Annotated in this window: 49 protein-coding genes (2 of these 49 running past the window's edge); 19 read left to right on the plus strand and 30 right to left on the minus strand. The window is 60.2% G+C overall.

Annotation, left to right across the window (positions count from 1 at the left end):
• The 3 genes from ftsA to lpxC all read left to right on the plus strand — a co-directional run.
• Positions 1–4, plus strand: the final stretch of a protein-coding gene (ftsA, locus tag ACM6J5_RS22660) for a cell division protein FtsA (protein WP_007989901.1). The gene continues 1256 nt to the left of window position 1, outside the view; 4 of the gene's 1260 nt are visible here — the last part of the coding sequence; the start codon falls outside the window, past its left edge; the stop codon is at positions 2–4.
• Between the two features lie 73 nt (positions 5–77).
• Positions 78–1268 carry a cell division protein FtsZ gene (gene ftsZ, locus ACM6J5_RS22665; RefSeq protein WP_095943492.1) on the plus strand — a complete coding sequence of 397 codons (1191 nt, stop codon included), beginning with the start codon at positions 78–80 and terminating at the stop codon, positions 1266–1268.
• Positions 1269–1380: 112 nt separating this feature from the next.
• Entirely contained in the window at positions 1381–2292 is a 912-nt protein-coding gene (gene lpxC / locus ACM6J5_RS22670) for a UDP-3-O-acyl-N-acetylglucosamine deacetylase (protein WP_007916984.1), read from the plus strand.
• A gap of 101 nt (positions 2293–2393) precedes the next feature.
• On the opposite strand, the gene ACM6J5_RS22675 is transcribed toward lpxC, so the two are convergent.
• The 7 genes from ACM6J5_RS22675 to ACM6J5_RS22705 form a co-directional block, all read right to left on the minus strand.
• On the minus strand, positions 2394–3896 hold the full coding sequence (locus ACM6J5_RS22675; protein ID WP_414929384.1) for a diguanylate cyclase: 1503 nt from the start codon (positions 3894–3896) through the stop codon (positions 2394–2396).
• Between the two features lie 247 nt (positions 3897–4143).
• On the minus strand, positions 4144–4368 hold the full coding sequence (locus ACM6J5_RS22680) for a hypothetical protein (protein ID WP_414929477.1): 225 nt from the start codon (positions 4366–4368) through the stop codon (positions 4144–4146).
• A 249-nt stretch (positions 4369–4617) separates the two neighbouring features.
• Complete coding sequence (locus ACM6J5_RS22685) at positions 4618–5982, minus strand: heavy metal sensor histidine kinase (RefSeq protein ID WP_414929385.1); 1365 nt, start codon at positions 5980–5982, stop codon at positions 4618–4620.
• A complete protein-coding gene (locus ACM6J5_RS22690) occupies positions 5972–6649 on the minus strand; it encodes a heavy metal response regulator transcription factor (RefSeq protein ID WP_095943495.1) in 678 nt (225 codons plus the stop codon). The genes ACM6J5_RS22685 and ACM6J5_RS22690 overlap by 11 nt, the downstream gene beginning before the upstream one ends.
• An 8-nt stretch (positions 6650–6657) precedes the next feature.
• Positions 6658–9759, minus strand: coding sequence for a multidrug efflux RND transporter permease subunit (locus tag ACM6J5_RS22695; protein ID WP_095943496.1), 3102 nt, complete (start codon positions 9757–9759; stop codon positions 6658–6660).
• A complete protein-coding gene (locus tag ACM6J5_RS22700) occupies positions 9756–10916 on the minus strand; it encodes an efflux RND transporter periplasmic adaptor subunit (protein ID WP_414929386.1) in 1161 nt (386 codons plus the stop codon). The genes ACM6J5_RS22695 and ACM6J5_RS22700 overlap by 4 nt, the downstream gene beginning before the upstream one ends.
• A 264-nt stretch (positions 10917–11180) precedes the next feature.
• Positions 11181–12149: a LysR family transcriptional regulator gene (locus tag ACM6J5_RS22705; RefSeq protein ID WP_414929387.1), complete on the minus strand. Its 969-nt coding sequence runs from the start codon at positions 12147–12149 to the stop codon at positions 11181–11183.
• A gap of 191 nt (positions 12150–12340) precedes the next feature.
• Here ACM6J5_RS22705 and ACM6J5_RS22710 point away from each other — a divergent pair, with 191 nt between their 5' ends.
• The 4 genes from ACM6J5_RS22710 to ACM6J5_RS22725 all read left to right on the plus strand — a co-directional run bounded on the left by ACM6J5_RS22710 (position 12341) and on the right by ACM6J5_RS22725 (position 17265).
• Positions 12341–13840 carry an efflux transporter outer membrane subunit gene (locus ACM6J5_RS22710; protein ID WP_414929388.1) on the plus strand — a complete coding sequence of 500 codons (1500 nt, stop codon included), beginning with the start codon at positions 12341–12343 and terminating at the stop codon, positions 13838–13840.
• A gap of 139 nt (positions 13841–13979) precedes the next feature.
• Positions 13980–16172 (plus strand): FUSC family protein, encoded by a 2193-nt coding sequence (locus tag ACM6J5_RS22715; protein ID WP_414929389.1) that lies wholly within the window; start codon positions 13980–13982, stop codon positions 16170–16172.
• Positions 16162–16362: a DUF1656 domain-containing protein gene (locus tag ACM6J5_RS22720; RefSeq protein ID WP_008050113.1), complete on the plus strand. Its 201-nt coding sequence runs from the start codon at positions 16162–16164 to the stop codon at positions 16360–16362. The genes ACM6J5_RS22715 and ACM6J5_RS22720 overlap by 11 nt, the downstream gene beginning before the upstream one ends.
• Positions 16363–16401: 39 nt before the next feature.
• Positions 16402–17265, plus strand: coding sequence for an HlyD family secretion protein (locus ACM6J5_RS22725; RefSeq protein ID WP_095943501.1), 864 nt, complete (start codon positions 16402–16404; stop codon positions 17263–17265).
• Positions 17266–17392: 127 nt separating this feature from the next.
• Here the strand turns inward: ACM6J5_RS22725 and ACM6J5_RS22730 are convergent, their stop codons facing one another.
• The 16 genes from ACM6J5_RS22730 to yaaA all read right to left on the minus strand — a co-directional run bounded on the left by ACM6J5_RS22730 (position 17393) and on the right by yaaA (position 37794).
• Positions 17393–17782, minus strand: coding sequence for a DUF4440 domain-containing protein (locus tag ACM6J5_RS22730; RefSeq protein WP_095943502.1), 390 nt, complete (start codon positions 17780–17782; stop codon positions 17393–17395).
• 135 nt (positions 17783–17917) lie between these two features.
• A complete protein-coding gene (locus ACM6J5_RS22735; RefSeq protein WP_095943503.1) occupies positions 17918–18742 on the minus strand; it encodes an SDR family oxidoreductase in 825 nt (274 codons plus the stop codon).
• A gap of 33 nt (positions 18743–18775) precedes the next feature.
• Entirely contained in the window at positions 18776–19240 is a 465-nt protein-coding gene (locus tag ACM6J5_RS22740) for a multidrug transporter (RefSeq protein ID WP_095943504.1), read from the minus strand.
• 282 nt (positions 19241–19522) lie between these two features.
• A complete protein-coding gene (locus ACM6J5_RS22745) occupies positions 19523–20974 on the minus strand; it encodes a mannose-1-phosphate guanylyltransferase/mannose-6-phosphate isomerase (protein ID WP_095943505.1) in 1452 nt (483 codons plus the stop codon).
• Between the two features lie 215 nt (positions 20975–21189).
• A complete protein-coding gene (locus tag ACM6J5_RS22750; RefSeq protein ID WP_095943506.1) occupies positions 21190–21846 on the minus strand; it encodes an alginate O-acetyltransferase AlgF in 657 nt (218 codons plus the stop codon).
• Positions 21847–21860: 14 nt separating this feature from the next.
• Positions 21861–23036, minus strand: a complete 1176-nt coding sequence (locus ACM6J5_RS22755) for an alginate O-acetyltransferase (protein WP_095943507.1) — start codon at positions 23034–23036, stop codon at positions 21861–21863.
• An 11-nt stretch (positions 23037–23047) separates the two neighbouring features.
• Positions 23048–24613, minus strand: a complete 1566-nt coding sequence (locus ACM6J5_RS22760) for an MBOAT family O-acyltransferase (RefSeq protein ID WP_095943508.1) — start codon at positions 24611–24613, stop codon at positions 23048–23050.
• Positions 24614–24825: 212 nt separating this feature from the next.
• The gene (locus tag ACM6J5_RS22765) at positions 24826–25947 is read right to left on the minus strand and encodes a mannuronate-specific alginate lyase (protein WP_095943509.1); all 1122 of its coding nucleotides are present in this window, start codon (positions 25945–25947) and stop codon (positions 24826–24828) included.
• Positions 25948–25955: 8 nt separating this feature from the next.
• Positions 25956–27407, minus strand: coding sequence for an alginate O-acetyltransferase (locus ACM6J5_RS22770; protein ID WP_414929390.1), 1452 nt, complete (start codon positions 27405–27407; stop codon positions 25956–25958).
• Between the two features lie 10 nt (positions 27408–27417).
• A complete protein-coding gene (algG, locus tag ACM6J5_RS22775) occupies positions 27418–28992 on the minus strand; it encodes a mannuronan 5-epimerase AlgG (RefSeq protein WP_150672412.1) in 1575 nt (524 codons plus the stop codon).
• Positions 28993–29018: 26 nt separating this feature from the next.
• A complete protein-coding gene (locus ACM6J5_RS22780) occupies positions 29019–30500 on the minus strand; it encodes an alginate export family protein (protein ID WP_095943512.1) in 1482 nt (493 codons plus the stop codon).
• Positions 30497–32005, minus strand: coding sequence for an alginate biosynthesis TPR repeat lipoprotein AlgK (gene algK, locus ACM6J5_RS22785; RefSeq protein WP_414929391.1), 1509 nt, complete (start codon positions 32003–32005; stop codon positions 30497–30499). The genes ACM6J5_RS22780 and algK overlap by 4 nt, the downstream gene beginning before the upstream one ends.
• Positions 32006–32014: 9 nt before the next feature.
• Positions 32015–33184 carry an alginate biosynthesis protein Alg44 gene (locus tag ACM6J5_RS22790; protein WP_095943514.1) on the minus strand — a complete coding sequence of 390 codons (1170 nt, stop codon included), beginning with the start codon at positions 33182–33184 and terminating at the stop codon, positions 32015–32017.
• Between the two features lie 36 nt (positions 33185–33220).
• Positions 33221–34702 (minus strand): mannuronan synthase, encoded by a 1482-nt coding sequence (gene alg8 / locus ACM6J5_RS22795; protein ID WP_414929392.1) that lies wholly within the window; start codon positions 34700–34702, stop codon positions 33221–33223.
• 169 nt (positions 34703–34871) lie between these two features.
• A complete protein-coding gene (locus tag ACM6J5_RS22800) occupies positions 34872–36188 on the minus strand; it encodes a nucleotide sugar dehydrogenase (protein ID WP_095943515.1) in 1317 nt (438 codons plus the stop codon).
• A gap of 826 nt (positions 36189–37014) precedes the next feature.
• Entirely contained in the window at positions 37015–37794 is a 780-nt protein-coding gene (gene yaaA, locus ACM6J5_RS22805; RefSeq protein ID WP_095943516.1) for a peroxide stress protein YaaA, read from the minus strand.
• Between the two features lie 267 nt (positions 37795–38061).
• Between yaaA and ACM6J5_RS22810 the strand changes: the two genes are divergently transcribed.
• Positions 38062–39186, plus strand: coding sequence for a polysaccharide deacetylase family protein (locus tag ACM6J5_RS22810; protein ID WP_414929393.1), 1125 nt, complete (start codon positions 38062–38064; stop codon positions 39184–39186).
• 336 nt (positions 39187–39522) lie between these two features.
• Entirely contained in the window at positions 39523–40917 is a 1395-nt protein-coding gene (locus ACM6J5_RS22815; protein ID WP_008050144.1) for a PhoH family protein, read from the plus strand.
• Between the two features lie 52 nt (positions 40918–40969).
• On the opposite strand, the gene ACM6J5_RS22820 is transcribed toward ACM6J5_RS22815, so the two are convergent.
• Positions 40970–41413, minus strand: coding sequence for an HIT family protein (locus tag ACM6J5_RS22820; RefSeq protein WP_095943527.1), 444 nt, complete (start codon positions 41411–41413; stop codon positions 40970–40972).
• 628 nt (positions 41414–42041) lie between these two features.
• Here ACM6J5_RS22820 and moaC point away from each other — a divergent pair.
• The 4 genes from moaC to ACM6J5_RS22840 all read left to right on the plus strand — a co-directional run bounded on the left by moaC (position 42042) and on the right by ACM6J5_RS22840 (position 44281).
• Positions 42042–42515 (plus strand): cyclic pyranopterin monophosphate synthase MoaC, encoded by a 474-nt coding sequence (moaC, locus tag ACM6J5_RS22825; protein WP_007972660.1) that lies wholly within the window; start codon positions 42042–42044, stop codon positions 42513–42515.
• A complete protein-coding gene (moaD, locus tag ACM6J5_RS22830) occupies positions 42512–42754 on the plus strand; it encodes a molybdopterin converting factor subunit 1 (RefSeq protein ID WP_095943518.1) in 243 nt (80 codons plus the stop codon). The genes moaC and moaD overlap by 4 nt, the downstream gene beginning before the upstream one ends.
• A gap of 3 nt (positions 42755–42757) precedes the next feature.
• The gene (gene moaE / locus ACM6J5_RS22835) at positions 42758–43210 is read left to right on the plus strand and encodes a molybdopterin synthase catalytic subunit MoaE (protein WP_007989960.1); all 453 of its coding nucleotides are present in this window, start codon (positions 42758–42760) and stop codon (positions 43208–43210) included.
• Between the two features lie 294 nt (positions 43211–43504).
• The gene (locus ACM6J5_RS22840) at positions 43505–44281 is read left to right on the plus strand and encodes an ABC transporter substrate-binding protein (protein ID WP_095943519.1); all 777 of its coding nucleotides are present in this window, start codon (positions 43505–43507) and stop codon (positions 44279–44281) included.
• Positions 44282–44379: 98 nt separating this feature from the next.
• On the opposite strand, the gene ACM6J5_RS22845 is transcribed toward ACM6J5_RS22840, so the two are convergent.
• From ACM6J5_RS22845 to ACM6J5_RS22865, 5 genes are all read right to left on the minus strand, one after another.
• Entirely contained in the window at positions 44380–45021 is a 642-nt protein-coding gene (locus tag ACM6J5_RS22845) for a transcriptional regulator (RefSeq protein ID WP_095943520.1), read from the minus strand.
• Between the two features lie 90 nt (positions 45022–45111).
• Complete coding sequence (locus tag ACM6J5_RS22850) at positions 45112–46239, minus strand: NAD(P)/FAD-dependent oxidoreductase (RefSeq protein ID WP_095943521.1); 1128 nt, start codon at positions 46237–46239, stop codon at positions 45112–45114.
• A gap of 143 nt (positions 46240–46382) precedes the next feature.
• Positions 46383–47327, minus strand: coding sequence for an ornithine cyclodeaminase family protein (locus ACM6J5_RS22855; protein ID WP_095943792.1), 945 nt, complete (start codon positions 47325–47327; stop codon positions 46383–46385).
• A 123-nt stretch (positions 47328–47450) separates the two neighbouring features.
• Entirely contained in the window at positions 47451–48941 is a 1491-nt protein-coding gene (rhlB, locus tag ACM6J5_RS22860; protein WP_095943793.1) for an ATP-dependent RNA helicase RhlB, read from the minus strand.
• 98 nt (positions 48942–49039) lie between these two features.
• The gene (locus ACM6J5_RS22865) at positions 49040–49696 is read right to left on the minus strand and encodes an alpha/beta hydrolase (protein ID WP_150672405.1); all 657 of its coding nucleotides are present in this window, start codon (positions 49694–49696) and stop codon (positions 49040–49042) included.
• Positions 49697–50164: 468 nt separating this feature from the next.
• Between ACM6J5_RS22865 and ACM6J5_RS22870 the strand changes: the two genes are divergently transcribed.
• From ACM6J5_RS22870 to ACM6J5_RS22895, 6 genes are all read left to right on the plus strand, one after another.
• Positions 50165–51196 (plus strand): amino acid ABC transporter substrate-binding protein, encoded by a 1032-nt coding sequence (locus tag ACM6J5_RS22870; protein ID WP_007972676.1) that lies wholly within the window; start codon positions 50165–50167, stop codon positions 51194–51196.
• 65 nt (positions 51197–51261) lie between these two features.
• Positions 51262–52443: an amino acid ABC transporter permease gene (locus tag ACM6J5_RS22875; protein WP_095943795.1), complete on the plus strand. Its 1182-nt coding sequence runs from the start codon at positions 51262–51264 to the stop codon at positions 52441–52443.
• A gap of 10 nt (positions 52444–52453) precedes the next feature.
• Positions 52454–53551, plus strand: a complete 1098-nt coding sequence (locus ACM6J5_RS22880; RefSeq protein ID WP_150672404.1) for an amino acid ABC transporter permease — start codon at positions 52454–52456, stop codon at positions 53549–53551.
• A gap of 28 nt (positions 53552–53579) precedes the next feature.
• Complete coding sequence (locus ACM6J5_RS22885) at positions 53580–54344, plus strand: amino acid ABC transporter ATP-binding protein (protein ID WP_003178331.1); 765 nt, start codon at positions 53580–53582, stop codon at positions 54342–54344.
• A 251-nt stretch (positions 54345–54595) separates the two neighbouring features.
• Positions 54596–55255 (plus strand): FadR/GntR family transcriptional regulator, encoded by a 660-nt coding sequence (locus ACM6J5_RS22890; protein WP_150672403.1) that lies wholly within the window; start codon positions 54596–54598, stop codon positions 55253–55255.
• Positions 55245–56549, plus strand: coding sequence for a CynX/NimT family MFS transporter (locus ACM6J5_RS22895; protein ID WP_150672402.1), 1305 nt, complete (start codon positions 55245–55247; stop codon positions 56547–56549). The genes ACM6J5_RS22890 and ACM6J5_RS22895 overlap by 11 nt, the downstream gene beginning before the upstream one ends.
• Before the next feature lie 13 nt (positions 56550–56562).
• Here the strand turns inward: ACM6J5_RS22895 and ACM6J5_RS22900 are convergent, their stop codons facing one another.
• Positions 56563–57671 carry the 3' portion of a DUF1120 domain-containing protein gene (locus ACM6J5_RS22900; RefSeq protein WP_414929394.1) on the minus strand. It continues 34 nt past the right edge of the window, so only the last 1109 of its 1143 coding nucleotides appear in the window; the start codon falls outside the window, past its right edge; it ends in the stop codon at positions 56563–56565.

Raw genomic sequence — 57671 nt, forward strand, 5'->3', positions numbered from 1 at the left:
CTGAAGATTTACCGCAATACCGTTACACCGAAGCACGCAGTAGGCGAAAAAACTAGAGAATGTAAAGGAGAGGGAAAATGTTCGAACTCGTAGACAACATCCCCGCAAGCCCGGTAATCAAAGTTATCGGTGTCGGCGGTGGCGGCGGCAACGCTGTCAACCACATGGTCAAGAGCAACATTGAAGGCGTCGAGTTCATCTGCGCCAACACCGATGCTCAAGCGCTGAAAAACATCGGCGCGCGGACCATCCTGCAACTGGGCACGGGCGTGACCAAGGGCTTGGGCGCTGGCGCCAACCCTGAAGTCGGCCGTCAGGCCGCTCTGGAAGATCGTGAGCGTATTGCCGAAGTCCTGCAGGGCACCAACATGGTGTTCATCACCACTGGCATGGGCGGTGGTACCGGTACCGGTGCTGCGCCGATCATCGCCGAAGTGGCCAAGGAAATGGGCATCCTGACCGTTGCGGTCGTGACCCGTCCGTTCCCGTTCGAAGGCCGCAAGCGTATGCAGATCGCCGACGAAGGCATCCGCATGCTTTCCGAAAGCGTCGACTCGTTGATCACCATTCCCAACGAGAAGCTGCTGACCATCCTCGGTAAAGACGCAAGCCTGCTGTCGGCTTTCGCCAAGGCCGACGATGTACTGGCCGGTGCCGTTCGCGGTATCTCCGACATCATCAAGCGTCCGGGCATGATCAACGTCGACTTCGCCGACGTGCGTACCGTGATGAGCGAAATGGGCATGGCGATGATGGGCACTGGCTGCGCCAGCGGTCCGAACCGTGCACGTGAAGCGACCGAAGCGGCCATCCGCAACCCGCTGCTCGAAGACGTGAACCTGCAAGGCGCACGCGGCATCCTGGTGAACATCACTGCCGGTCCTGACCTGTCCCTGGGTGAGTACTCCGACGTGGGTAGCATCATCGAGGCATTCGCTTCCGAGCACGCGATGGTCAAGGTCGGTACCGTTATCGATCCGGACATGCGCGATGAGCTGCACGTGACTGTCGTTGCCACCGGTCTGGGCGCTAAAATCGAGAAGCCTGTGAAGGTCATCGACAACACCGTCCACACGTCGATGGCAGCACAGCCACAACAGGCCCCTGTTCGTCAGGAAGCTCCAGCGGTGAACTACCGTGACCTGGACCGTCCGACCGTCATGCGCAACCAGGCCCAGGCCGGGGCTGCGACTGCCGCGAAGATGAATCCGCAAGATGACCTGGACTACCTGGACATCCCGGCTTTCCTGCGTCGTCAGGCCGATTGATGGAATGTATCAGGGCTATGAAGGTGATTGGTGTTCAGCAAAGGCTCGGTCTGCTATCATCGCCAGCCTTTGTTGATACCAGTTCGCAATTTGCGCTGAAGCGGCCCAAGCCATGATTAAACAACGCACACTGAAAAATATTATCCGTGCCACAGGTGTAGGCCTGCACTCCGGGGAGAAGGTCTACCTGACCCTCAAGCCTGCGCCTGTCGACACTGGCATTGTGTTTTGTCGCGCTGACCTCGACCCTGTGGTGCAGATTCCTGCCCGCGCGGAAAACGTCGGTGAAACCACTATGTCGACCACGCTGATCAATGGCGACGTCAAAGTGGACACGGTAGAGCACTTGCTCTCGGCCATGGCTGGCCTGGGCATCGATAACGCCTACGTCGAGCTCTCCGCGTCCGAAGTCCCGATCATGGATGGCAGCGCTGGACCTTTCGTATTCCTGATTCAATCGGCAGGCCTGGAAGAACAGGACGCCGCCAAGAAATTCATCCGCATCCTGCGTGAAGTGACAGTGGAAGACGGCGACAAGCGCGCCACTTTCGTCCCTTTCGAAGGGTTCAAGGTGAGCTTCGAGATCGATTTCGATCACCCGGTTTTCCGGGACCGCACCCAGAGTGCAAGCGTGGATTTTTCCAGCACTTCGTTCGTAAAAGAAGTCAGCCGCGCCCGTACCTTTGGCTTCATGAGTGACATCGAGTACCTGCGCAAGCACAACCTCGCACTCGGCGGCAGCGTTGAAAACGCAATCGTGGTCGACGCCGATGGCGTACTGAACGAAGACGGCCTTCGCTATGAAGACGAATTCGTGAAGCACAAGATCCTCGATGCAATTGGCGACCTGTACCTGCTGGGCAATAGCCTGATTGGTGAGTTCAAGGGCTTCAAGTCCGGCCATGCACTGAACAACCAGCTGCTGCGCAAGTTGATTGAGCAGACAGATGCCTGGGAAGTCGTGACGTTCGAAGACGCCAGTACTGCACCAATCTCTTACATGCGTCCGGTTGCGGCCGTGTAAGCAAAAAACCTCTCTAGTTTTTTAAAGGCTGCCTTCGGGTGGCCTTTTTTTATGTCCCGAGTTTTGTATTGCCTGGGCAGGCCCCCCATCCAATGAAAATCCTATTCGGCACAAACAACCCGGTTACGCCCCCCTTCCTTGGCCTGATACAACGCCTTGTCGGCGCTGAACAGCAATTGTTCCAGATTGATATCGCTGCCCGACGTCCAGGTGGCAATGCCGATACTTACGCTCATCGGCGGCTCACCGGCGTCCACCAGTGGCAGTTTCTGCACCGCCTCGCGGATGTGCTCGGCGATCTGCTTCGCGCCTTCACTTTCAGTTTCGGCCAGGACCACCGAAAACTCTTCGCCACCATAACGAGCCACCAGATCCGCCGGGCGATGGACATTGGCGCGGATGACCTCGGCCAATGCCCGCAAGGCGTCGTCGCCGGCCTGATGCCCGTGCCGGTCGTTGAAGGCCTTGAAGTGATCGGCATCGATCATCAGCAACGACAACGGCTTGCCACTGCGTTGCGCGCGAAACCATTCATGGCGCAGGGTCAGATCAAGGGAGCGACGGTTGGCCACGCCGGTCAAGGCATCGGTGGCCGCCAGTTGCGCCAGTTCCTGCTCGGCACTTTGGCGCCGTCGCAGCTCGCGGCAGAGCATCCAGGTCAGCCACAACAGGCCGATGCACAAAACCCCTGTTGCACCACTGATCGCATAGGCCGTGCGGTTCCAGGCAGCGAACACTTCGTCGATGGAAAGGGCCACGATGACGGTCAGCGGCAGATTGCCGACCCGGGTAAAGGTGTACAGGCGCCGTTGATGGTCGACACTCGACACGCTTTCAAAGGTACCACTGCGCTCGTGCAGCATGCGTGCGACGTTGGGACGGCTGGACAAGCTTTTGCCAATGGCGTTTTGCTCACGGTACGGTTTCTGTGCCAGGAGAATCCCGTCATCATTGATGATGCCCAGCGTACTGCCGTTGCCGATGTCGAGGCTGTTGAATAGCTGATCGAAGTAACTCATGCGCATCGACGCCACCGCAACCCCCAGAAACTCGCCCGTGGGCGATGAAATGCGCCGGCTGAAACTGATGCGCCATTCGTCGCTGTCATCGCAGTCGCAGCGTGGCTTGAAGGGCCGGCTGATAAACATGCCGGTGTCGCGATTGAAGACATGGGCCAGGAAATAATCGCGGTCAGCGAAGTTGCCCGGTTTCGGTTCGATCAATGAGGAGTCGGCCAGCACGTCGCCGTGCTTGTCCAGCAGCAGGATATCGCCCTTGTAGCGCGCAGTGGTGGAGCGGTCGAACAGCACCAGATGACGGATCTGCGGTGCGACCTGTTTAAGGTCGTCCCGTTGGGCGGCGGCGATCAGGCCCTGCAAGGTCAAGTCATAGAGTTCGACCGTACGCAGGACATCGGCATCGATCAGTTGCGCGATGGTGGTCGCGCTGCGGGTGGCGGTCTGCTGGGCGTTGGCGTGTTCGCGGATCAGCAGAAAGGTGACGATGCACAGGATCGAGATGACGGTCAGGGTGCTGCCGAAGATCACCATGATCTCGGGTCGCCCGGTCGGGCCTTGAAAAAGTGCGGTGCGGCTTGCGGTCATAGGGCTGACGTCTGCTTAAGGGACGCTCTAAGCGTAGTTGCATAAACGTAGCAGCCGAGTGAATCCTTCCTGTTGCTCGAGCGATTGATCAATGGCGTGGGCGTCAGTGACTTTCGTTGCGGAAATTGCAATGAAGGCCGAGTCGCCACTATAAAAAAAGCCGCTGACAACAGCGGCTTTGGAGACAACTTTTCAATGGGAAGAGCCGATGAAAAGTGTCGAGGGAAACGGGAGTGATCGGTGCCGGTCAGCTGTCCTTCTCGACCAGTGGCTGGGTCTGGATACTGGATGCCTGCGGGGCCTGAGAGTCTTGTACAGCCTTGGCCGTCATCTCGATCCGATGCTCTTCGAACGTCGCAGCGCGCGCGGCGTTATGCGCGACGAACGTCTGCGATTCTTCCGCCATCGCCAACGGCGACAGGAACAAAGAGGACAAAACGAAAGCGCTGGCAATACCCATAGTGTTGGACATCTTGAAAACCTTCTTGCTTGGCAAGTGCTGTTTGGTGCGGGCAAAGATAAGGATATGAGGCGAGGGGAAAAAGAGCGGATTCATGAAAGGACTGTTGCTGTTATGGCAATAGTGGGTTGGCCGCCTAAATGTGTTCATCCCGGATCCAATGCGGGAGCGAGCCTGCTCGCGATAGCAGCACCTCGGTCCTTGGGTTGCACCGCGTTGCCTGCATCGCGAGCAGGCTCGCTCCCACAAGGGAATAGGGTTTCATACCGGGAGGTGAATGCCGAACGTATTCATCCCATGATCACTGCGTACGAACACATCCCCACCATGCATCAACGCAATCGCCTTGACGATGGCCAGCCCCAGACCGTGATTGTGGCCGCTGTTGCTGCGCGACGCATCGACCCGGTAGAAGCGTTCGAACAGGCGCGGCAGATGCTCACTGGCAATCGGCGAGCCGGGGTTGGCGACGCCGATGCTGACTTGATGCTCCCGGGCTTCGATCCGCACTTGAATCACCTGCCCGGGCGCGGTGTGCTGCACCGCGTTATTCAACAAGTTGATCAACGCCCGGCGCAGATGGGCGATCTCGATGCACACTTGTGCGTCACCACTGACCTCGACCTGGACCTGGGCGTCTTCGAGAATGAAGTCCAGATATTCCAGGGTCGTGGCCACCTCATCGGCCAGCGAGGTCGAGGTGAGTTTGGTCGCCTTGCTGCCCTGATCGGCGCTGGCGAGGAACAGCATGTCGTTGATGATCGAACGCAGTCGCTCAAGCTCTTCGAGGTTCGATTGAAGCACTTCGAAGTAATGTTCGGCGGAGCGTCCGCGAGTCAATGCGACCTGGGTCTGGCCGATCAGATTGGTCAGTGGCGAGCGCAGTTCGTGGGCGACATCGGCGTTGAACGACTCAAGGCGCGAGTAGGCCTGCTCGACCCGCTCCAGGGTCGAGTTGAACGAACTGACGAACTGATCGAGTTCTGGCGGCAAGGGTGACAATCGCAAGCGCCCCGAGCGCAACGGCGGGGCCAGGCGCTGGGCCTCCTGGGACAGTTTGATCAGCGGCTTGAGGCCGATCCGCGCCACCCAATAACCCAGTGCCGAGGCCAACAATACACCGACAATCGCCAGGCTGATCAGCGCGACCAGCAGGTGATGCTGGGTATGGAAAAACGTTTCGGTGTCGATGGCGATCATGAAGCGCAGCGGTGGGCGCTGGTCCTTGGCCGGGAACTCGCTGACCAGCACTTTCAGCGGATACGGGTGCTCCGGCAGATGCATGTCGCGCGTGCCCAGCGGACCTTGGGCAAAGGTGCGGATATGCGGTGTCAGGTTGCCGTATTCGTAGTGTGGATCGCCGCTGATGATCCAGAAACTGATGCGCTTGTCTTCTTCGCTCAGCAGGTTGAGCTTGTTGTTGATCCTCACCCAGTGCTCGGGCGTGCCGTAACGGCCGACCATGGATTCGAGCACGCTGTAGCGCGCATCGAGTTCGGCTTCGGGCAACAGGCCCAGGCCTTTGTCGACCTGCTGGTACAGTGCCCAACCGATCAACAAAAACACCAACAGCGCCACCAGCGTAAACATGCCGCTCAGGCGCAGGGCAATGCTGTTACTGGACACCACGGCTCTCCAGCACGTAACCCATACCACGAATGGTGTGCAGCAGCTTCTCTTCGAACGGTCCGTCGAGCTTGGCCCGCAGGCGTTTGATCGCGACTTCGACGACGTTGGCGTCGCTGTCGAAATTGATGTCCCAGACCATTTCGGCAATGGCGGTTTTCGAGAGGATTTCACCCTGGCGCCGGGCCAGCACGCTGAGCAGCGAGAACTCCTTGGCAGTCAGGTCCAGACGTGTACCGCCGCGGGTGGCCTTGCGGCTGATCAAATCTATCCACAGGTCGGCGATGCTCACCTGCACCGGTTCATGGCCGCCGCTACGGCGGGTCAGCGCTTGCAGGCGCGCCACCAGTTCAAGGAAGGAAAACGGTTTGCCCAGATAGTCATCGGCGCCTTCGCGCAGGCCCTTGATGCGATCCTCCACACGCTCGCGGGCGGTGAGCATGATTACCGGGGTTTGCTTGCGTGCACGCAACGCACGCAGCACGCCGAAGCCGTCAAGGCTCGGCAACATGACGTCGAGGACGATCACCGCGTAGTCGCTTTCCAGCGCCAGATGCAGACCTTCCACACCATCGCGGGCCAGATCCACGGTGAAACCCTGTTCCGTCAGGCCGCGATGCAGATAGTCCGCGGTTTTTTCTTCGTCTTCGATAATCAGAACGCGCATGACCCGCCTCAGTCTGTGGTCGCCAGCACCGGTTCTGGCGCAGGTTTAGGCCGATGGAACAGACGCTCCAGCCACAAGTATATGACCGGCGTGGTGAACAGCGTCAGCGCCTGGCTCACCAGTAAACCGCCGACTACCGCGATCCCCAGGGGCTGGCGCAATTCGGCGCCGGTGCCGTAGCCGAGCATTAGCGGCAGGGCGCCGAGCAGGGCGGCGAGGGTGGTCATGATGATCGGCCGGAACCGCGTGATGCAGGCCTTGAAGATCGCTTCCTCAGGCGACAGCCCGCCATTGCGCTGCGCTTCGAGGGCGAAGTCGATCATCAGGATGCCGTTTTTCTTGACGATACCGATCAGCAGCACCAGGCCGATCAGCGCCATGATCGAAAAGTCCTGGCCGCAAATCCACAGCATGATCACCGCGCCGAGGCCCGCTGAAGGCAAGGTCGAAATGATCGTCAGCGGATGCACGAAGCTCTCGTAGAGCACACCGAGAATGATGTACACCGCCAACAGCGCCGCCAGGATCAGCCACGGCTGGCTGGCCAGCGAACTCTGGAACGCCTGGGCCGCGCCCTGGAAGTTGCCGCTGATGGCGCTTGGCATGCCGATGTCGGCCTTGGCCTGGTTGAGCATGATCACCGCATCGCCCAACGCCACGCCGGGGGCGAGGTTGAACGACAGGTTGGCGGCGGGAAACATCCCGTCATGGGCGATGGACAGCGGGCCGATGGTCGGCGCATCGAACCTGGCCAGGGCCGACAGCGGCACCATTTCCCCGCTCAGGGGCGAGCGCAGGTAGAAATAGTTGAGGCTTTCGGCCTTGCCGCGCTGTTTGGTATCCAGTTCCAGGATCACGTTGTACTGGTTGATCTGGGTCTGGAATTCATTGACCTGGCGCTGGCCGAAGGCATCGTAAAGGGCTTCGTCGACATCGCTGGCGGTGAGGCCGAAACGTGCCGCGGCGCTGCGATCGATGCTGATGTGGGTGATGCTGCCGCCCAGTTGCAGGTCGTTGGAAATGTCGCGGAAGGCCGGGTTGGCGCGCAGTTTTTCCGTCAGGCGTTGGGTCCAGGTGCTGAGGGTCGCACCGTCGTTGCTCTTGAGCACGTATTGGTACTGGGCGCGGCTCGGGCCGGAGCTGAGGTTGATGTCTTGCCCTGCACGCAGGTACAGCACGATGCCCGGGACTTTCATCAGTTGCGGGCGAATCCGGTCGATGAACTGGCTGGCCGAGACATCGCGATCACCGCGTTTTTTCAGGGTGATCCAGAAGCGGCCGTTGGCAATGGTCTGGTTGCTGCCCGAGACGCCGACGGAATGTGAAAACGTTTCGACTGCGGGATCGGCAGCGACGATTTCGGCCATCGCCAGGTGTTTTTTCACCATGTCGCCATAGGAAATATCGGCAGCGGCTTCGGTGGTGCCAAGGACGAAACCGGTGTCCTGGATCGGGAAGAAACCTTTGGGAATGAAGATGTAGCCGGCAACAGCCAGCCCCAGTGACAAAGTGAACACGCCGATCATCATTTTCTGGTGGGCGAGGGCATGGCGCAGGCCTTTTTCGTACCAGGCCAACAGGCGTTCACCAAAGCCCGGTTTGCTATGAGCGTGATGCACCGGTGCCCGCATGAACAGCGCTGCCAGCGTTGGCGCCAATGTCAGCGAAACCACCACCGAAATCAAAATGGTGGAGGTGGCGGTCAGGGCGAACTCCTTGAAAAGTCGCCCGACCACACCGCCCATGAACAGCAGCGGAATGAACGCCGCCACCAGCGAGAAACTGATCGACACCACGGTGAAGCCGATCTCCCCGGCGCCCTTGATCGCCGCTTCGCGCATGCCGTCACCGGCCTCGAGATGCCGGTGGATGTTCTCCACCACCACGATCGCGTCGTCCACCACAAAGCCCACGGCGACCACGATCGCCACCAGGGTCAGGTTGTTCAGGCTGAAGCCCATCACATACATCAGCGCGAAACTGGCGATCAGTGACACGCCGAGCACTGCCGACACGATCAGTGTGGCCGACAGTTGGCGCAGGAACAGCGCCATCACGGCCACCACCAACATGATTGCAATCAGCAGGGTGATTTCCACCTCATGCAGCGAGGCACGGATGGTCTGGGTGCGGTCGATCAGCGTCTTGACCTGCACCGAGGCGGGGAGCATCGCCTCCAGCGCCGGCAAGGCGGCCTGGATGCGGTCCACGGTTTCGACGATGTTGGCCCCCGGCTGGCGGAAGATCACCAGGTTGACCCCCGGTTGTGAGCCCGCCCAAGCCTGGATGTAGGCATCTTCCGAACCGTTGACGACTTTGGCGACATCGCGCAGATGAACCGGTGCACCGTCCTTGTAGGAAACGATCAACTGGCTGTATTCGTCGGGGTGGAACAACTGGTCGTTGGTGGACAGGGTTGAAATGCTCGATTCGCCGTACAGCGCCCCTTTGGCCAGATTGAGGCTGGTCTGCTGGATCGCCAGGCGGATGTCGGCGAGGGTCAGGCCGATGGCCGCAAGCTTGTCCGCCGATACCTGGACGCGAATCGCCGGACGCTGCTGACCGGTGATGACGACCTGGCCTACACCGTCGACCTGACTGAGCTGACGGGACAACAAGGTTTCCGTCAGGTCGCTGAGCTCAGGGCCTGGCATCAACGAGGAGTTGACGCTGAGGATCAGCACCGGGCTGTCGGCCGGGTTGACCTTGCGCCAGGTCGGCAGGTTCGGCATGTCCTTGGGCAGTTTTCCCGCGGCGGTGTTAATCGCGGCCTGCACTTCCTGGGCCGCGGTGTCGATGCTCTTGTCGAGGGTGAATTGCAGGGTCAGGTTGGTCGAGCCCAGTGCACTGCTCGAGGTCATCTGGGATACGCCGGGAATGGCGCTGAATTGCACTTCAAGGGGCGTGGCCACCGACGACGCCATGGTTTCCGGACTGGCGCCGGGCAGTTGCGCGGCCACCTGGATGGTCGGGAATTCGGCCTCCGGCAACGGCGCTACCGGCAGGCGCGCAAACGCGATGACACCCAGCAGCACCAGGGCGAACGTCAGCAGGACCGTGGCCACCGGATGGTCGATGCACCAGGCTGAAATAGAACCATGGCCCTTCATTGCGCGGCCTCCGATCGCACCACTTGCGGCGGCTCGGTCAGCACTTGCACAGTAGCGCCGGGTTTGAGCCGCGACTGACCATCGCTGACCAGTACATCACCCGGCTTCACGCCCTTGATGATGTCCTGGCCGCTGCCTTGATAGACCATCTGCACCTGCACGGCTTCGACCTTGTCGCCATTGACCCGGTACACGAAGTGCTGGTCGAGGCCGCGTTGTACGACTGTCGGCGGCACCACCAGCGCATCTTTATCCAGGGCTGTCTGAATCTTTACCGTCACCAGCAGGCCCGGCCAGAGCTTCTGCCCCGGATTGTCGAACTCGGCCTTGGCGCGGATGGTGCCGGTGCTGGCGTTGATCTGGTTGTCGATCAGGGTCAGGTGACCCTCGCCGAGCAGGTTGCCGGTTTCGCCGTCGGTGTCGGCCCCGATGTAGGCCTTGACCCGGGCGTGCTGTGGATCGTTGATCAGGCCTTGCAGGGTCGGCAGCATTTGCTGCGGCAGTGAAAACTCCACGGCGATCGGGTCGATCTGGGTGACAGTGAACAGGCCCTTGGTGTCGGTCATGCGCAGGAAGTTGCCTTCGTCCACCGTGCGAATACCGACCCGGCCGCTGACCGGTGAGCGAATTTGTGTGTAGGAAAGCTGCACCTCGGCGGAATCAATCGAGGCCTGGTTGCCTTGGGCGGTGGCCTTGAGCTGGTTCACCAGGGCCTGTTGCTGGTCGTAAGTCTGCTTGGACACGCCGTCGTCGACACTCAACAGCTTGTAGCGCTTGAGGTTGACCTGCGCCACTTGCAGTTGCGCCTGGCTTTCGCCCAGTTGTGCCCGGGCCTGGTCGAGGCTGGCGCGGATCGACCGGTCGTCGATGGTGGCCAGCAGGTCACCTTTTTTCACCAGTTGGCCTTCCTTGACCAGCAGTCTGGTGAGGATACCGTCGATTTGCGGGCGGACCACGACGCTGTGCAGGGACAGCACCGAACCGATGCCACTGAGGTAGCGCGGCACGTCTTTTTCGGCGACGGCGACCACGCGTACCGGGATGGCGGTGGGGGTGGCGAGTTTGGCCTTGACCGGTTTGTTGGCGTACCACAGGCCCAGCGCTGCCAGAACGATCAGAAGGGCGGCGAGCAGGGCGGGTTTTTTCTGGATTCGCATGCGAGTGGGGCGCCGGGGCTGGGTAGACGGTTGGTATTTTCCTTTATAAACCTGTTTGCCGGTCAGGAGGGTGACGGCTAACTGACGGCGCTGTCAGTTTGGCTGGGAGGCTGGTGCTCCTCTGTAGGAGCGAGCCTGCTCGCGATGGACGACAACGATAACGTGGGAAACCAGATTCACCCCGGCGCACTCAGGTTTTTCGCGAGCAAGCTCGCTCCTACGGAGATGCACGCCGATCTGCTGTTGCTCCTACGGGTATGCGCGTCAATTCGCCACCCGAACTCCACCCAGGCTTCCGCTCAATTCATACGCCGCCAGTTCCGCTTGGTGCGCCGCCAGCAATTCCGGCAAGGATCCACGCAAATACTCGACCCAGGTCTTGATCTTCGCATCCAGGTACTGGCGTGACGGGTAGATCGCATACAGGTTCAGCTCCTGCGAGCGGTACTTGGGCATCACCCGGACCAACGTGCCGTTGCGCAAGCCTTCGATCGCGGCGTACAGCGGCAGCACGCCAACGCCCATGCCGCTGATGATCGCGGATTTCATTGCATCGGCGGAGTTCACCAGGAACGGTGAGCTGTTGATGGTGACCATTTCCTGGCCATCAGGGCCGTCGAAGGCCCATTTTTCCAGTGGAATCACCGGGCTGACCAGGCGCAGGCAGGCGTGGTTGAGCAGGTCGCTGGGTTTTTGTGCGCAGCCGTTGGTTTTGACGTAGGCCGGCGAGGCGCAAACGATGCTGTAGGTGATGCCCAGGCGCTGGGAGACGAACCCCGAATCCGGCAGTTCGCTGGCGAGGACGATGGACACGTCGTAACCCTCGTCGAGCAGGTCTGGCACGCGGTTGGCCATGGTCAGGTCGAAGGTCACGTCCGGGTGGGTCTTGCGGTAGCGGGCGATGGCGTCGATCACGAAGTGCTGGCCGATGCCGGTCATGGTGTGCACTTTCAGTTGCCCGGCCGGGCGGGCGTGGGCGTCGCTTGCCTCGGCTTCGGCTTCTTCGACGTAGGCCAGGATCTGTTCGCAGCGCAACAGATAACGCTTGCCGGCTTCGGTCAGGGCGATGCGGCGGGTCGTTCGGTTGAGCAGGCGGGTTTGCAGGTGGGCTTCCAGGTTGGAGACCGCGCGCGAGACGTTGGCCGTGGTGGTGTCCAGTTGCACGGCGGCGGCGGTGAAGCTGCCGGCTTCGGCCACGTAACTGAAGGCGCGCATGTTTTGCAAAGTGTCCATGGGGTGCTCTCGGGTGCGATGGCAAATTGTGACACGAAGTTTCTGTTTATTTACAGGCGACTAAAGATCTACCAACGGATTATCTCGTTAACGGTAACAAAGATTCACAGGAATCCCAGCTTATCGCCTTTCAGGCCGCCCCATAGAATTGCGTTCACCTCAAGAACTCCCCACCTCAGGAAATCGCAGCAGTGCCGCGTCGCATCAGCAGAGCGCTCCAGCCGCTCAGTGTTTTGGTTTTAAGCCTGGCTATCAGCGGCTGCATCGGAACCGGAGGTATTGCCCCGCAGGGCAAGGCGCTGGAGGCTAATTCACTGGCCACCGACGACGCGATCCAGAGCGCCGCGCAGGATGCGCACTGGCCCACCTCGCAATGGTGGCAAGCCTACGGCGACCCGCAGTTGAATCGCTGGATCGACCTCGCCCTGCAAGGCAGCCCGACCCTGGCCATGGCCGCTGCCCGGGTGCGTCAGGCCAGGTCCATGGCCGGCGTGGCCGAAGCGGCCGAGTCGCTGCAGATCAATGGTGATTCGACCCTCAAGCGCCACAACTGGCCCACCGACCAGTTCTATGGCCCCGGCGAGCTGGCCAACAGCACCACCTGGGACAATAACGCGGCGCTGGGTTTCAGCTATGCCCTAGACCTCTGGGGCCGCGAAAGCAATGCCACCGAGCGCGCCGTGGACATGGCGCACATGAGCGTCGCCGAAGCGCGCCAGGCGCAGCTCGAATTGCAGGACAACATCGTACGGGTCTACATCGAGTTGTCGTTGCATTACGCCCAGCGGGATATCGTCGAAGCGACCTTGAATCAGCAACAGCAGATTCTCGAATTGGCGCAAAAACGCCTGGACGGTGGCATCGGCACCCATTTCGAAGTCAGCCAGGCCGAGACGCCGCTGCCGGAAACCCATCGCCAGATCGACGCCCTCGACGAAGAAATCGCCTTGAGCCGCAACCAGCTCGCCGCCCTCGCCGGCAAGGGCCCGGGGGAAGGCGCGCAGTTGCAGCGGCCAACGCTGTCGCTGGGTGCACCGCTGAAACTGCCGTCGTCGCTGCCGGCGCAATTACTCGGCCAACGCCCGGACGTGGTCGCCAGCCGCTGGCAAGTGGCGGCGCAGGCGCGGGGCATCGATGTCGCCCATGCCGGTTTCTACCCGAACGTAGACCTGGTCGGCAGCCTCGGCTACATGGCCACCGGGGGCGGGGCCCTGGAGTTCTTGACTGGCAAGAAGCTCAACTACAGCGTGGGTCCGGCGATTTCGTTGCCGATCCTCGATGGTGGACGCTTGCGTGCGGAGCTGGGTGAAGCCTCGGCGGGTTATGACATCGCCGTGGCCAAGTACAACCAGACCCTGGTCAATGCGCTGAAAAACATTTCCGATCAGTTGATCCGTCGCGAATCCATGGACAAGCAGCAGGCTTTCGCCGCCGAGTCGGTGGCCACTGCGCAGAAGACCTACGACATCGCGATGATCGCCTACCAGCGTGGCCTGACCGATTACCTCAACGTGCTTAACGCGCAGACCCTGCTGTTCAAGCAGCAGCAAGTGCAGCAGCAGGTTCAGGCGGCGCGCTTGAGTGCCCATGCCGAACTGGTGACGGCGCTGGGCGGTGGCCTGGGGGCGGGCAACGACGTGCCGAAAGCCGAACAGACCCAGGCACCGAAAACCCCGGTTCTGCTGAGGTGAATGTAATTCCTGTGGGAGCCAGCCTGCTGGCGATGAGGGCGGCACATTCAACATTGGTGTCGACCGATACTCCGCTATCGCCAGCAGGCTGGCTCCCACAGGTTCCGGGTTTACATCGAATCTTGTTGAGCAGGAATAAATGACTCCCTTGCCCGCACCCTTGCGCTGGCTGTACTCCCTGGAATGGCGTCGGGGTTTCTTCGACTGGGCACGCAGCGACGGCGTGACCTGGGTCTATATCTTCAAGGTGCTGTTCGCGGCTTTCTTGACACTGTGGCTGGCCATGCGCCTGGAGCTGCCGCAACCGCGCACGGCGATGATCACCGTGTTCATTGTCATGCAGCCGCAGAGCGGCCAGGTGTTCGCCAAGAGTTTCTATCGTTTTCTCGGCACCCTGGCCGGGTCGGCGGCGATGGTCGCGCTGATCGCCCTGTTTGCGCAGAACACTGAACTGTTCCTCGGTTCGCTGGCGATCTGGGTCGGTATCTGCACGGCCGGCGCCGCCCGCTGCCGCAACTTCCGCGCCTACGGTTTCGTACTCGCCGGATACACCGCGGCGATGGTCGGCTTGCCCGCGCTGGCCCACCCGGACGGCGCATTCATGGCGGCAGTCTGGCGGGTGCTGGAAATCTCGTTGGGCATTCTCTGTTCGACACTGATCAGTGCAGCCATCCTGCCGCAAACTGCCAGTGCCGCCATGCGCAACGCCCTGTATCAGCGCTTCGGCGTGTTTGCCCTGTTCGTCACCGACGGCTTGCGTGGCCGCAGTCAGCGCGACGCGTTCGAGGCCGGCAACGTGCGTTTCATCGCCGAAGCCGTGGGCCTGGAAGGTTTGCGCAGCGTCACCGTGTTCGAAGACCCGCACATGCGTCGGCGCAATGGCCGGCTCAGTCGCCTGAACAGTGAGTTCATGGGCATCACCACGCGCTTCAATGCCCTGCATCAGTTGCTCGAACGCTTGCGCAACAACAATACGGACCATGCCGTGGCAGCGATAAAACCGGGTTTGCAAGACCTCGCCGAACTGCTCGACGGCTTCAGCGGTCGTGCCCTGACCAGCGCCGATGCGGCGCGTCTGGTTACGGCGCTGAGCGCATACAAGGCAGGGTTGCCGGCACGGGTGCGCAGCCTGCGGGCGATCTTTCAGGAGAGCGAACCGAGCGATGACGAACTGCTGGACTTCCATACGGCGTACGAACTGCTCTATCGCTTCGTCGACGACCTGCACAGTTATGCACAGACCCACGCTTCCCTGGCCGATCACAGTCACGAACGGGAGCGCTGGGACGAGCCGTTCACTCCGCAAACCAACTGGATGGCAGCGGCGGCATCGGGGATTCGCGCGGCGTTCATTCTGGTGGTATTGGGCAGCTATTGGGTGGCAACCGCCTGGCCGAGCGGCGCGACCATGACCCTGATTGCCGCCGCGACCGTGGGCCTGTCCGCCGCCACCCCGAACCCGAAACGCATGGCCTTTCAGATGGCGTGCGGGACGTTGCTCGGGGCGTTGATCGGTTTCGTCGAGATGTTTTTCATTTTTCCGTGGATCGACGGATTTGCGTTGCTGTGCGTGATGCTCGCGCCGGTGATCGTGCTCGGCTCGTTCCTGACCTCGCGGCCACAATACGTCGGCGTCGGCCTGGGCCTGCTGATCTTCTTCAGCACCGGTTCAGTGCCGGACAACCTCACGGTCTACAACCCCTACACCTTCATCAACGACTACATCGCCATGGTGCTGGGCATGCTGGTGTGCGCGGCGGCCGGGGCGATCATTCTGCCGCCCAACAGCCGCTGGCTGTGGCGTCGGCTGGAGCAGGACCTGCGCGCTCAGGTGGTGTACGCCATCAGCGGCAAGCTCAAGGGGCTGGCGTCGAGTTTCGAAAGCCGCACCCGCGATCTGGTGCATCAGGCCTACGGCTTCGCGGCCGGTCAACCGCAGGTACAGCGGGACTTGCTGCGCTGGATGTTCGTGGTGCTGGAAGTCGGTCACTCGATCATCGAACTGCGCAAGGAACAGGCGATTCTGCCGGTGCATCCGGCCTATGCCGAATCACAGCCATGGCGCCAGGCGATCCGGGTGATGGGGCGGGCGCTGGTGCGGCTGTTCCTGCAACCGAACAGCAGCAACCTGGAACGCGCGCTGATTGCCGTCGATCACGCGATCAGCCGTGTGCAGTCCACCGACGAACCCTTCGCCCCGCACTTCGATACCTCGGCGTTGCGCCGGGTGAAGAGCTACCTGCACTTCATCCGCACCTCGCTGCTCGATCCGCAATCACCGCTGGCCGCCTTCGCAAACAGCCAGCCCCAAGGACTTGAACATGCCTCGTGAAATCGCCTTCCACGGCGTGTACATGCCGACCATGACACTGATGTTTTTCATCGCGGCTCTGCTTGCCTGGGCGCTGGACCGGTTCCTGTCCGGGTTCGACCTGTACCGTTTTTTCTGGCATCCGGCGTTGCTGCGCTTGAGCCTGTTTACCTGTCTGTTCGGCGCGTTGGCGCTGACTGTCTACCGTTGACTCTCTATCACTGACTCTCTATCTCTGAAGAATGCCCCGATGAAAAAGTTTTTCAGCCTGTTCGCGACCTTGCTGGTGCTGGCCCTCGCGCTGTGGATCGGCCGCTCCTTGTGGGAGCACTACATGAACACACCCTGGACCCGCGACGGCCGCGTGCGGGCCGACATCATCAACGTCGCCGCCGACGTCACCGGTGAAGTGGTGGACGTGCCGGTACGCGACAACCAGCTGGTGAAGAAGGGCGATTTGCTGATGCAGATCGACCCTGAGCACTACCGTCTCGCGGTGAAACAGGCACAGAGTCTGGTGGCATCGCGCAAGGCGACCTGGGAGATGCGCAAGGTCAACGCCCATCGTCGCGCCGATATGGACAACCTGGTGATCTCCCGGGAAAACCGTGACGACGCCAGCAACCTCGCCGATTCGGCCCTGGCCGATTACCAGCAGGCCCAGGCGCAACTGGAAGCCGCCGAACTCAACCTCAAGCGCACTGAGGTGCGCGCGGCGGTGGATGGCTACGTCACCAACCTCAACGTACATCGCGGCGACTATGCGCGCATCGGCGAGGCGAAAATGGCCGTGGTCGACATGAACTCGTTCTGGGTCTACGGCTTCTTCGAAGAAACCAAGCTGCCCCATGTGCGCGTGGGTGATAAGGCCGACATGCAATTGATGAGCGGCGAAGTGCTCAAGGGGCACGTGGAAAGCATCTCGCGCGGTATCTACGACCGCGACAACCCGGAGAGCCGTGAACTGATCGCCGATGTGAACCCGACGTTTAACTGGGTGCGTTTGGCACAGCGGGTGCCGGTGCGGATTCACATCGATGAGGTGCCGGAGGGTGTGCTGTTGGCGGCGGGGATTACGTGTACGGTGGTGGTCAAGCAAGGTGATGGCGCATAACCCATTCCCCTGTAGGAGCGAGCCTGCTCGCGATGAACCAGAGCGCGCCGCGTGTATTCAGAATGCACGCGTTATCGTTGACGTCCATCGCGAGCAGGCTCGCTCCTACAGTTGATCGTCGTCGTGTTCAGCAGAAGGTCTCTTGCAGATGCCGCCAAAGAATTCTGCCTTCCACCTTCTCGAACACCACAGTCGAGCGCCGATCCGAGTGCAGCCCGGTCGCATCGGTCTGTTGCTCGCGGTAACTCACGGTTGCGCCGCCGTCGTGCAGCGCAATGCCGCGTAACTCGCTCAGCTCGATGCGAAACCCGAGCTTCTTGCCGCCCGCCAGCGTGAACAATTCGCTCAGCGCGTCAAAATCCAGCACCCGACCGAGCGGCGAGACCATGGAGAACTGCGGCGAAAAGCGCATTAGCAGTTTTTCGAGCTCGGATGCGTCGCGCTCTTCGGCCAGCCATTGTTCGATGGCCACGTGGGCCTGGATCACTTCGTCGAAGTACTCGGTGTAGTCGGTCATGGAAGTCATTCCTGAAAATTTGCAGTGTCTGTTCTGGCGCCATCGCGAGCAGGCTCGCTCCTACAGGGAAACGCATTTCAATGTAGGAGTGAGCCTGCTCGCGATGGGCCGGGGTCGCGCTCGACCGAATCGGTCTCAGAGCTGCCCACGCAACCCGAACCGCTTCATCAGCCCTGATTCCAGCAGCCCCTTGGGCAACAACCCGGCGAGCAGCGGCAACGCACGACTGCCATTGCCCAGGCGAATCAGTCGCGGTGGCTTGTCCTGCTGCACGGCCTTGAGCAAGCCGGCGGCGAATTCATTGGCCGGGGTCGGGTTGTCCTGAGAGGCTTTGGCCCGGGCGCGTATACCTTCGCGCAGCGGAAACCATGGGGATTGTTCGCTGATCAGTTGCTCGGCTTCGTGCCCGGCATTCCTGGCGAAGCTGGAAGCGATGGCCCCCGGCTGGACTTCCATGACCCGTACGCCGAACGGCGCCAGTTCCATGCGCAAGGCATCGCTCAAGGCATGCACGGCGGCTTTCGAGGCGCAGTAGGCACCGGCGAATGGTGTGACCAACACCCCGGAAACGCTACCGATATTCACGACCAGTCCTTTGGTCCGACGCAGCACGGGAAACATTGCGCGAGTGACGCCGACGATGGCGAACACATTGGTTTCGAACTGGCGTTGCATGGCCGGCACGCCGCCATCGAGCAGCGGTCCCATGGCGCCATAACCGGCGTTGTTGATCAGCACGTCGAGACCACCACGCTCCTGGTTGATGCGGTCGCTCAACTGCTCAAGGGCAACACCGTCGTTTACGTCCAGTTGCACGGCGGTAAATCCGGCAGCACTCAGCATGGCGACATCTTCAGCCTTGCGCGCACTGGCCCAGACTTCATAGCCGGCGACCTTGAATGCGTCGGCAAGGGCACGGCCAATGCCGCTGGAGCAACCGGTAATCAACGCAACGGGCATGGCGCATTCCTTGTGCAAAAAATGGGGGAGGGGTCAGTCGGAAAAACTACCCTGCAATCGCTCGGCGCGAAACTCCAGGGTTTCCGGACGGTAGCCGGGGCGCAGTGGTGGCATCGGCAAGCAATCTTCCCAGTTGCCACCGGCCTGCAGTTCCCCGGGGCCACGATAGCGCGGGGCGGTGTATTGATTGTCGGCCAGGTTCACCGTATCGCCCGGTGCATAAGCCGTGACCCGCCAGCGCAACTCAGTGAGCGGCACGTCATTGCCGTTGTTCAGGGTCAATTGCAACGGGCGGTCGGCGGGGCATTGTTGAGGCGCGTAACTGATGCGCAACTCCAGGCGTTGCAGTTGCTTGAGCTCGCGGTGGTCCATCCAGATGACCCAGGTGGCGACGATGCCCAGCCCCACGGCGGCGGCCACGGATACGGGCAAGGCCTTGGCCGGATAGCGCAGCAACAGGACCAGCCAGGTGATGACCAGCAGGACGCCGATGAACATGACGTGAAATCTCGGGAGTAGAGAGGGTCATCCTACCTAAGCGTAGGTGGGGTTGGCGATGGGGGAGATTTTTGTGGAGCCTGTGATGGCCTCATCGCGAGCAGGCTCGCTCCCACATTTGATTGCGTTTCTCCAGGTAGAACTCGGTCAACTGTAGGAGCGAGCCTGCTCGCGAAGGGGCCAGCCAAGGCACTAAAAAACTCAGTGCAAAAAAATCCCCCGGCCAACCCGCTGCGGATAGGGAACGCAGCGAGTTGAGCGGGGGCTTAAGTTTACAGATGCTTACTGCGCGATGGTTTTCACCGACACGCCACGCTCAACCGGCGTCGAGCGCCCGTAGATATCTTCAAACCGCTCGATATCGTCTTCGCCCAGGTAGCTGCCCGATTGAACTTCGATGATCTCCAACGGAATCTTGCCGGGGTTGCGCAAACGGTGAACCGAAGCGATCGGAATGTAGGTCGACTGGTTCTCGGTCAGCAGGAACACGTTCTCGTCACAGGTCACCTCGGCGGTGCCGCTGACCACGATCCAGTGCTCGGCGCGGTGGTGGTGCATCTGCAGCGACAGGCAAGCGCCCGGCTTGACCGAGATGTGCTTGACCTGGAAACGACCGCCCATGTCCACCGAGTCGTAGGAGCCCCACGGACGGTAGACCTCGCAGTGGTTCTGGGTTTCAGTGCGGCCCTGTTCGTTGAGGGTATTGACCATCTGCTTCACGCCTTGGACCTTGTCCTTGTGGGCGATCATCATGGCGTCCTTGGTTTCGACCACGACGATGTTTTCCAGGCCGATCACCGACACCAGTTTGCCGTTGCCGTGGATCATGCAGTTTTTGCTGTCCTGGATCACCACGTCGCCTTTGGTGACGTTGCCGTTGGCGTCCTTTTCATTGACCTCCCACAGCGACGACCAGCAGCCGACATCGCTCCAGCCAGCGGTCAGCGGCACGACGCAGGCGCGTTGGGTTTTTTCCATCACCGAGTAGTCGATGGAATTGTCCGGGCAGCAGGCGAAGGTGGCTTCGTCGAAGGTGATGGTGTCGGCATCCTGATGGCTGCGTTCCAGGGTCAGCAGGCAGGTGTCGTAGATGTCCGGATCGTGCTTTTTCAACTCTTCGAGGAAGCGGCTGGCGCGGAACAGGAACATGCCGCTGTTCCAGAAGTAACCGCCGGACTGGACGAACTCGGTGGCGCGCTTCACGTCGGGTTTTTCGACGAAGTGCGAGACGCGGCTGACGCCTTCAGGCAGCAGCGAGTCGTTGGTCGACTTGATGTAGCCATAACCGGTTTCCGGCTTGGTGGCCGGCACACCGAACAGCACCATTTCACCGTTTTCGGCGGCAACAGTGGCCAGGGCCAGGGCGCGTTGCAGGGCTTTCTGGTCTTCCAGTACGTGGTCGGCCGGCAGCACCAGCATCAGCTCGTCGCGACCTTCATTGACCAGCATCATCGCGGTCAGGGCCACGGCCGGCGCAGTGTTGCGACCGAACGGCTCCATCAGGATGCGCTGGGATTCCAGTTTGCGCGCTGCCAATTGCTCGTTGACGATGAAGCGGTGGTCCTTGTTGCAGACCACGATCGGCGTGTCCATGCCTTCGAACACGAGGCGTTCCAGGGTTTGCTGGAACAGGGTGTGTTCGCCCGTCAGGGCCAGGAACTGCTTAGGGAATTGTTTGCGGGAAAGCGGCCAAAGACGTGAGCCACTACCACCTGACAAGATCACCGGAATCATGTTGTTACTCCTTGAATATCGATTGGTTAGAGCTACTGCGTTCTGTCGTTTCACTCTTGTTTTTGTTCCGTGTCCGGCTGGCCTTTGTAGGAGCGAGCTTGCTCGCGATGGACGTCAACGAAAACGCGTTCTGTCTGGCTAAACGCGTTGCCCTGACGTTTTTCGCGAGCAGGCTCGCTCCTACAGGGGGGACATGCGCCAGTCCGGATAATTTGTTAGCGCGTCGACACCGGGCGTTTCACCCAGACCGGCGACAGGCTGCTGCCGCTGCCGGTGACGTACAGCACCGCGGCTTCACCGCGTTCCAGGGCGACCGGTTTCACGTCGCCGACTTTGGTGGTGCCGTCGTACAAGGCCAGGCTGACCTTCACCGGGTTGATTTCACGCTCGCCGCGACCCTTGGGCGCAACGTTCGGAACCACGTCGGTCTTGCCGTCGGCGGTCTTCAGGGTCAGCGCCTTGTCGCTGAGGTTTTGCACACGTACCAGGGACTTCTGTTTGTTCTTGAACGGCGGCTCTTCGATCAGTTGCGGTGCGCCGCTGGCGTTGTTGACCAGGGTGTAATAGTGGTCGCCGGCCAGTTTCACCGGCAGGTTCTGGCTACCGACCTTGGCGCTGTAGTCGCCGCCCGGCATGAAGCTGAAGTCAGTGCTCGACAGTGGCGCGACATCGCTCAGGTTGGTGCTGCCGACGGTGGCGCTGACTTCGGCGTTGCTGGCGTTGTAGATGCGCACGAAGGTCGAGCCTTTCGGCGCGACCGGGCCGTACAGGGCGGCGTCGCCAGCGGCGAAAGCCTGTACCGACAGCACGCTGAGGCCGGCAACCAGGGCAAAGCTTTTAGCGAGACGACGAGGAGTTGTAGTGAAAGTCATGGTGTACCTCTCTTTCAGTTTTGCGCCCGGTCGGGCGTCTCGGATTTAGTGTTTGCAGCTACGTTTTGTTGGCGGGCGCCGGCTTGTTTAAGCTCTGCGACCCACTGCGGGTCGGCGTCGCCGATTTCGTTATTCACAGGCAGATATCGTTCAGGGAACTCCCAGATCAGCACCTGTGGCGGGCTGTTCTTGAAGGCATCGCTCTTGAGGTAGCTGAGCATCGGCAGAATCGGGCCGTGACCGTCTTCGGCGTAATTGACCACGTCGCTGTTCAGTGCTTGCTTGAGCGCACCCACAAAATTCCAGCTGGGGTTGGCGCTGTAGCTGGTGCCGATCAGGGCCACCGGCACTTCGTTGTTGGCGAACAGCGCGTCGTCGCCGGCTGGCTGATCTTGCGCCGCGACCGTATTGCGCTTTTGCAATTGCTCCTGCTTAGGCATCAGGTTTTCGAACAGCGGGTCCAGTGGCAGGAACAGACGCAGGTCGCCCTTGTGGGTGATGGTCTCCGCCGGTTCAGTGACGAAGCGCTGCGGTTCGCCGCTCAGCGGGTACTTGTCGGCAATGGTCCTGGCCAGACGGTTGGCGGCGATCTCGGCGCCTTGCGGCGTCCAGTGGGTGTCGGTGCGCAGGAACACTTGCTGGCCATCCTGCTTGGCCTGTTGCAGTGGGCCAAGCAGGTCAGGGGCCGGAATCCGGGCGGCGGCCAGGCGCTGGTGGAAGTCCTTGTAGAGGTTGGCGTGGATGCTCGCCGGTTTCACTTCACCCAGGTGTTCCGGGTACAGGCGCACCTTGGCCGGCACCACCGCCATCACCAGTTGCACGCCTTTGGCTTTCAGCGTTTGGCGCACGCCTTCGACCAGCGCGTAGTTGCCTTGCAGGTTCAGCTCTTCGTTGACCACCGGGTGGAATTCTTCATCGCTGTACAACCACTGGTCGCGACCGAGCACCACGCCCGGACGACCTTCGTTGAACAGTTTGAAATCCAGCGCGGCCCAGAGGTTGGTGCCCAGGCGCTTGATCGGGAACTCGTCGTCGTAGTGCGTTTCCACAGCCTTGGTCCAGCGACCGTTGAGCACTGTCGCATCGGCGTTGGTGCTGAAGCCGAAGAAGCTGCGCACCGACCACAGACCGAGCACCAGCAGGGTCACCAGGAACAGCGCGATGTAGAAGATGCGTAATGAGCGGGTCATGGTCAGATCCCTCAGAACTGGAAGTAAAGGAACGGCGAGAAGCTTTGCGCCGAGAGTTTGAGAATCGAGGCAATGAACAGCAGCAGCACCAGGGCGCGCATCACATAGCGCGACCAGTCAGCGGTCCAGTAGGCCGGCTGCACCTGGGCTTCAACGCCGACGGTGTAGCCAGGCTGATGGATGCTCGCCGGGTTATCCCCAGGCACGGCCTTGATCGTTCCCGGTGTTGCAGCGGCCGGGCCGTCGGCGTCGACGTTCACGACTGGCTTGGTCTTGACCGGAGGCTGATTGGTGTAGAAATCCCGCAAGCCGAAGAACGCCAGGGTCACGTAGGCCACGATCAGCGTTGCTACTTGCAGACCGGTGAGGCTGGCCTGGTTGAGTTCCGACAGCGACCAGTCGCCGAAGCTGAACATCGCGCCATACATGCGCCCGGCAACGTGCAGGTTTTCCGCGCGGAAGATCACCCAGCCCATCACCACCAGCAGGAAGGTCAGTGCCCAGCGGATCGGGTTGAAGCTGCGTGGCGAGGTGTTCAGGCCGATGGCTTTCTCGATCGCCAGCCACATGCCGTGCCACGCACCCCAGACGATGTAGGTGATGTTCGCGCCGTGCCACAGACCACCAAGCAACATGGTCAGGAACAGGTTGCGATAGGTCATCAGCGTGCCCTTACGGTTACCGCCGAGGGTGATGTACAGATAGTCACGCAGCCAGGTCGACAGGCTGATGTGCCAGCGCCGCCAGAACTCGGTGATCGACTGGCTGACATACGGCTGCTTGAAGTTTTCCATGAAGCGGAAACCCATCATCAGGCCCAGGCCGATGGCCATGTCGCTGTAACCGGAGAAGTCGAAATACAACTGCGCGGTGTACGCCAGGGCGCCGAGCCAGGCATCGCCCGTGGTCGGGTTTTGCAGGGCGAAGCAATGGTCGGCCACCACCGCCAGGGTATCGGCGATGAAGACTTTCTTGATGAAACCCTGCATGAACCGCGTGCAGCCCTCGGAGAACTTGTCGAGGGTGTGGGTGCGGTTGTTGAACTGATCGGCCAGGTCGCGGAAACGCAATACGGGGCCGGCGATCAAGTGTGGGAAGATCGCCACGAACGCCGCGAAGTCGATCAGGTTGCGGGTCGCCGGAGTGTCGCCACGGTAGACGTCGATGATGTAGCTGATGGACTCGAAGATGTAGAACGAGATACCGATCGGCAGCAGCACGTGGGTCAGGATGAAGGGCGAAAGGCCCACCGACGTCATCATCGCGTTTATGCTGTCGACGCCGAAGTTGGCGTACTTGAAGTAGCCGAGAATGCACAGGTCGACGGCCACGCCGAGCAGCAGCCAGCGCTGCGCCGGTTTGGTCCTGACCCCGGCGGCCCCGACTTTCAGGCCGATCCAGTAGTTCCACAGCGTGACGCCGGCGAACAGTGCGAGGAAGTCCACACGCCACCAGGCGTAGAACACGTAACTGGCAATCAGCAGCAGCAGATTGCGATAGCGTTGCCCGCTCAGGTAGTACAAGCCGAGGAAGATCGGCAAGAACAAAAACAGGAACACGTTGGATGAAAAAACCATCCCGGTCTCTCCTTGTTTGAACCAACAGTCAAGGGCCAACGGCCCCCCCAAACCCCCCACGGAAATCCGGGGGGCTAACTCACAAATCTCAAACTCGACACTGAACCTGTAGGAGTGAGCCTGCTCGCGATTGCGGTCTGACATTCAACGTTGATGTCGACTGATACACCGCTTCGCGAGCAGGCTCGCTCCTACAGGGATCTGTGTTTGTCCTAGGAACCCTTGCCCTTTTCATTGGCCGGGTCGTAGACCTTGGTCAGGTCACCGCCGAGGCGGAAGTTCTTGAACGGTTGCATCTTGTGCTTCTTCTCCAGCACGTCCGGCGTACAGACGTAGAGCGAGCAGAACGGTTCGAGCCAGGCGAATTTCATGTCCTCTTTCAGGTCGGTCATGTCCTGTTCCTTGCCGTTCTTTTCCTCGAACTCATCCGGGTCTTTCACCCCGGCCAGTACCCGGTCACCCAGGCGTTTGAGTGCGCCATTGTTTTCCTGGCGCAAGTCCACGCCGTTGACCTGGGCGAAACTGGCGATCATCGCCAGTGGCGGCAGGGCGTAGTTGTGGTAGGCCAGGGCCCGTTGCTGACGCTTGAGTTCGTTGGGCAGGTAGCCATCGGCGTCGATCTGGTTGGCGCCGACCTTGTATTCCTTCACGGCCCAGTCGAACAGGTCGCGACGGTTGGTGGCGACGGAAGTGGCCATCACCGACCAGGCGGCCCAGTACGAGTGGTTGTTGGTCTGCTCGAGCGGCAGGTTGTCCCAGTCGCTGACCACCTGGTCGGCCATCTTGCTGAACCAGGCTTCGATCAACCGGGCTTCCTGTTGATGGGTGGCCAGCGGGTGAGAGTCGGAAAACTTCAGGCGGATATACGCCGAAGCCATGCTGCCCAGCGCCCATTTGCGCATCGATTTGCCGGTGTGGTTGAAGTCCTTGGACATCAAGGCATCGGCCTGGGCCCAGGTCGTCAGCCAGTTCAACGTGCATTCCAGCTGTTCCGGGCGACCGTCACGCATGAACTGCATCACGCGCTTGCTGGTGCCGCGCTCGATCCTGGTGATGTCGGCGGTGCTTTCGCGGAAGGCTTTTTCCGACTGCTTGTTCAGGGTCGCGCGGGCTTTGTCCGAACCTTCGTACTTGCTGCGAAATTGCAACGAGCCGGTGTACGGCGTCGGCATCGCATCGCAGCCTTCGCTCTTGTCGCCCGTCTTGAATTTATCCACAGGCGCAAAATAGCCCTGGGGTGGACGCAGTGGCGCAGCCGCTTGCGTGGCCCCGGCGAACATCGCCAGGCTCAAGAGCGTCGGTGCCAACAGTGTTGAAAATTTCGGATTGCGCATGGCAGACCTCATTGCCCGACCGAAGCAGTACGCTGTTCGGCGCCCGGGAATACGTTGCGTTTGCAGATTTTCGCTTCGACTTTCTGTGGCGCGGCACCCGCTTGTTCCGGGCCCTGGACTTCGACGGCCAGCAGGTTCTGCGAGGCCCAGTCTTCGTCCGTGCGCAACTCGAAGGCGAAACGCCCGTCAGTTTCGGAGGTTTCCGGTTTGTCGATCTTGATGTCCTCGTGGCGACCGTTCATGTACCAGAGGGTGGCTTGCAAGGTTTTCACCGACGTGTCGGCGAAGCGGATGTCGACCTGGTGGCTACCGTTGCGCAGGTCCAGGTTCTTGCTGTTGACCATCAATTCGTTTTTGCCCGGCTTGAGCGTGGCGCTGCCGGCCATCTGCGCATCCTTGCCTTCGCAACCGTTGTCCAGCAGCGCCATCATCTGGCGGTAGATGGTTTCCTGGTCGAGGCGGTACAGCGGCGAGAATTCCCAGATGAGAATCTTCGGTGGGTTCTTCTGGAATTCGTCGCTGCCCAGGTACTGCAGCATCGAACCTTCCAGGCCGCCGCCGGGGAACGCTACGTTGAGGATGTCGGCGCCGATGGCCTCTTCGAGGAAACCGGCGAAGTTGTAGTTCTTGCCACTGTGGGAGGTCCCCACGAGGGTGATTTGCGGGTTACCGGACTCGCCGAACAAGTCGCCATCGCCCGCTTCGCCCTTCGGCTCGGTGGTGAACTGATCCATGTACTGGATCGCGTAGCTGGTGCCACAGAGTTGACCGGCCATGTTGTGCAATGTTCCGGTCTTGCCCATGCGACCCGATTTTTTGGTCTCGAATTCGCGCTTGGGAATGTCGGCGAATTCAGGCAATTGCTTGACCTTCTCGGCGACGATTTTCGCCGTGCGCTGGGCACCGTACGGCGTCCAGTGCTGGTCGCCGCGGAAGTAGAAATCGTGGGCGGGCAGGGTGTCGGGCAACGACTCGTTGGTCAGCGGCGACAGGTCCGGAACGACGTAGCCCATCTGCGCGAAACGACCGAGCATGGACTTGTAGTTCCTCAGCGCCTTGTCGAAGTCGTAGCTGGCTTTCTCCGCCGGGTTGAGCTTGTTGCGGTTCACCAGACCACGGGTCGGCTGGTACACGACAACCAGTTCCACGCCTTTGCTCTTGAACGCATCGTGCAGTTGTTTCATGCGTTTGTAGCCGGCGGGCGTGGTGTCGAATTCGGTGCGCAAGTCTTCTTGCGTACGGAACAGCCAGTCACCCTGGGCCTGTACCAGCGTGGTGAAGTTCTGCTGATAACGGGTGGTGTAGTTCTTCGGATCGTGGGCGGCAGGACACAGGCTGCAGCAGGGTTCGGCGGTGAACTTCGGTGCCTGGACCTCGTCGGCACGCGCGCCGCCGCTGGCCGCGAGAATGCCGGCGGTCAGGGCCGACAGGCTGAGTAATTTGATCAAGTGTGGGTGCATAAGATTGTCCTCAGTCCCGCATTTCGGTCTGGCGTTCGACGGGGTCGATCAGCACGGCTTTCTGCTGGCGCACCAGCAGGTCGAGAATTTCATCCTGGCGCTCGCCAAGAATGCCGGTGAAGCTGATGCCGCTGGATTTGGTCGGTGCGAGCATGGACACGCGATACAACTCGACACTCAACGGCGAGTCGATGGACAGCGGGCCGCTGCCGTTGGCCGCCAGCTCACCGCCGACCACGATCAGCGACACTTGGGCGTCGAACGGGTCGAGCTTGATGTCACGGTCGGTGTTGCTCAGGTCCTTGATGTGCCCGTAGACACCGGTCAGGCCATTGGCCATGGCGACGTTTTCGTACAGGCGAATGTTCACGCTGTTACGAATGCGGATGCCGTGGCGGCGGTTGCTCAACACACGGTTGCCCCACAGCAGGTTGTCGGCACTCTCATAGAGAGTGATGCCGTCGGTGTGGTTCTGGTAGATCTCGTTGTGGGCGATCAGGTTGTTGACGCTGTTCCGGTCGATCACCAGGCCTGACAACTTGTTGTCGTAGCTGCGGTTATTGAAGATGAAGCTGTCGTTGACCTCTCGGGAAATAATGATCCCGTGCTTCTTCTTCGTACCAAACACCGTGTTGTCGGCAATGATCAGACCGTGGGAACGGTCGTGTGGGTCGATGCCGTAGACGATGTTGTCTTTGTAGGTGTTGCCCTTGACCACGAAGTCGCGGGTTTCGTAGCAGTAGAAGCCGTACCACATGTCCGAGAATTCGGAGCCGACGATCCAGCCGGTCGGCTCGGGACGCTTGAGCACCTTGGCCATGTTCGGCGTGTACTGGGAAATACTCACGCCGTAGGACTTACTGTTGGCGTAGCCGAAGCTGGCGATCTTGCTGTTGGCGATGTAGGTCTCGGTGCCGCCCCAGGACAGCAGGAACGGACGGAATTCTTTCGGCGAGTTGAACGTCGCCGGGCCGTTGTCCTTCTCGCGCCAGCCAGTGATTTTGGTATCGCGAACGAACAGCTGGCCGTCGTTGACCAGGAACGCACCGGCCTCCTGGGACAGGCGCAGTTCCTGGGTCTGCTTGTCGATTTCCAGGATGCCGTGACGACCGACCACGATCGGCAACTTCGCCAGGAACACACCCGGCGAGGTTTCGCTGAAGTACTGCTTGGGGACCTTCTTCGCCAGGTCCTTGAGGTTCATGTAGCCGTCGTCGACGAAGATCGCCTGGGGGATGCCGTGCTGACGCACCACCCACTCGGCCATCTTGTTGTCGCCACCGATGAAGTCCTTGAGGGCGTCTTCCTGCATCATCCGGCGCACGCTGATTTTGCCGGCCTTGCTGCGCACGATTTTCGCGGCGATAGCCTCGGCTGTGTAGCCGGAAACGTCCGGCAGTTTCGGCTTGGCCAGTTCCAGCGGCGCGGTCGGTGCGCTGCTGACGGTATAGGTCTTGGCCTGTTGCAGTTCCTTGGCCACGGTTGCCGGCTTGGCCGGCTCCACATTGGCGAAGGCAGTCGTGCTGGCCAGCAGCATCGCGCCGGCCAACAGGCTGATCGAGCCTTTTCGGGCTGGATGATTCATCTGGGAGACTCCCTTCGCAATGTGCATCAGAAGCGCCAGATCACGTCGATGAACGCGCGGTGCATGTACGAATCGACTTCCTTGCCGTACGCATCGCCCGGCTTGAACACGCCACCACGGAAGCGCACCAGGGCCGAAGGTTCATCGATCGCCTGACTCATCGACGCCGGCAACAAGCCTTGCTTGAAGTACTTGGTCACCACCAGGTCCATTTCCTGACCGAGGTCTTTCTCGCCATCGTTCAGCGGCAGCGAAGTGCTGGAGAGGATCGCGCCGGTCACATCGTCGGTGTTGTTCTCGACGGCGTTGATGCCATTGCTGCCGACCGGCTTGTTGCCGTCGACGCGCCAGAACTTGTGGTAGATCAGGCTGGCGTCGTATTCGTCGTTGAGCATCCACGAACCGAACAGGGTGGCGCTCTGCATGTTGTTCATTTCGCCACGGAACGCTTCGCCGAAACGGTGTACGCGCGAGCGGGTGCCAGTGTAGTTCGAGCGGTTGCTTTCCAGACCGTTCTGTTCGTAATCGGCGCTGGCGCGGGCATAGGCGGCACCGACTTGCCATTGCGGATCGAGGCGCAAACGCACACCGACATCGGTGGCCCAGCCGTTGAGGTTTTCACCGCGCTTGGCTTCAGTCGGCGGCGTGCCATCGGCGTTCAGCGGGTTGACCTTGTCGATGTCGCCGCTCATGCCGGTGATGCTGCCCCAGTAATTGACGGTATTGGTATTGCGCCAGTTGTAGGCGTCGCTGTCGGCGGTGAGGCCGAGCCAGCTGATGTCGCCGTTCTGTTTCTTGTCCAGCGAATCCGTCGGTACACCCGGCTCCGGGTAGTCGAGCTTGCCGTTGTCATGGGTGTGATGACCACGAATGCCGACCCAGTTGCCCGGTGTCCACTGGTACGCGGCATCGGCGTAGGCGTGCAGGCGATCCTTGTCTTGCGGTGACAGCTCCTTGAGGTCGGTGCGGTACTCGCTGAAACGTTCGGCGATACCGACGTTGGCGCGCAGCAGGGTGGTGTCGAAGGTCCAGTTCAGCGCTTCGATGTTGGTGTCGCGCCATTGGCCGTCGTCGTTGCGCAGGCGCTGGCGACCGAACTTCAGGATCTCGCCAGGGTAGGGCGTGAAGCCGCTGTAGCCGACCCAGAACTCACGCATGGCCAGGTAGTTCTTCTTGGTCTGGCGATCATTGTTGGCGGTGTTTTCGGCGCCATCGGATTGTTGCAGGGTGTCGGTCTCGATGATGTCGGTGGACGTCACCGCCTGCCCCATGGCGTAGGCGCTCCACGCGCCGCTTTCGCCGTAGACCCACGGACGCAGGTCCAGGCCGACGCCGTTGACGTCGCCGCCGGGCGCGGTGCCGAGGTCACGGTCGTCTTCGGACTGGCCGGTGATTTTCACGTCCAGGCCGAAGTTCTTGGTTTCAGTCATCGCAGCGAGCGTCGGGCAAGACCAGATCAGCGCGAATGTCAGACCGATGCCGGCCTTCATGAATGGATTTAACTTCATTTCGATTCCTCGCTGACTTCTTCTTGCAGGGTGTGCAGTTCCGGCGTGTTCGGGCTCAGGGCACCGCGCACGGCCTGTTCTTGTTTCAACAGGCGTTGGGCTTCGGCCAACCGGTCGGGCGGCAATTGCGTTTGGATTGTTTGCGCAAGCTCGGTGGCTTGCGGAGTGTTCTGGGCCAGGGCCAATTGGCTGAAGACGTAGGCGTTCAGCGGATCAGGCTTGGTGCCCTTGCCTTGGGAAAACAGTTGGGCGATGGCGAAGTCGGCGCTGTTCTGGCCGTTTCGCGCAGCGGTCAACAGATGGTCGAGGGCCTTCTGCGGATAGACCTTGCCCAGGTAGCCACGGCGATAGATCTGGCCGAGGTAGTAATCGGCGGCGACTTCACGGCCGACGGCTTTCTGGAAGTGTGCTTCGGCGACCTTGGCGTCGGCCGGCACCAGTTTGCCTTCGAAGTAGAGCTTGCCCAGCAACAGCTCGGCGCGGGGCTGGTCGGCGGCGCGGCCGTTGTCCAGGTACTTCATCATCTGGTCGACGTCGCCGAGTTCCGGGAAGTCGTAGAGCAATTGTGCGAGGCTGACCCACGACGCCGGGTAGCCCGGTGCGATCGGTTCAAGCAGCGACTGCGCGGTTTTCTCGTCGGTCTTGCCCAGGGACGCATCGGCGAGCACGCGGGCGACGCTGTCGACGCGCTGCGCCGAAACGGTGTCTTGGGCGTGCGCGGCTTGCATCTGCTTGATCAGCTCGGCCTGTTGCTCTGGCTTGGCCTGTTTCTGATAGACCGTGGCCAGTTCGACGTAGCAGATATCGCTGATGTTGAGCGCGGCCTTGCAGATTTTTTCCACGTCATCCAGATGCTGGTCGTAGGTGCCCTGAGTGCGATAGAGCAGCACCTGCGCCAGACCTGCTTCCGGCTTGCCTTCGGCGCGCCATTGGCTGATCTGCTGCTGAGCGTTCACGTTGGGGAAGCTGTGCGGGTATTGCAGGTACAGCATCGCCAACGGGATCAGCGTGTTGCCTTCGCCTGCCGCAGCGGCTTTTTTCAACAGGGTTTCGGCTTCGTGTTGTTCCGCTTCGGTGGAACCGGGCTTGGCCACCAGCAGACGACCGAGGCGTGCCTGGGCGCGCGGCGAAACGCTGGCCGCGGCGCGGTAAGTCGCCTCGGCCTGTTTCATCTGCGCCGGGTCATGGCTGTCGACCTGGATATCGGCCAGGCCGACCTGCGCTTCGCTGTAGCCCAGGTCTGCCAATTGCCGGTAATTCTGCGCGGCGGTGGCGGTATCGCCACGTTTGAGCGCTTCGTTGGCCAGGCGTTGGTCGGGCAGGCCGGCGCAACCGGCCAGGCTGACCGCCAATGCAACGGCACACAGTGTTCCCATGTAGGAGTGAGCCTGCTCGCGATGCAGGCGACTCGGTTCTTCAGACAAACCGCGGCGATCCCATCGCGAGCAGGCTCGCTCCCACAGGGATTGCGGTGTGTTCGAGATTTTTGTGATAGTCACAGGCATGTCCTCGACTTAAAGACCGACAGCCATGGCTTTGTCGACCAGCCAGTTCAGGTTCGGGCCACGGTCGCTGTTCACTTCCACCGGGCGGCCGGCGAGGGAGCTGTCCAGGGTTTCGTCCGGCTGGATCAGCACGCGGATGTCCGAAGACAGATCGGCGCTTTTCAGGCTGGTGCTGCTGACGATCTTGCCGGTGCGGCTCTTGTCCTCGCCGGCGACCTGGAAGCGCACCGAAGTACCCGGACGCACGTCGCCGAACTGGCGATAGGAGAAGCGCGCTTCAACATTGGCTTCGCTGTTACGCGGGACCAGTTGGAAGATCACGTCGCCCTTGCTGGCGTACTGACCGTTGGCGACCATTTGCTGGGCCACGGTGCAGTCGCAAGGCGAGGTCAGGGTGCCGGTCATCTGCTTGCCGAACAGTTCTGCGACCTTGGCCGGGGCCAGTTGGTCTTCGTCCAGATGGCCCTTGAGCACGTCGAGCATGCTGGTGCTGAAGCTTGCCAGCGGTGCGCCCTTGGCGGCCACGCCGTCGGCTTTCACCAGGCTCTGCACGGTGCCGTCGCGGGGCATGGTGATGTTCACGCCCGGCACGCTGACCAGACCGGCCTGGGCGTGGCTGACGAAGTACATGCCGTACACCGATTTGAAAATGAAACCGAATGCAGCCAGGCCGACAACGAAGATCCCCAGGCTGAAGGTCACGGCTTTCAGGCGGCCGAACGCGGTCATGCCGTGGCCGCCGTCCTTCATCTTGCGCGCCTTGGTGAAGTTGTCGCGCTGCAGGGTCGCCAGCATTTCCCCCACGCTGACGATGTCGCCAGCCAGGTGCGAAGTGATCAGGTGGCGCAGGGTCGAGATGTCCCGTGGTTCCAGGTTCTGGAACTGGCAGCCGGCGCGTCCGGTCTGGCGGTCGAAGGAGCGAACCTGCAATTCGACGTCCATGGCCAGGCCGAGGTTGTCGATGAGGAATTGCAGGCGGGCCTTGTACACGTCACCGATCTTCAGCGGCAATTGACCGGCGTTGAACGCCAGGCCACCGGCGGACAGGTCGATCACCCGGGCTTCGACCGGTGTCCGGTCAGGGCCGAAGAAACGCAGCTTGGCCGGGATTTTCACGCGGGCGTGTTGGCGCTGGGCTTCGGATTCATGCACTACGTTGGCGTTGACGGCGGTATTCATAGGGGGCGTTTTCCTAGTTAATTCAGGCGAGTTCGGTCAGACCATCAACAGCAGCACGGCGACAAAAATGCTGCCGGCAGAGAAGGTCATGGTCCGAGACGACCAGGTGTTGAACCAACGTTGAAAGCTGGCGAGATCACGGGTCAGAGACGTGGGTTGGCGGGTCCAGGACTGTTGGTCGAGGCGGAAGAACACGTAGATCTTCACCAGCGCGCCGACGATCTGGTTGTAATAGAGAATCGCCGGGTAGGCCGGGCCGATCCGGTGTCCGGAGCACGACAGCAACAAGGTCAGGATGAACCGGGTGATGCCGATCCACAGCAGGTACACCAGGATGAACGCGGTGCCGTACTTGAAGCTGGCAATCAATGCCACGGTCAGGCCCAGCAGCGAGGTCCACATCGACACGCGCTGGTCGAACAGCACCACCGAGGTGAACACGCCGAGGCGTTTGATCCCAAGGCCAAGGGCACGGGAGTTCTGCCGCAGGTTGTTGCCGTACCAGCGGAACATCAGTTTGCGACTGGCCTTGATGAAGCTCTTTTCCGGCGGGTGTTCAACGGTGTTGATCGCCGCGTCGGGCACGTAGAACGTGTCGTAGCCCAGGCGCATCAGGCTGAACCAGCTCGACTTGTCATCGCCGGTAAGGAACTTGAAGCGACCCAGGCGCCAGTGTTGCAGCGAGTCGCTTTCCACGTCGGCGATGAAGTCCGGGTTGGTGACCACGGTGGCGCGGAACACCGACATGCGGCCGGTCATGGTCAGCACGCGCTTGGACAAGGCCATCGAGCACATGTTGATGTGGCGCTGGGCGAAACGCAGCTTGTGCCATTCGCTCATGATGTAGCCGCCGCGCACTTCGCAGAATTCGTTGGTGGTCAGGCCACCGACGTTGCCGAACATCTGGAACCACGGCACGGTCTTGAGCACCACGCCTTCGGCCAGCACGGTGTCGCCATCGATCACCGCGACCACGGCGCGATCATCCGGCAGGTGCCGGGAGATGGCGCGGAAGCCGTAGGCCAGGCCATCGCGCTTGCCGGTGCCGGGAATGCGCACGAAGTCGAGTTTCACCCGGGCCGGCGGGTTCATCCGGTTCCACAGGCTTTTGACCAGCAGCTCATCGGACATTTCCACGATGGAGCAGACCACGGTGGTCGGCAGGCCGCAGTCGATGGCTTCGCGGATCACCGAGCTGTAGACCTGCGCGGTGGTCAGGGCATCAATGCGGAAACTGGTGACCATCAGGAACACGTGGGACGGGTCAGCCGCTTTGCCCAGCTTGCGCACTTTGCGCCGCAGGTACGGGTAGACGATGTACAGAAAAACCATGCCGCGCACAAAGTGAGTGGCACCCATCGAGTAGCGCCAGATACCCACGGCGCCAATCAGGAAAATGAAGTCCTTCGACTCGGAGTCGAACGTGGACACGGGCAACGCCATGGCGAGGCCCATCAGTAAACTCAGGTAGAACAGCCAACCGGCGGCCTGGAGTAGGCCGTGCTTTAGCCTGTGCATAATCTGCATCCGTCTCGATCTCGGGCGAGCCTTTGGGGTGGCCCGATGGGGTTTAGGCAGGCGTAGAAAGCAGCCCGTAGGAGCTGCCGCAGGCTGCGATCCAGGGACCTTTGGCGCCCGTGAAGGCGCCAAAGGATCGCAGGCTTCGCCAGCTCCTACGGAACCGTGGTTACCAGCAAATGCCTTCAGTACGGGCAGTTGTGCTGGTGGCCTTGGACATGAAGCCCACCAGGTCGATCACCTGCTTGCCGTGTGGAACTTCCTGCACCAGAGCGCGGAATTTCTCGTCACGATTGCCCAGGATGATCACGTCGGAGTTGTTGATCACCGCGTCGAAATCGGAGTTCAGCAAGGACGAGACGTGAGGGATCTTCGACTCGATGTAGTCCTTGTTCGCACCGTGAACGCGGGCGTACTCGACGTTGCTGTCGTAGATGCTCAGGTCATAGCCTTTGCCGATCAGCATTTCCGCCAGGTCGACCAGCGGGCTTTCGCGCAGGTCGTCGGTGCCGGCCTTGAAGCTCAAGCCCAGCAGGGCGACTTTGCGTTTGTCGTGGCTGGAGACGATGTCGAAAGCGTTCTGCACCTGGGATTCGTTGCTGCGCATCAGCGAGTTGAGCAACGGGGCTTCCACGTCCAGGGAACCGGCGCGGTAGGTCAGGGCACGCACGTCTTTTGGCAGGCACGAGCCGCCGAAGGCGAAGCCTGGGCGCATGTAGTACTGGGACAGGTTGAGGGTCTTGTCCTGGCAGACCACGTCCATCACTTCGCGACCGTCGACACCGACCGCCTTGGCGATGTTGCCGATTTCGTTGGCGAAGGTGACCTTGGTGGCGTGCCACACGTTGCAGGTGTACTTGATCATCTCGGCGACCGCGATGTCCTTGCGGATGATCGGTGCGTCGAGCTCTTCGTACAGCGATTGCAGAACGTCGCCGGACGCCTTGTCGAATTCACCGATGACGGTCATTGGCGGCAGGTCGTAGTCGGCGATTGCGGTGCTTTCGCGCAGGAACTCAGGGTTCACGGCCACGCCGAAATCAACGCCGGCCTTCTTGCCGGAGCAGTCTTCGAGAATCGGGATGACCACGTTGGCCACGGTGCCCGGCAGTACGGTGCTGCGTACGACGATGGTGTGGCGGGTGGCCTTGTCACGCAGAACAAAACCGATTTCGCGGCATACTGCCTCGATGTAGTTCAGCTCCAGGTCGCCGTTCTTCTTGCTCGGCGTACCCACGCAGATCATCGACAGGTCGGTGTCGCGAATCGCCTCGGCGAAGTTGGTGGTGCCACGCAGACGACCTGTCTGGATGCCTTGGGCCAGAAGCTCACCCAGGCCCGGTTCAACGATCGGCGATTTGCCGGCATTGATCATATCGATCTTGTCTTTGGCCACATCGACGCCAACGACGTCATGGCCCCGTGCAGACAGGCAACCGGCACAGACTGCGCCGACGTAACCCAAACCAAAAATGCTGATGCGCATCGCAATTACCTCTCTGTTATCAAGCCTGTATACATCAAGCCATTAGATGGCCGGAGTTAATGGTGTTCAGCGTGTTTTAGTGCACTCGCAAGTGTGCCTTACAGGCACAACGATGCCCTGTGCTGGCATATAAGTTACGAGTGTCTAAATAAATGCACTCAAGGTGTGCGCAACTAGGCCTTGTTGTTATGATTTGCCCTTTTATGCAGCCGATCCTCCTGTCGGAAGGATGCAGGTGCAACGGCCTTGCACGCTTGATGTCAGGCCGAAAGCCCGTGGATCAAGCGGTTGGGTGCTCGGGTGAGCACGTTTATAGGGGCGCTGTCGTGGCCTTGTAGGGGATAGTCATACCGCGTTATCTCCTGTCCGGTTGCTGTTGTCCAAATCAGTGATTAGTCAGCGCAAGTTAGTGTTTCAACTTCGCAACATGAATCGCTTATCTGCGTAAGTTATCTCGTACACGTTCGGCGAGAATCGTTACCGGTGGTATGAGCGGCGCGTTTGGACATAGTTCCAGTCCGCTCATCGCGAAATCTGAAATTTTTTGAAATATTGAGAAAGATGGCACTGCTTTCAAATTGATAGCACTTGCCGTTTCGCCCTTTATATATAGGCGGCTCAACGGAGGGGATATTTTTTTGCCACTACTGTTAAAAAAAGTCAGTGCCACTACGCAAAAAAATGATTGAAGTCGAGTGAAACTAAAGTTAGAAAATCGTACGGTATTTTTATGGCGCCATAAAAATGGCGAAAAAGCAGGGAAGGCTGAAGTGAGTCAAGGGTCGGCGCACGAGGGTTTGTGGAGGTCGTGCGCCGACCGGATGCATCACTCTGGTGCGTGGTCGCGCAGAAACACCAGATTGTCCGGCTTGGACTGTTCGGCGCTGTAGCGATAGCCCTGAGCCTCGAACTGCTTGAGGGTGGCCGGGTCGTTGATGCGTTCTTCGATGACGAAGCGGCTCATCAAGCCGCGGGCCTTTTTCGCGTAGAAGCTGATGATCTTGTACTGGCCGTTCTTCAGGTCCTTGAATTCGGTATTGACGATGCGCGCGTTCAAGGCGCTGCGCTTGACCGCCGAGAAATACTCGTTGGATGCCAGGTTGAGCAGCACGTCATCGCCCTGATCGACCAAGGCTTCGTTCAGCCATTCGCTGATGCGCGTGCCCCAGAAGGCATACAGATCCTTGCCCCGGGCGTTGGCCAGTTTGGTGCCCATTTCCAGGCGATAGGGTTGCATCAGGTCCAGCGGGCGCAGCAGGCCGTAGAGGCCCGAGAGCATGCGCAGGTGTTTTTGGGCGTAGTCGAAATCGGCTTCGCTGAGGGTTTGCGCATTCATGCCGGTGTACACATCACCCTTGAAGGCCAGCAGCGCCTGCTTGGCGTTTTCCGGGGTGAACGCAGGCGTCCAGCTGCCGAAACGCGCGGCGTTGAGCCCGCCGATCTTGTCGGAAACGTGCATCAACTCGCTGATTTGCGCGGGCGTCAGCTCGCGCAATTGCAGGATCAACTCCTGGGAGTGGTCGAGGTACTGCGGCTGGGTGAAGCGCTGGGTCGCGGGCGGTGTTTCATAGTCGAGGGTCTTGGCGGGTGAAATCACCATCAGCATGAAGTCGTCTCCTTTAATCGTGGCGGCGATTCTAGGGGGTTGTCCTCGTTGACTCCAGCTATGGCGTCCATAGGTGATGGCCGGTGGCCTTGCACAAAACCTGTAGGAGCGAGCCTGCTCGCGATTGCGGTATGACATTCACCAAAGGCGGTGCCTGAAATATTGCTATCGCGAGCAGGCTCGCTCCTACAAGGAGGCTGTGTTGCTGCGGGAGTCGAGTCTGGATCAGCTATAGTGCCGCGCGGGTTTTGTTATGGAGACATCCCATTGCGTATCGCTTTTCTCATCTTGATCTGGCTACTGAGCTTCGGCGCCATCGCGGCACCGGGCGAGGTGGCGACGCTCGACCGCAGCACCTGGCCGGAAAAACTCGGCAACCCGACGCTGTTCGACGTGGCGTCGAGGGCCGAGATCCTCATGTTTTCCAGTGTCCTGCTGGCCAGCGAGTCGCTGGATGAACCCGCCCTGGCCCAGCGCCTGGGCTTGCGTACGATCAATCTGGAGTCGGTCAACCGGGTTCGCCAGCGCATGTGGCAACGACTGCTGACCAACTACGACTTTGCCCAACAGAGTTGCGACCAGGATGCCTCCTTCTGTTTCCTGGTCGAAGACATGCCCACCTTGCGCGAGCAGGCCGCCAAGTTTCAGGTCGGCACAGACAGCTACTACATCAAGTGGGCCGAACCGAGCCGTGTGTTCCACACCCAGTACCTGGACGAACAGTTGCGCAAGGCCGCTTTGTTCCCGCAAACCAGCAGCGAGGTCGATCATTTTGGCGACTATGAGCGCAGCGGCGACGGGATGCATGACCGGCTGTTTCTGCTGACGTTCGACAGCGCCGCCAACGCCGCGCCGGATAACACTGACTGGGTCACCGAGTACCTGCGCAAGTCGAACCTGAGCGGGACGTTCTTCGTCCTTGGCAAGGACATCCAGGCCCGTTTGGCCGAGCATTCGGTGAGTAACCTGCAAGGGACCTACTCGAGCCAGTGCATCGGCGTACAAGGCTGGGAGTTCCGTTCCCACAGCCACTGGCAGGACTGGCAGGACTCGGTGCGCCGCAGCGCTGAACTGGTCAAGAGCAAGCTGCCGGAGAACTACGTGCCGCTGTTCCGTCCTCCCGATGGCCAGCGCCGTTCCGATGCCGAAGGTTTCTTCAAGACTCAGGGGTTGCAGGTAGCGTTGTGGGACATCGATGCCCAGGACGGTGCCGGCAAACTCAAGGGCAACCCAAGTGCACAACGGGTGCTGACCCTGATGTTGCTGTGGCGGCACGGCGTGATCAATTTCAATGTGAAGCAGGATGGGGTGAAAACGGCGTTGCCGTGGCTGGTCACGCAAACGGCGCCTGTCGGGATCGGCTGGGAGGATTGCCAGGAGGCGTTTCGCTGAAAACGACAAAACCCCGTGAACATTGGGTTTTTGGCGATTCTGGAAGGGGATTCGTTGCAGGTGGACTTCCGACTTTAAACGGGTGATGGCAGTCCGCCAAGTGCTATTGGTCAATCTGCAAAATAAACTTCAAAAAAGCGTCAAAGTACTTTTTTCTGTCACACGTTTTGGAGTATTACGAAGACAGACCGCCGAAACCTGCAACACAGGTGGCGTCTTCCAAGACCCCGCATGTATGCAGAACACTTGAGTCCCCGCAGGTGTATTCGGCAGTCACTTCGAGGCGCAGCACCGTCAAGGTATTGCGTCGAATGGCTCCCACAAAGGTGACCGAGTATGGATGATCACGGACGTAGCTCTTCTTCCAACCAGCCAATCCTTTATGTACTCGATACCAACGTATTGATTCACGATCCAAACGCGCTGCTCAACTTCGAAGAACACCACGTCGCGATCCCGATGACCGTGCTTGAAGAGCTCGACAAGCTCAAGAGCGGGCATCACAGCGTAGCCGCCGAATGCCGCCAGGCCATCCGCCTGATCGACAAGACCCTGGGCGATGCCTCACCCGAGGACGTCGAGCAGGGTGTGCCGATCCAGCGTGGTAAAAGCGGACCCAAGGGTTTGCTGTCAATTCTGATGAGCAAGCATGCCGAGCCGAACCTGATTCTGCCCGAGCATCTGAACGACAACAAAATCATCAACCAACTGATCGACCTGCACGCGCGCGACCCGAAAAAGCCCGTGGTGCTGGTCACCAAAGACATCAATATGCGCCTCAAGGCGCGCGCCTGCGGGATCGCGGCCGAGGACTACAGCACCGACCAACTGGTCGATGACGTGTCCTTGCTGCCCAACGGCTACCACAACATGACCGGCTCTTTCTGGGACCGCGTGAGCAAGGTCGAAACCCGTCAGGACCACGGCCGCACCTGGCATCAGGTGCAATTGATCGACAACCTGCCGGCGGTGCACATCAACGAATTCATCATTGATGAACAGGGCTTTGTCGGCTGGATCAAGGAGATTGAAGAAGACCGCTTGCTGATCCTCGACCTGCACCAGGAACCGCTGCTGCACCAGGAAGCCTGGGGCCTCAAGCCGCGTGATATCTATCAGAGCCTGGCGTTGTACGCCTTGCTCGATCCGGACATCCACCTGGTCAACCTGTCGGGTGCCGCCGGTTCGGGTAAAACCATCCTGGCGCTGGCCGCTGCGATCGAGCAGACCATGGTCAGCAAACGTTATCGCCGCATCATCGCCACCCGCAGCGTGCAGGGCCTGGACCAGGAAATCGGTTTCCTGCCCGGCACCGAAGCGGAAAAAATGGAGCCGTGGCTGGGCGCCATCACCGACAACCTCGAAGCCTTGCACATGGATGACGAAAGCACCCATGGCAGCGTTGACTACATCCTCAGCAAAGTGCCGTTGCAGTTCAAATCCCTCAACTACATCCGGGGCCGCAGCTTCCAGCAGAGCCTGATCCTGATCGACGAATGCCAGAACCTCACGCCGCACCAGATGAAAACCATCATCACCCGTGCCGGCGCCGGTTCCAAAGTGGTGTGCCTGGGCAACCTGGCGCAGATTGACACCCCTTACCTGTCCGCGACCAGCTCCGGGCTGACCTATCTCACTGAACGCTTCAAGGACTTCCCGAACGGGGTGCACATCACCCTGCAAGGGGTACCACGCTCGATCCTGGCCGAATACGCCGAATCGCATTTGTAACTGTCCATCGGAACCGGGCGGCCGCAAGGTCGCCCGGTTTTTTGTACGCTGTTTACAGAGATTCCGAAAAATAGCCCTTGAGGGTTTCCGTAAGAATTGATTGAGCGTCCAATACCTCTTGGGTCGGCTCAGGCTGTGAGCTACTGAACTTTTTTCGCGTCCAGCTGAAAAAGAAAGGGCCATCAATAATGCGTTCATTGTGTTCCGCCAAATATAACTTGGTCACGGAGGTATACCTGGGGAAAACATGAAAATGTAGTTCATGATTGAGTTCGGAAATACGCATTATGTATATTTTTTCAGGAGAAAATAGCGTGTTTAAGGCTCGCTCCGTAAGTGCCAGGCCTTTCATCAGTTCAGCGCTTTCCGCCGAACTTAGTTCTGCGAGTCTTGATATGTCCCGCTTAAGAGAAATAATCATGTAGCCAGGGATGTCGCAGTCCCGGCAGTGAGAGATTACGATGTGTTTTCCTGAGTAAATTGTCCGCGCGGACATGACTAGCCTCCCGTGTGCCACCATGGTTGAGTTGACGTGTAAGGTCTGCCCCGTTGAGCTCCTGCCGGAGGCCAGAGGAAAAAACCTTGTACGATACCTCTGTACTGAATTTTGTAGAATCGTTAGGTTTGTCGATCAGCTTTTCTCGAATGAACAACTCGGTCAATCATTCTGTTGTAGGAGGTTTCATTGCAGGTCATGGGGGCGGGCTTACGGAAAATCCTTACGTTGATATTTATTATAAAATAATCAGTGAATTATCAGTTGGTGCATAAATTTAAGTCGTTCGGTGATGTAAAAAAACGAATTTCGAGTATGGTTTTGTTACATTTATTTTTGTTATTTGGCAAAGCTTCCGTCGGGGGTTGTAAACTCAATAAGGAAGCGCTTTTGTAACTGTCCAGCGGAACCGGGCGGCCTTACAACCGCCCGGTTTTTATGGGTATATGAAAAACCAGTGGGAGCGAGCCTGCACGCGAAAGCGATCAGACATTCAGCATGGATGTTGACTCTTACGCCGCCTTCGCGAGCAAGCCCGCACACATTGGTTTGTGGTGGGCCGACAATCGTGCGTGCGAATAATTGACCCGCAGGTTTACAATCGACGCTCCTGATCAGGAGTAATCCCGTGCTGACTCATCTCGATTCCCAAGGTCGCGCCAACATGGTCGACGTCACTGAAAAAGCCGTGACGTTCCGTGAGGCGACCGCTCAAGCGCTGGTGCGCATGCTGCCCGAAACCCTGCAGATGATTGTCAGCGGCGGCCACCCCAAGGGTGATGTGTTTGCCGTGGCGCGCATTGCCGGCATTCAGGCGGCGAAGAAAACCAGCGATTTGATTCCGCTGTGCCATCCACTGATGCTGACCGGCGTCAAGGTCGAGCTCAGTGCCGAAGGCGACGATTCGGTGCGCATCGTGGCGCGCTGCAAGCTGTCCGGGCAGACCGGCGTCGAGATGGAGGCCCTGACCGCCGCCAGTGTCGCCGCGCTGACGATCTACGACATGTGCAAGGCCGTGGACCGTGGCATGACCATCGAAAGCGTGCGTCTGCTGGAGAAGGTCGGCGGCAAGAGCGGACATTTCCAGGCGGAGCAGCCATGAACGTTACCGTGAGGTTTTTCGCCCGTTATCGTGAAGCTTTGGGTGTGGACTCGGTGAAAGTGGAAGGCAACTTCGCCACCGTCGACGACGTCCGCGCGCTGTTGGCCCAACGTGACGGTGCCGAGGTGTTGAGCGAACAGAACTTGATGTGCGCCCGTAATGAAGACCTGTGCCAGCTCGACGAACCGGTCAGCGAGGGCGATGAAGTGGCGTTCTTTCCGACTGTGACCGGAGGCTGAGCCATGGCGATTCGCGTGCAGTCCACCGCGTTCGACCCGGGTGCCGAAGTCAATGCCATGCACGATGCCAATGTCGGCGTGGGTGCGGTGGTGAGTTTTGTCGGCTATGTGCGCGACTTCAATGACGGCCTCGACGTCGCCGGGATGTTCCTCGAACACTATCCCGGCATGACCGAAAAGGCCCTCGGCAAGATTGCCATCGAGGCCGAGCAGCGCTGGCCGTTGCTCAAGCTGGAAGTGCTGCACCGCATCGGCGCCCTGGAACCGGGCGAGCCGATTGTCTTCGTCGGCGCGGCCAGCGCCCATCGTCAGGCGGCATTCGACGCCTGCGCCTTTGTCATGGACTACCTGAAAACCCGTGCGCCGTTCTGGAAGAAAGAAAACACCAGTGACGGGCCGCGTTGGGTCGAGGGGCGTGACAGTGATCATGCGGCGGCGGATCGCTGGAAGCAGTAAACCTATAGTTTTTTGTTGTCTCTTCGGGCCTCATCGCGAGCAGGCTCGCTCCCACACTGGATCTGTGTTCGCAGGACCAATGTAGGAGCGAGCCTGCTCGCGATGGCGTCATCTGCATCACTAAAAGTCTTGATGATTCACCACCCGACCATCGGCCGGCATGGGCTGCATTTGCCTGATTGACGGCCAATACATAAAAGTCCAAGATGGAATTATAAGTACAAAAAAGGTTTCCACCCGTTTCAGCTTTTTCTTCTGTCTTGCCAAACCAACAACAACCGCGAGAAAACGAACATGAAGAAGTTCCCCCTCATCACCGGTCTGGCCTTGAGCCTGTTGGCGTGCAGTTCTGTATTCGCCGCCGAGAAAACCCTGCGCATTGGCATTGAGGCCGCTTACCCACCGTTCGCCTCGAAAACCGACAAAGGCGAAATCGTCGGTTTCGACTATGACATCGGCAATGCCCTGTGCGCACAGATGAAGGCCAAGTGTGTGTGGGTCGAAGGCGAGTTCGACGGTCTGATTCCTTCCCTGAAGGTGAAGAAAATCGACATGGCGCTGTCGTCCATGACCATCAATGAAGACCGCAAGAAGTCGGTGGACTTCACCCACAAGTACTATTTCACCTCGTCGCGCCTGGTGATGAAGGATGGCGCGGTGGTGGATGACCAGTACGCCAGCCTCAAGGGCAAGAACGTCGGCGTGCAGCGCGCCACCACCACCGACCGTTATGCCACCGAGGTGTTCGAGCCCAAGGGCATCAACGTCAAGCGCTACAGCAACAACGAAGAAATCTACATGGACCTGGCCGCCGGTCGCCTCGACGCGATTTTTGCCGACACCATTCCGCTCAATGACTTCCTGTCGATGCCCCGTGGCAAGGGTTACGCCTTTGTCGGGCCGGAGCTGAAAGATCCGAAATATGTGGGCGAGGGTGCCGGGATTGCCGTGCGCAAGGGCAACACCGAACTGGTCAGCGAGCTGAACACGGCCATTGATGGCATTCGTGCCAATGGTGAGTACCAGAAGATTTCGGACAAGTATTTCAAGTCCGACATTTACGGCGACTGATCTACCGCCATCGCCAGCAGGCTGGCTCCCACAGGTTTTGTTTATACCGCAAATCCATGTGGGAGCCAGCCTGCTGGCGATGGGACCACGGCAAATCTTCAGCCCTTCAATTCCTTCAAATGCTTGTACACCGTCGCCCGGCCCATGTTCAGCACATTGGCCACGTAGTTCGATGCGCTTTTGCCCTTGAACGCGCCTTCGGCGTGCAACGCCAGCACCAGTTCACGCTTGTGGTCGCGAGTCAGCAGATTCAGGCTCAGTTGGCGCTCGCGCAGCCAGGCGTGGAGGAAGGTGTTGATCCGCTCCTGCCAGTCATCGCGGAACAGTGCATCCGGTTGCGGGATCAGCTTGGTCGGCGACAGGAACAGGTCCAGGGCGGCCTTGGCATTTTCGAACAACGAAATATTCAGGTTGATGCACAGCACCGCCAGCGGGTGACCTTCGCTGTCCCGTAGCACCGTGCTGAGGCTGCGAATCTTCTGACCATCCCAGTTGAGCTTTTCGTACGGCCCGATGTTTCGTTCGCTGACATCGTCGCTGAGCATGTCTTCCAGCGCCGAGTCGTCGCCGATTTCCCGCTTGGACAGGTTGTTGGCGATGTAGTCGACCTTTTGCGTGCGCAGGTCGTGCAGCACCACTTCGGCGTGGGGAAAGAACAGCGTGGCGATGGCATCGGCGATCGCCCGGAAGTTATCCAGCGACGTGGTGTTCGGGGCCGAGTCTTTTTCGGGGGCGTTCATACAGTGGAACTCCAGGCAGCGTCAGCGCCCCATCAAAGGGGCGCTGAAAGTGTGCCGTAATCGTGTGGGCACGTCACCTGAGGATCAGGATCAGCCGAGGCGGGCAGGGGAAAGCATTTCGGCATTCAGGCCAAAATGGCCGAGCGACTCGGGCAACGCGGCGCCGCGCACCAGTGCCGCGCTGGCCTGGCCCATGGCCGGCGAGGTCTGGATGCCATAACCGCCTTGTGCCGCGACCCAGAACAGCCCCGGTACCTGCGGATCGAAACCGGACAGCAAGTCGCCGTCGCTGACAAAGCTGCGCAGGCCGGCCCAGGTGCGGGTCGGGCGGCGAATGGTCAGGGTTGTGGCTTCTTCGATCTGGTAAATGCCCATGGCGATGTCCAGTTCTTCGGGCTGCACATCGTGGGGGTCCACCGGGTCGGCGTTGGCCGGCGAACCGAGGAACATCCCGGCGTCGGGTTTCATGTAGAAGGATTCGTCGAGGCTGACCAGCATTGGCCAATGGTGGATGTCCACGCCTTCGGGGCCGGCGAAGATGAACGCGGCACGGCGTTTGGGTTGCAGGCCCAGGGGCTTGGCGCCGGCCAGTTCGCTGATCTTGTCGGCCCAGGCGCCAGCGGCGTTGATGACGATCGGCGCGCTGAAGGTCTGGCTGTTGGTCTGAACCTGCCATACACCTTTGTCGTCGCGACTCAGGTTCACGACTTCGCTGTCGGTATGCACTTCGCCCTGGTTGCGGCGGATGCCGCGCAAATAGCCCTGGTGCAGGGCATCGGTGTCGATGTCGCTGGCGGTCGGGTCGTAGATGGCGCCGTGGACCTTTTCCCGGCGTAGGACCGGCACCAACGCGCAGGCCGCGTCGGCGTCGAGCAATTGCATTTCCGGCACCGTGGTTTTTGCGCTCTGGTACTGCCTGTTCAGTTCGTCCGGGTCACCGGTGAAATCCACGGTTATTTCGCCGCGCGGGGTCAGCAACGGGTGTTCGCAGAAGCCAGCGGGCGGGTTGTCGAAAAAATCGCGGCTGGCCAGGGTCAATGCCCGCACTTGCGGGGTGCCGTAGGCGGCGGTGTACAACGCAGCCGAACGGCCGGTGGAGTGATAGGCCGGATGGGATTCGCGTTCGAGCACGATCACGCGGCCGTGCTGCGACAGCCAGAAACCCGTGGAAGCACCGGCAATCCCGCCGCCGATGATGATGAAATCTGCCTGGCTCATGAACGTCTCCTGTTGGGGCGTAATTCTCAAAACTGAAGAGATCTCCCTGTAGGAGCGAGCCTGCTCGCGATGGTGTGTCAGTCGACATCAATGTGTCAGATACACCATCGCGAGCAGGCTCGCTCCTACAGTTGATCGCGGTGTCAGGGCTGCAGGCGATAGATTGCATTGGCCAGCGCAATGTCTTCCAGGCCCAGGCCGATCGAGCGGAAGAATACGTGTCGGTCATAGTCCGGACGCTGTACTTTTTCACTGATCAGGTCGGGCAGGTCGCCGACAATCGTGCTCTTGTCCCAGCCGTGCCGTTCGGCGGCGATCAGCATTTCACCGGCCGAGCCCGGGGTGGTCAGGCGATAGTCGCAGAACACCTGCATGTCGTTGAGGCTCTGCGGCGGCACTTCGTGGGCGCGCGGCGCGTTGGTGCTGATGGAGGTGATCAGTGCCGGTTTGCGTAAGTGAGACGGGTCGATCACCGGGCCGGGGGACGAGGTGCAGAGCATGATCACGTCGGCGTCCTCAACGGCGGCTTCGCGACTGTCGAGGATGTTCAGGCGTGGCTCGATGTTTTTCAGCAGACCGGCGGTGTCAGGATCGTCGCTCAGGTTCGGCGCGTACAGGTTGATGCTCTGCCAGTCACGCAGGCCTTTCACGTAGTGCAGGTGCGCCTGGGCCACTTTGCCACTGCCGATGATGGCCAGGCGATTGGCTGTGAGCGGCGCGAGGGCGTCGACCGCTACGGCGGTGGTCGCGGCGGTGCGTGCGGTGGTCAGTTCACCGGCGTCGCACAGCAACAGCGGCTGACCGGTCTGCGTCGACATCAGCAGAGTCCACGCGGTCACCAATGGTCCCTGATCACGGACGATGTACGGCGAAGTCTTGATTCCGTACACGCCGTCTTCGGCCAGCACACCCAAGTAGTTGATGAAGTCGCCGGCACCCTGTGGGAACTCCACCAGTTGCTGCGCCGGTTGCACTGCTTGCCCGGTCGCCAGGTCACGGAACATTTTGCGCAGGATCTGCGGTACGTCGACCTGCGCCAGCAACTCGCGAGCCTGATTCTGGTTGATCACTTGGGGCGTACTGGACATGGTCGGCTCCGGAATTGAAAGTAAACTAATTTGTCCATTATGGACTTTTAGTTATCGCTAGCAATATCCAAAGCAAAAAAAAGCGCAGTCCGTTTCCGGCTGCGCTTGTCTTTTCAGCGTCGCTTAATGAGGACGCTTGCGTTCAACGGCCCGCAACAGATGCGTCGGTGGCGTTTCACAGCTGATCTTGCGCCCCAGCTTTTCCTCGATGGACGGTAGCTGGTAGGAGTCGTCTTCACCGGCAAAGCTGATGGACACACCGTCGGCACCGGCGCGGCCAGTGCGACCGATGCGGTGCACGTAGTCGTCCGGCACTTCCGGCAGGGTGAAGTTGATCACGTGGCTGATGCCGTCGATGTGGATGCCGCGACCGGCCACGTCGGTGGCGACCAGTACGCGGATCTTGCCTTCGCGGAAGCCTTCGAGGGTCTTGATGCGCTTGTGCTGCGGCACGTCGCCGGACAGTTGCGCGGCGTTGATACCGTCACGCACCAGGCGTTCTTCGATGCGCCGCACTTCATCCTTGCGGTTGGCGAAGACGATGACCCGCTCCCAACCATTGTCGTTGACCAGGTTGTAGAGCAGTTTGTACTTGTCGGCAGCGGCCACCGCGTAGATGTGCTGCTCGACGTTTTCGTTGGCCACGTTCTGTGACTCGATCTCGACGATCGACGGGTCGGTGGTCCATTGCTTGGCCAGGTTCATCACGTCTTCGGTAAAGGTCGCGGAGAACAGCAGCGTCTGACGCTCGGACTTCGGCGGCGTCTGGCGAATGATCTGGCGCACTTGCGGGATGAAGCCCATGTCGAGCATGCGGTCGGCTTCGTCCAGCACCATCACTTCGACCATGTCCAGATGCACGTCGCCGCGCTGGTTGAAGTCCAGCAGGCGGCCCGGCGTGGCCACGAGGATGTCACAGTGGCGGGCTTCGAGGTGCTTGAGCTGCTTGTCGAAGTCCATGCCACCGACGAACGTCATGACGTTGAGGCCGGTGTACTTGGTCAGGTCGGCGGCGTCCTTGGCGATCTGCACCACCAGTTCACGGGTCGGCGCGATGATCAGTGCCCGTGGCTCACCCATGTAGCGCTCTTTCGGCGGCGGGGTTTGCAGCAACTGGGTGATGATCGAGACCAGGAACGCGGCGGTCTTGCCGGTACCGGTCTGGGCGCGGCCGATGGCGTCTTTGCCCGCGAGGGTGAAGCCCAGCACCTGGGCCTGGATCGGTGTGCAATACGGGAAGCCCAGATCCTGGATGGCGTGCATCAGTTCCGGGGCGAGTTTGAAATCGTGGAAGCGGGTCTTGCCTTCCTGGGGCTCGACGACGAAGTCTTCGAGTTTCCATGGGATGACCGGGGCCTTGGGCTTGGGTTCGCGGCGCGGTCTGGCGGGTTTCGGCGTTTCGCCGAGCGGCTGCTCCGTGGCTGTTGTCGCCGCCGGCTGGTCAGCTATTGCGGTCATCGGCTCATGCTTGGGTGCCGCCGTGGCGGTGGCTCGTTCAGACTGAATACCGTCGGTGCGGTGGCCGGGAGCGTGAGACGCAGGGCTGGGAACTGGCGCGAGTTGCTCAGTCTCGCTTTTACCGAACATTTTCTTGAGTGCTTTGAGCACGGTCATCTCATCAATTGATTAAGGAATGTACGCCGGCCAGTGTAATGCAAGAATCGGGCGCGGCGTAGTGGGATGGATCAAAGGGCGCTTTTAAACAGAAATGCTTAACGCAAGCGCTCGGCGAGCCAGACGCCGATGTCGCGAATTTCTTCGGGTAACACTTCGTGACCCATTGGGTACTCCTGCCATGTCACGGTGACACCACGTAGCTTCAAATGTTCGTAGGCGCTGCGCCCCATCGAGTTTTGCACCACATCGTCGTACTGGCCGTGCATCGACAGCACCGGAATCCGCTGCTGGCTGGCGGACAGTTGCAGTTCGTCGCTGAAGGTCGGTGCATAAGTAGAAAGGGCAACGACACCACCCAACGGGCCCTGCCATTTCAGAAACGCGGTGTGGAAAACCACGGCGCCGCCCTGGGAAAAACCTGCCAGGAAAATCCGCGAGGCGTCTATTCCGCTGGCTCGCTGCGTCTCAATCAATTCGATGATCCAGTTGGCAGACTCTTCAAGTTGTTCGCGATTGATCGCGCGCGCGGGGCTCATGGCCAATATGTCGTACCAGCTCGGCATCTCGTATCCGCCGTTGATGGTGACGGCGCGGCTCGGCGCCTGGGGCAAAACAAAGCGGGTGCTCAACAGGGTTTCCTGCAGAGCTTCGGCCACTGGCAGGAAGTCGTAGCGATCGGCACCCAGGCCATGAAGCCAGATCACGCAGGCATCTGCGGTCTTGACGGGTTCAAGAATCAAGGGGTTGGTCATGGCTGCTCCAAAAATGTGCGTGCGCTCTCATTGGGGGCGAGGTGTGAGTGCGCGTCTGGTGGATCCGTTAAGAAGATGTCGCAAGGCTACAACTTTTGCTATTGACCTGTCCCTAATTGGCTTCGGCTAGCAGTGTGGTACGGGCTTTGCTATGGGGAAACGGTGCAACCCATCTCGCGTGCGGCGGTAACACTATCAGTCTACTGCCGAGCGTGGGATAGCAAAGAATCCGGTGATGGATGTTCGCCAAAGGCCGATACGGGGCTTCGCGAACGTGAAAGGGCTACAGCCCGTTCGGCCGATTGGTGAGAAGTGAGTAATCCATGATGTGGATTTTCTCCTACTAGACTCATAGCTAACGTCTTACGTCGGTTGACCCCAAAAAAAGCCAACACGGGTCGACTACGCCTCAAAAGGGTGCGACAGGACTCACGCTCCGACACAACAAGAGCAAAACTGGAGGTTTGAATGAAGATGTTGAAATCCACCCTGGCGATCGTGACTGCAGCCGCGGTACTCGGTGTCAGCGGGTTTGCCCAGGCGGGCGCAACCCTGGATGCAGTGATGAAGAAAGGTTTCGTGCAGTGTGGCGTCAGCGATGGCTTGCCAGGCTTCTCGGTTCCGGATTCCACCGGCAAGATCGTAGGTATCGATGCTGACTACTGCCGTGCAGTAGCGGCGGCTGTCTTCGGCGACGCGACCAAGGTCAAGTTCAGCCAGTTGAACGCCAAGGAGCGCTTCACCGCGCTGCAATCCGGCGAAATCGACATCCTGTCGCGCAACACCACCATGACCAGCTCCCGTGACGCGGGCATGGGCCTGAAATTCCCGGGCTTCATTACCTACTACGACGGCATCGGCTTCCTGGTAAACAATAAGCTGGGCGTCAAGAGCGCCAAGGAACTGGACGGTGCAACCATCTGCATCCAGGCCGGTACCACCACCGAACTGAACGTTTCCGACTACTTCCGCGGCAACGGCCTGAAATACACCCCGATCACCTTCGACACCTCCGACGAAAGCGCCAAGTCGCTGGAATCCGGTCGTTGCGACGTACTGACCTCCGACAAATCCCAGCTGTTCGCCCAGCGCAGCAAGCTGGCTTCGCCGAAGGACTACGTGGTTCTGCCGGAAACCATTTCCAAGGAGCCTCTGGGCCCGGTCGTGCGTAATGGCGACGACGAGTGGCTGGCCATCGTGCGCTGGACTGGCTATGCCATGCTCAACGCTGAAGAAGCCGGCATCACTTCGAAGAACGTCGAAGCCGAAGCCAAGGGCACCAAGAACCCTGACGTTGCCCGTCTGCTGGGTACCGACGGTGAATACGGCAAAGACCTGAAAGTGAAGAAAGACTGGGTCGTGCAGATCGTCAAGCAAGTGGGTAACTACGGCGAAGTGTTCGAGAAAAACCTCGGCAAGAGCACTCCGCTGGAAATCGACCGCGGGCTGAACGCTCTGTGGAACGCTGGCGGCATTCAATACGCACCACCAGTGCGCTGATGGTTCTATCACCCGGTGGGCCAACCACCGGGTGATGTTCTGTTCCATTATTTCCGGGGCACTTCATGCAAAATTCAATCGGCGCACCAAAGCAGAGGCTCAGCCTCAGCGATCCACGCGTGCGTGCTTGGGTATTCCAGATCATCACGATTATCGCGGTGGTCTCGCTGGGCTGGTATCTGTTCGATAACACCCAGACCAACCTGCAACACCGGGGCATTACTTCCGGTTTCGACTTTCTGGAGCGCAGTGCCGGTTTCGGCATCGCTCAACACCTGATCGACTACACCGAAGCGGACACATACGCCCGGGTGTTTGTCATCGGCCTGCTCAACACCCTGTTGGTGACCTTCATCGGCGTGATCCTGGCGACGATCCTGGGTTTCATCGTCGGTGTGGCGCGGCTGTCGAAGAACTGGATCATCGCCAAAGTGGCGACGGTGTATGTGGAAGTCTTCCGCAACATTCCGCCGCTGCTGCAGATCCTGTTCTGGTACTTCGCGGTGTTCCTGACCATGCCGGGGCCGCGCAACAGTCATAACTTCGGCGACACCTTCTTTGTCAGCAGCCGTGGCCTGAACATGCCGGCGGCGTTGATGGCGGATGGTTTCTGGCCGTTTGTGATCAGCGTTGTAGTCGCCATCGTCGCCATTGTGCTGATGAGCCGCTGGGCGACCAAGCGCTTTGAAGCCACCGGTGTGCCATTCCACAAGTTCTGGGTCGGCCTGGCGATGTTCCTGGTCATCCCTGCGCTGTGTGCGCTGGTTTTCGGCGCACCGGTGCACTGGGAAATGCCGAAGCTGCAAGGCTTCAACTTCGTCGGTGGCTGGGTGTTGATCCCGGAACTGCTGGCGCTGACCCTGGCCCTCACCGTGTACACCGCGGCGTTCATCGCCGAGATCGTGCGTTCGGGCATCAAGTCGGTCAGCCATGGCCAGACCGAGGCGGCGCATTCCCTCGGCCTGCGCAACGGTCCGACCCTGCGCAAGGTGATCATCCCGCAAGCCCTGCGCGTGATCATTCCACCGCTGACCAGCCAATACCTGAACCTGGCGAAGAACTCCTCGCTGGCGGCCGGTATCGGTTATCCGGAGATGGTCTCGCTGTTTGCCGGGACCGTGCTCAACCAGACCGGCCAGGCGATCGAGGTGATTGCCATCACCATGAGCGTGTACCTGGCGATCAGTATCAGCATTTCCCTGCTGATGAACTGGTACAACAAGCGCATTGCGCTGATCGAGCGGTAAGGAAAAGCGCATGAGTACTCATACTTTCAAACCTGACATGCCGCCACCGAACCGCAGCATCGGTGCGGTGGCGTGGATGCGCGCGAACATGTTCTCCAGCTGGCTCAACACCCTGCTGACCCTGTTCGCGTTCTACCTCATCTACCTGGTGGTACCGCCGATCCTGCAGTGGGCGATCCTTGACGCCAACTGGGTCGGCACCAGCCAGGCCGACTGCACCAGGGAGGGCGCCTGCTGGGTGTTCATCCAGCAGCGCTTCGGCCAGTTCATGTACGGCTATTATCCGCCGGTACTGCGCTGGCGCGTGGACCTGACGGTGTGGCTGGCGATTGTCGGCGTGGCGCCGTTGTTCATCTCGCGCTTTCACCACAAGGCGGTGTACGGGCTGAGCTTCCTGGTGCTGTACCCGATCATTGCCTGGTGCCTGCTGCATGGCGGCGTATTGGGGCTGGACGCCGTGGCGACCAGCCAGTGGGGCGGCCTGATGCTGACCCTGGTGATCGCTACCGTCGGTATCGCCGGCGCGTTGCCACTGGGCATCGTCCTGGCGCTGGGCCGTCGTTCGAACATGCCGGCGATTCGCGTGGTCTGCGTGACCTTCATCGAATTCTGGCGCGGTGTGCCGTTGATCACGGTGCTGTTCATGTCCTCGGTGATGCTGCCGTTGTTCCTGCCTGAAGGCATGAACTTCGACAAGCTGCTGCGGGCACTGATCGGCGTGATCCTGTTCCAGTCGGCCTACGTGGCCGAAGTGGTGCGCGGCGGTCTGCAAGCGATTCCAAAAGGTCAGTACGAAGCAGCGGCGGCGATGGGCCTGGGTTACTGGCGCAGCATGGGCCTGGTGATTCTGCCGCAGGCCCTGAAGCTGGTGATCCCCGGCATCGTCAACACCTTCATCGCGCTGTTCAAGGACACGAGCCTGGTGATCATCATCGGCCTGTTCGACCTGCTCAACAGCGTCAAGCAAGCCGCCGCCGACCCGAAATGGCTGGGCATGGCCACCGAAGGCTACGTGTTCGCCGCCCTGGTGTTCTGGATTTTCTGTTTTGGTATGTCGCGCTATTCCATGCATCTGGAACGCAAGCTCGACACTGGCCACAAGCGCTAAGTCGCTACCTAATTTAGGAAGTTTTGTGATGAGCGAAGCAATCAAACAGCCTGTGAGCCCTGAAGGCATTATTCAGATGCAGGGCGTGAACAAGTGGTACGGTCAATTTCACGTACTCAAGGACATCAACCTCAACGTCAAGCAGGGCGAGCGTATCGTGCTGTGCGGGCCGTCGGGTTCCGGCAAGTCCACCACCATCCGCTGCCTCAACCGTCTGGAAGAACACCAGCAGGGCCGCATCGTGGTCGATGGCGTGGAGCTGACCAACGACCTCAAGCAGATCGAAGCGATCCGTCGTGAAGTCGGCATGGTGTTTCAGCACTTCAACCTGTTCCCGCACCTGACCATCCTGCAGAACTGCACCCTGGCGCCGATGTGGGTACGCAAGATGCCCAAGCGCAAGGCCGAGGAAATTGCCATGCACTATCTGGAGCGCGTACGCATTCCGGAGCAGGCGCACAAGTACCCGGGGCAACTGTCCGGCGGTCAACAACAGCGTGTGGCGATCGCCCGTGCGCTGTGCATGAAGCCGAAAATCATGCTGTTCGACGAACCGACGTCGGCACTTGACCCGGAGATGGTGAAAGAGGTACTGGACACCATGATCGGCCTGGCCGAGGACGGCATGACCATGCTCTGCGTGACCCACGAAATGGGCTTCGCCCGCACCGTGGCCAACCGCGTGATCTTCATGGACAAGGGTGAAATCGTCGAACAGGCTGCGCCGAACGACTTCTTCGACAACCCGCAGAATGATCGCACCAAGCTGTTCCTGAGCCAGATCCTGCATTGATCGACCCCAGGCACTGAAATAAACCCGGACTGAGTTCCGGGTTTATTTTTGCGTGAGGAAAACCACGTCCCTGTAGGAGCGAGCCTGCTCGCGATGGACTTGAGAGCGCCGCGGGGTAACTGAAAACCAGCGTTATCGTTCACGTCCATCGCGAGCAGGCTCGCTCCTACAGGGGGCATGTTGCTCTCTCGGATGAAGCTGGCTAACATGCCAGAAAATTCATCCTATGATTGGATGAGAGGGCGAATTCCATGTCAGAAATTTCTCCATTGGTGAAGCGATCCTTGGTCGATCAGGCTCTGGATCAGTTGCGTCTGCGCATCAATCAGGGCACCTGGACCGTGGGCCAGCGTTTGCCCACCGAGCCTGAGTTGTCCGCCGAGCTGGGCATCAGCCGCAACACCGTGCGCGAAGCCATGCGGGTGTTGGCGTTTTCCGGGTTGATCGAGATCCGGCAGGGCGACGGCAGTTACCTGCGGGCGGTGGTCGATCCGCTCGATACCTTGAAGGCGCTGTCCCGTTGTTCCCTTGAGCAGGCCCGGGAAACCCGGCACATCCTCGAAGTCGAGGCCATCGGCCTGGCAGCCATGCGCCGTACCGATGAAGACCTGGTGGCATTGCGCGAGGCCCTGGGCGTCAGCGGCAGCCACTATCACGGAGACCTCGACACCTACATCGCCTGCGACCTGGTGTTTCACCGCCGTCTGGTGGACGCCGCGCACAACCCGACCCTCAGCGAGCTGTATCGCTATTTCTCCAGCATCATCGGCGCGCAATTGCGCCAGACCCTGAGCATCGTCCCGCGCCGTCAGGAAGTGTTCGACCTGCACATCGCGTTGCTCGATGCCGTCGAGCAACGCGACCCGGAACGGGCCAAGGCCCTGTCGAGGCAGTTGATCAATGAACCTTGAAACCGAGAAGTCCATGCACCGCAGTGAGTTATCCACAGCCTCCAAACGTTCGGCCGAGCTGGAGGAGCTGCTGATCGATGCCGAGGCCGATGACGAACAGGTCCAGCAAACCCACCCGGTTCTGCGCCGGCCCTGGCTGTTGCTGCTGGGCCTGATTCTGGTGGCGCTGAACCTGCGCCCGGCGTTGTCGAGCATGGCGCCGATGCTCAGCGAGGTCTCGAAGTCCCTTGGTTTGTCGGCGTCCGCGGCGGGATTGCTGACCACGTTGCCGGTGCTTTGCCTGGGCCTGTTTGCGCCGTTGGCACCCGTGCTGGCGCGGCGATTTGGTGCGGAGCGGGTGGTGCTGGGCATTCTTCTGACCCTGGCGGGCGGGATCATCCTGCGCAGTTCGTTCGGTGAGATCGGCCTGTTTGCCGGCAGTGTGCTGGCCGGTGCCAGCATCGGCGTGATCGGCGTGTTGCTACCGGGCATCGTCAAGCGCGATTTCCCGAAACAGGCCGGGACCATGACCGGTGTCTACACCATGGCCCTGTGCCTGGGCGCGGCGATGGCGGCGGGTGCGACCGTGCCGTTGAGCGAACACTTTGACAAGAATTGGGCGATGGGCCTCGGCTTCTGGGTGATTCCGGCATTGGCGGCCGCGCTGTTCTGGTTGCCGCAAGTCGGCCAGAAACACGGCGCGCACAACGTGGCCTACCGGGTTCGGGGACTGCTACGCGATCCGCTGGCCTGGCAAGTGACCTTGTACATGGGCCTGCAATCGTCCCTGGCCTACATCGTGTTCGGCTGGTTGCCGTCGATCCTGATCGGGCGCGGTCTGACCCCGACCCAGGCCGGGCTGGTGCTGTCGGGCTCGGTGATCGTTCAACTCGTCAGTTCCCTCGCCGCGCCATGGCTGGCGACACGCGGCAAGGATCAGCGCCTGGCGATTGTGATCGTGATGGCCTTGACCCTCGGCGGTTTGTTCGGCTGCCTGTATGCGCCAATCGATGGCTTGTGGGGCTGGGCGATTGTGCTGGGGTTGGGGCAGGGCGCCACGTTCAGCCTGGCCTTGACCCTGATCGTGCTGCGCTCGCGGGACTCCCACGTTGCGGCAAATCTGTCGAGCATGGCCCAGGGCTTCGGTTATACCTTGGCGTCCATGGGGCCGTTCGCGGTCGGTATCGTGCATGACTGGACCGGTGGCTGGGCAGCCGTGGGCTGGATTTTCGGTGTCATTGGCCTCGGTGCGATCATCGCCGGCCTCGGAGCCGGGCGAGCGCTGTATGTGCAGGTGGTCAGCGAGAGAACTTAAAAGCGGTCAAGCGCTACAAATACAGGACTTCCAGTGTCGCTGAACCATCAAGGATCACTTTGTCGGTGAGATCCAGGGTCGAAGTGGGGGCAATGACCGCCTCTACCGTTACCTTCGTGGTGAAGTTCTGGATCGGCACCGGGCCTGAGAGGCTGCCAGCATTATGGGTAAATCCCAGAATACTTCTCTGAGCCATCGGTATCGGGTTCGAACTGGCGCGGCTCCAGGCCGCGCCGTCGGTGGTGGAATCGGTTCGGTACAGGCGGGCGAAATCGTCGGCGCTGGCATCGGTGGGGTCGACGTTCAGTGAATACAGGCCGATTTTATTGCTGCTGTTGTCCAGACCGAGGCCGTAGTAAATCTCGCTGTTGACGGTGGCCGAGCCTGCGCGGTTGTCGTGCATGAGCAGGGCAAAGGGGGTCGGTGCATCGCAGCCAACCTGTAGTGTCAAGCCCTTGGGTGGCAGGCGAGTGCTGTTGTCGCGATCAAGATCGTTTTTCGACATCCGACCGAAATCCACCCGACCGCCATTGGACAGTTTCACGTGACAGGCGGCGGGCGCAAAACGTGCACGCAGGGTTATCTCCGCGGAGCGCCCCGCGGCGACCGGCTCGAACAACCCGGAGGTTTCCCAGACAGCGGCGTCACGCAGCTGCGACACCTGCGCCTGTGTCCAGGCTGTCAGTTGAAGTTGGGCTGACAGGTTTTGCCCTTGCACGGCGGCGCCACTGCGCATTGGAACGATGGCCTGCCCAGGTCGCCAAGGCAGGCCTGAGGCTGTGGACTGCGGTGCTTGGCCGGCAGTGGAAATCAAACCCAGGTCCACCGATTGTCCATCTAGCACCGCATCACTGATGTGCACGGTATAGCTGCCGTGGTCGGCGAGCCGAAAGCGCTCTGCGGTCGCAGCGATGGCGCGATAGAACACACTCATGTCGGCGGGTTGCGGGCAGTTCAGGTTCAAGCTCACGCGACGCTCACCCAAGGTTTGCTCCTGGAGTTCGGGAGTGCGAATCGCCCTTTGCATCGAACCGTAATCAAGTACCGACTGGCTCAGGCTCAGCCGGCATTCATCGGCGAACGCCCGGGCATCAGGCATGAGCACGCCCAGCGTCAGGGTGG

The sequence above is a fragment of the Pseudomonas sp. IT-P74 genome (assembly GCF_949768175.1).
In the GTDB taxonomy this organism is placed as follows: domain Bacteria; phylum Pseudomonadota; class Gammaproteobacteria; order Pseudomonadales; family Pseudomonadaceae; genus Aquipseudomonas.

Bases quoted from the DNA above. Each gene is read 5' to 3' on its own strand.
- lpxC (WP_007916984.1), top strand. From the start codon at position 1,381: ATGATTAAACAACGCACACTGAAAAATATTATCCGTGCCACAGGTGTA.
- rhlB (WP_095943793.1), bottom strand. From the start codon at position 48,941: ATGACCGTGCTCAAAGCACTCAAGAAAATGTTCGGTAAAAGCGAGACT.
- ACM6J5_RS22850 (WP_095943521.1), bottom strand. From the start codon at position 46,239: ATGAGCCAGGCAGATTTCATCATCATCGGCGGCGGGATTGCCGGTGCT.
- ACM6J5_RS22755 (WP_095943507.1), bottom strand. From the start codon at position 23,036: ATGACCCGCTCATTACGCATCTTCTACATCGCGCTGTTCCTGGTGACC.
- ACM6J5_RS22895 (WP_150672402.1), top strand. From the start codon at position 55,245: ATGAACCTTGAAACCGAGAAGTCCATGCACCGCAGTGAGTTATCCACA.
- moaE (WP_007989960.1), top strand. From the start codon at position 42,758: ATGGCGATTCGCGTGCAGTCCACCGCGTTCGACCCGGGTGCCGAAGTC.
- ACM6J5_RS22845 (WP_095943520.1), bottom strand. From the start codon at position 45,021: ATGAACGCCCCCGAAAAAGACTCGGCCCCGAACACCACGTCGCTGGAT.
- ACM6J5_RS22735 (WP_095943503.1), bottom strand. From the start codon at position 18,742: ATGCCCGTTGCGTTGATTACCGGTTGCTCCAGCGGCATTGGCCGTGCC.
- ACM6J5_RS22750 (WP_095943506.1), bottom strand. From the start codon at position 21,846: ATGACTTTCACTACAACTCCTCGTCGTCTCGCTAAAAGCTTTGCCCTG.
- ACM6J5_RS22680 (WP_414929477.1), bottom strand. From the start codon at position 4,368: ATGTCCAACACTATGGGTATTGCCAGCGCTTTCGTTTTGTCCTCTTTG.
- ACM6J5_RS22855 (WP_095943792.1), bottom strand. From the start codon at position 47,327: ATGTCCAGTACGCCCCAAGTGATCAACCAGAATCAGGCTCGCGAGTTG.
- ACM6J5_RS22690 (WP_095943495.1), bottom strand. From the start codon at position 6,649: ATGCGCGTTCTGATTATCGAAGACGAAGAAAAAACCGCGGACTATCTG.
- ACM6J5_RS22780 (WP_095943512.1), bottom strand. From the start codon at position 30,500: ATGAAGTTAAATCCATTCATGAAGGCCGGCATCGGTCTGACATTCGCG.
- ACM6J5_RS22865 (WP_150672405.1), bottom strand. From the start codon at position 49,696: ATGACCAACCCCTTGATTCTTGAACCCGTCAAGACCGCAGATGCCTGC.
- ACM6J5_RS22800 (WP_095943515.1), bottom strand. From the start codon at position 36,188: ATGCGCATCAGCATTTTTGGTTTGGGTTACGTCGGCGCAGTCTGTGCC.
- ACM6J5_RS22745 (WP_095943505.1), bottom strand. From the start codon at position 20,974: ATGATTCCGGTGATCTTGTCAGGTGGTAGTGGCTCACGTCTTTGGCCG.
- ACM6J5_RS22730 (WP_095943502.1), bottom strand. From the start codon at position 17,782: ATGACCGACTACACCGAGTACTTCGACGAAGTGATCCAGGCCCACGTG.
- ACM6J5_RS22700 (WP_414929386.1), bottom strand. From the start codon at position 10,916: ATGCGAATCCAGAAAAAACCCGCCCTGCTCGCCGCCCTTCTGATCGTT.
- ACM6J5_RS22815 (WP_008050144.1), top strand. From the start codon at position 39,523: ATGGATGATCACGGACGTAGCTCTTCTTCCAACCAGCCAATCCTTTAT.
- ACM6J5_RS22705 (WP_414929387.1), bottom strand. From the start codon at position 12,149: ATGGACACTTTGCAAAACATGCGCGCCTTCAGTTACGTGGCCGAAGCC.
- ACM6J5_RS22790 (WP_095943514.1), bottom strand. From the start codon at position 33,184: ATGAATACCGCCGTCAACGCCAACGTAGTGCATGAATCCGAAGCCCAG.
- ACM6J5_RS22720 (WP_008050113.1), top strand. From the start codon at position 16,162: ATGCCTCGTGAAATCGCCTTCCACGGCGTGTACATGCCGACCATGACA.
- ACM6J5_RS22740 (WP_095943504.1), bottom strand. From the start codon at position 19,240: ATGTTCATCGGCGTCCTGCTGGTCATCACCTGGCTGGTCCTGTTGCTG.
- ACM6J5_RS22725 (WP_095943501.1), top strand. From the start codon at position 16,402: ATGAAAAAGTTTTTCAGCCTGTTCGCGACCTTGCTGGTGCTGGCCCTC.
- ACM6J5_RS22765 (WP_095943509.1), bottom strand. From the start codon at position 25,947: ATGCGCAATCCGAAATTTTCAACACTGTTGGCACCGACGCTCTTGAGC.
- alg8 (WP_414929392.1), bottom strand. From the start codon at position 34,702: ATGCACAGGCTAAAGCACGGCCTACTCCAGGCCGCCGGTTGGCTGTTC.
- ACM6J5_RS22695 (WP_095943496.1), bottom strand. From the start codon at position 9,759: ATGAAGGGCCATGGTTCTATTTCAGCCTGGTGCATCGACCATCCGGTG.
- ACM6J5_RS22715 (WP_414929389.1), top strand. From the start codon at position 13,980: ATGACTCCCTTGCCCGCACCCTTGCGCTGGCTGTACTCCCTGGAATGG.
- ftsZ (WP_095943492.1), top strand. From the start codon at position 78: ATGTTCGAACTCGTAGACAACATCCCCGCAAGCCCGGTAATCAAAGTT.
- ACM6J5_RS22840 (WP_095943519.1), top strand. From the start codon at position 43,505: ATGAAGAAGTTCCCCCTCATCACCGGTCTGGCCTTGAGCCTGTTGGCG.
- algG (WP_150672412.1), bottom strand. From the start codon at position 28,992: ATGAATCATCCAGCCCGAAAAGGCTCGATCAGCCTGTTGGCCGGCGCG.
- yaaA (WP_095943516.1), bottom strand. From the start codon at position 37,794: ATGCTGATGGTGATTTCACCCGCCAAGACCCTCGACTATGAAACACCG.
- moaD (WP_095943518.1), top strand. From the start codon at position 42,512: ATGAACGTTACCGTGAGGTTTTTCGCCCGTTATCGTGAAGCTTTGGGT.
- ACM6J5_RS22770 (WP_414929390.1), bottom strand. From the start codon at position 27,407: ATGCACCCACACTTGATCAAATTACTCAGCCTGTCGGCCCTGACCGCC.
- ACM6J5_RS22880 (WP_150672404.1), top strand. From the start codon at position 52,454: ATGAGTACTCATACTTTCAAACCTGACATGCCGCCACCGAACCGCAGC.
- ACM6J5_RS22820 (WP_095943527.1), bottom strand. From the start codon at position 41,413: ATGTCCGCGCGGACAATTTACTCAGGAAAACACATCGTAATCTCTCAC.
- ACM6J5_RS22890 (WP_150672403.1), top strand. From the start codon at position 54,596: ATGTCAGAAATTTCTCCATTGGTGAAGCGATCCTTGGTCGATCAGGCT.
- ACM6J5_RS22885 (WP_003178331.1), top strand. From the start codon at position 53,580: ATGAGCGAAGCAATCAAACAGCCTGTGAGCCCTGAAGGCATTATTCAG.
- ACM6J5_RS22760 (WP_095943508.1), bottom strand. From the start codon at position 24,613: ATGGTTTTTTCATCCAACGTGTTCCTGTTTTTGTTCTTGCCGATCTTC.
- ACM6J5_RS22870 (WP_007972676.1), top strand. From the start codon at position 50,165: ATGAAGATGTTGAAATCCACCCTGGCGATCGTGACTGCAGCCGCGGTA.
- algK (WP_414929391.1), bottom strand. From the start codon at position 32,005: ATGCCTGTGACTATCACAAAAATCTCGAACACACCGCAATCCCTGTGG.
- ACM6J5_RS22875 (WP_095943795.1), top strand. From the start codon at position 51,262: ATGCAAAATTCAATCGGCGCACCAAAGCAGAGGCTCAGCCTCAGCGAT.
- ACM6J5_RS22675 (WP_414929384.1), bottom strand. From the start codon at position 3,896: ATGACCGCAAGCCGCACCGCACTTTTTCAAGGCCCGACCGGGCGACCC.